This is a genomic window from Pseudonocardia kunmingensis, assembly GCF_006716445.1.
GTDB lineage: Bacteria > Actinomycetota > Actinomycetes > Mycobacteriales > Pseudonocardiaceae > Pseudonocardia > Pseudonocardia kunmingensis.
Map to the genome: position 1 here is coordinate 55,422 of NZ_VFPA01000007.1, position 56,156 is coordinate 111,577.

General features: G+C 73.9%; 56 protein-coding genes (2 of these 56 cut by a window edge). 20 read left to right on the forward strand and 36 right to left on the reverse strand.

Annotated elements, in window-relative coordinates:
* The 6 genes from FB558_RS39200 to FB558_RS39225 all read right to left on the reverse strand — a co-directional run.
* Positions 1-543, reverse strand: partial view of a VWA domain-containing protein gene (locus FB558_RS39200; protein WP_142063581.1) — the 5' end (the start) only. The gene continues 750 nt to the left of window position 1, outside the view; 543 of the gene's 1,293 nt are visible here — the first part of the coding sequence; its start codon is at positions 541-543; its stop codon lies off the left edge, out of view.
* On the reverse strand, positions 543-1,535 hold the full coding sequence (locus FB558_RS39205; RefSeq protein WP_211367175.1) for a PP2C family protein-serine/threonine phosphatase: 993 nt from the start codon (positions 1,533-1,535) through the stop codon (positions 543-545). Before FB558_RS39205 ends, FB558_RS39200 begins: the two co-directional genes overlap by 1 nt.
* Positions 1,536-1,537: 2 nt before the next feature.
* The gene (locus FB558_RS39210; protein ID WP_142063584.1) at positions 1,538-3,853 is read right to left on the reverse strand and encodes a serine/threonine-protein kinase; all 2,316 of its coding nucleotides are present in this window, start codon (positions 3,851-3,853) and stop codon (positions 1,538-1,540) included.
* Positions 3,850-5,007: a hypothetical protein gene (locus FB558_RS39215; RefSeq protein WP_142063586.1), complete on the reverse strand. Its 1,158-nt coding sequence runs from the start codon at positions 5,005-5,007 to the stop codon at positions 3,850-3,852. Before FB558_RS39215 ends, FB558_RS39210 begins: the two co-directional genes overlap by 4 nt.
* A 371-nt stretch (positions 5,008-5,378) precedes the next feature.
* On the reverse strand, positions 5,379-7,268 hold the full coding sequence (locus tag FB558_RS39220; RefSeq protein ID WP_142063589.1) for an AAA family ATPase: 1,890 nt from the start codon (positions 7,266-7,268) through the stop codon (positions 5,379-5,381).
* Positions 7,249-8,370, reverse strand: a complete 1,122-nt coding sequence (locus tag FB558_RS39225; RefSeq protein ID WP_142063592.1) for an NDMA-dependent alcohol dehydrogenase — start codon at positions 8,368-8,370, stop codon at positions 7,249-7,251. Before FB558_RS39225 ends, FB558_RS39220 begins: the two co-directional genes overlap by 20 nt.
* A 159-nt stretch (positions 8,371-8,529) precedes the next feature.
* Between FB558_RS39225 and FB558_RS39230 the strand changes: the two genes are divergently transcribed.
* Entirely contained in the window at positions 8,530-10,125 is a 1,596-nt protein-coding gene (locus tag FB558_RS39230; protein WP_142063595.1) for a benzoate-CoA ligase family protein, read from the forward strand.
* A gap of 67 nt (positions 10,126-10,192) precedes the next feature.
* Here FB558_RS39230 and FB558_RS39235 read toward each other — a convergent pair whose 3' ends face one another.
* Entirely contained in the window at positions 10,193-11,071 is an 879-nt protein-coding gene (locus tag FB558_RS39235; protein ID WP_170231766.1) for a DUF559 domain-containing protein, read from the reverse strand.
* A 211-nt stretch (positions 11,072-11,282) separates the two neighbouring features.
* Between FB558_RS39235 and boxC the strand changes: the two genes are divergently transcribed.
* Positions 11,283-12,959 (forward strand): 2,3-epoxybenzoyl-CoA dihydrolase, encoded by a 1,677-nt coding sequence (gene boxC / locus FB558_RS39240; RefSeq protein WP_142063601.1) that lies wholly within the window; start codon positions 11,283-11,285, stop codon positions 12,957-12,959.
* Position 12,960: 1 nt separating this feature from the next.
* Positions 12,961-14,373 (forward strand): benzoyl-CoA 2,3-epoxidase subunit BoxB, encoded by a 1,413-nt coding sequence (gene boxB, locus FB558_RS39245; RefSeq protein ID WP_142063604.1) that lies wholly within the window; start codon positions 12,961-12,963, stop codon positions 14,371-14,373.
* A 15-nt stretch (positions 14,374-14,388) separates the two neighbouring features.
* Here the strand turns inward: boxB and FB558_RS39250 are convergent, their stop codons facing one another.
* From FB558_RS39250 to FB558_RS43640, 3 genes are all read right to left on the reverse strand, one after another.
* Positions 14,389-15,438 carry a D-2-hydroxyacid dehydrogenase gene (locus FB558_RS39250; RefSeq protein ID WP_211367177.1) on the reverse strand — a complete coding sequence of 350 codons (1,050 nt, stop codon included), beginning with the start codon at positions 15,436-15,438 and terminating at the stop codon, positions 14,389-14,391.
* A gap of 28 nt (positions 15,439-15,466) precedes the next feature.
* Entirely contained in the window at positions 15,467-16,129 is a 663-nt protein-coding gene (locus tag FB558_RS43635; RefSeq protein ID WP_170231767.1) for a DUF1707 SHOCT-like domain-containing protein, read from the reverse strand.
* 76 nt (positions 16,130-16,205) lie between these two features.
* On the reverse strand, positions 16,206-16,400 hold the full coding sequence (locus FB558_RS43640) for a hypothetical protein (RefSeq protein WP_170231768.1): 195 nt from the start codon (positions 16,398-16,400) through the stop codon (positions 16,206-16,208).
* A 65-nt stretch (positions 16,401-16,465) separates the two neighbouring features.
* Here FB558_RS43640 and FB558_RS39260 point away from each other — a divergent pair, with 65 nt between their 5' ends.
* Both FB558_RS39260 and FB558_RS39265 read left to right on the forward strand, forming a co-directional pair.
* On the forward strand, positions 16,466-17,089 hold the full coding sequence (locus FB558_RS39260; RefSeq protein WP_142063610.1) for a class I SAM-dependent methyltransferase: 624 nt from the start codon (positions 16,466-16,468) through the stop codon (positions 17,087-17,089).
* Positions 17,086-17,955, forward strand: coding sequence for an MOSC domain-containing protein (locus FB558_RS39265; protein ID WP_425468157.1), 870 nt, complete (start codon positions 17,086-17,088; stop codon positions 17,953-17,955). The genes FB558_RS39260 and FB558_RS39265 overlap by 4 nt, the downstream gene beginning before the upstream one ends.
* Here FB558_RS39265 and FB558_RS39270 read toward each other — a convergent pair.
* Positions 17,945-18,469 (reverse strand): hypothetical protein, encoded by a 525-nt coding sequence (locus tag FB558_RS39270; RefSeq protein ID WP_246107093.1) that lies wholly within the window; start codon positions 18,467-18,469, stop codon positions 17,945-17,947. The two genes, FB558_RS39265 and FB558_RS39270, sit on opposite strands and share 11 nt — an antisense overlap.
* A 145-nt stretch (positions 18,470-18,614) precedes the next feature.
* Between FB558_RS39270 and FB558_RS39275 the strand changes: the two genes are divergently transcribed.
* Together FB558_RS39275 and FB558_RS39280 are read left to right on the forward strand one after the other, a co-directional pair.
* Positions 18,615-19,799, forward strand: coding sequence for a sensor histidine kinase (locus FB558_RS39275; RefSeq protein ID WP_142063613.1), 1,185 nt, complete (start codon positions 18,615-18,617; stop codon positions 19,797-19,799).
* Positions 19,800-19,940: 141 nt separating this feature from the next.
* Positions 19,941-20,444 (forward strand): DoxX family membrane protein, encoded by a 504-nt coding sequence (locus FB558_RS39280; RefSeq protein WP_142063616.1) that lies wholly within the window; start codon positions 19,941-19,943, stop codon positions 20,442-20,444.
* Positions 20,445-20,467: 23 nt separating this feature from the next.
* On the opposite strand, the gene FB558_RS39285 is transcribed toward FB558_RS39280, so the two are convergent.
* The 3 genes from FB558_RS39285 to FB558_RS39295 form a co-directional block, all read right to left on the reverse strand.
* Positions 20,468-20,893 carry a hypothetical protein gene (locus tag FB558_RS39285; protein WP_142063619.1) on the reverse strand — a complete coding sequence of 142 codons (426 nt, stop codon included), beginning with the start codon at positions 20,891-20,893 and terminating at the stop codon, positions 20,468-20,470.
* A 67-nt stretch (positions 20,894-20,960) separates the two neighbouring features.
* A complete protein-coding gene (locus tag FB558_RS39290; protein WP_142063622.1) occupies positions 20,961-21,440 on the reverse strand; it encodes a cupin domain-containing protein in 480 nt (159 codons plus the stop codon).
* A 34-nt stretch (positions 21,441-21,474) separates the two neighbouring features.
* Positions 21,475-22,689: a glycoside hydrolase family 10-like protein gene (locus tag FB558_RS39295; RefSeq protein ID WP_142063625.1), complete on the reverse strand. Its 1,215-nt coding sequence runs from the start codon at positions 22,687-22,689 to the stop codon at positions 21,475-21,477.
* 135 nt (positions 22,690-22,824) lie between these two features.
* On the opposite strand from FB558_RS39295, the gene FB558_RS39300 reads away from it, so the two are divergent.
* Complete coding sequence (locus FB558_RS39300; RefSeq protein ID WP_142063628.1) at positions 22,825-23,637, forward strand: MBL fold metallo-hydrolase; 813 nt, start codon at positions 22,825-22,827, stop codon at positions 23,635-23,637.
* Here FB558_RS39300 and FB558_RS39305 read toward each other — a convergent pair.
* The 3 genes from FB558_RS39305 to FB558_RS39315 are packed head-to-tail and all read right to left on the reverse strand — an operon-like array spanning position 23,630 to position 25,370.
* The gene (locus tag FB558_RS39305; RefSeq protein WP_142063631.1) at positions 23,630-23,992 is read right to left on the reverse strand and encodes a VOC family protein; all 363 of its coding nucleotides are present in this window, start codon (positions 23,990-23,992) and stop codon (positions 23,630-23,632) included. The two genes, FB558_RS39300 and FB558_RS39305, sit on opposite strands and share 8 nt — an antisense overlap.
* Positions 23,989-24,783: an SRPBCC family protein gene (locus FB558_RS39310; protein ID WP_142063634.1), complete on the reverse strand. Its 795-nt coding sequence runs from the start codon at positions 24,781-24,783 to the stop codon at positions 23,989-23,991. The genes FB558_RS39305 and FB558_RS39310 overlap by 4 nt, the downstream gene beginning before the upstream one ends.
* Positions 24,780-25,370, reverse strand: coding sequence for an ArsR/SmtB family transcription factor (locus FB558_RS39315; protein WP_142063637.1), 591 nt, complete (start codon positions 25,368-25,370; stop codon positions 24,780-24,782). Before FB558_RS39315 ends, FB558_RS39310 begins: the two co-directional genes overlap by 4 nt.
* A 73-nt stretch (positions 25,371-25,443) precedes the next feature.
* Between FB558_RS39315 and FB558_RS39320 the strand changes: the two genes are divergently transcribed.
* The gene (locus FB558_RS39320; protein ID WP_142063640.1) at positions 25,444-25,653 is read left to right on the forward strand and encodes a hypervirulence associated TUDOR domain-containing protein; all 210 of its coding nucleotides are present in this window, start codon (positions 25,444-25,446) and stop codon (positions 25,651-25,653) included.
* A 134-nt stretch (positions 25,654-25,787) separates the two neighbouring features.
* Here FB558_RS39320 and uriH read toward each other — a convergent pair whose 3' ends face one another.
* Positions 25,788-26,735, reverse strand: a complete 948-nt coding sequence (gene uriH, locus FB558_RS39325) for a uridine-preferring nucleoside hydrolase UriH (protein ID WP_142063643.1) — start codon at positions 26,733-26,735, stop codon at positions 25,788-25,790.
* Between the two features lie 53 nt (positions 26,736-26,788).
* On the opposite strand from uriH, the gene FB558_RS39330 reads away from it, so the two are divergent.
* Complete coding sequence (locus FB558_RS39330) at positions 26,789-27,472, forward strand: class I SAM-dependent methyltransferase (protein WP_142063646.1); 684 nt, start codon at positions 26,789-26,791, stop codon at positions 27,470-27,472.
* A gap of 51 nt (positions 27,473-27,523) precedes the next feature.
* Entirely contained in the window at positions 27,524-28,735 is a 1,212-nt protein-coding gene (locus FB558_RS39335; protein ID WP_142063649.1) for an amidohydrolase, read from the forward strand.
* A 7-nt stretch (positions 28,736-28,742) separates the two neighbouring features.
* Here the strand turns inward: FB558_RS39335 and FB558_RS39340 are convergent, their stop codons facing one another.
* Together FB558_RS39340 and FB558_RS39345 are read right to left on the reverse strand one after the other, a co-directional pair.
* Entirely contained in the window at positions 28,743-29,993 is a 1,251-nt protein-coding gene (locus tag FB558_RS39340; protein WP_142063652.1) for a lipopolysaccharide biosynthesis protein, read from the reverse strand.
* Between the two features lie 40 nt (positions 29,994-30,033).
* Positions 30,034-31,704, reverse strand: a complete 1,671-nt coding sequence (locus FB558_RS39345) for a choline dehydrogenase (protein WP_142063655.1) — start codon at positions 31,702-31,704, stop codon at positions 30,034-30,036.
* A 387-nt stretch (positions 31,705-32,091) separates the two neighbouring features.
* On the opposite strand from FB558_RS39345, the gene FB558_RS39350 reads away from it, so the two are divergent.
* The gene (locus tag FB558_RS39350; protein ID WP_246107094.1) at positions 32,092-33,507 is read left to right on the forward strand and encodes an APC family permease; all 1,416 of its coding nucleotides are present in this window, start codon (positions 32,092-32,094) and stop codon (positions 33,505-33,507) included.
* On the forward strand, positions 33,504-34,361 hold the full coding sequence (locus FB558_RS39355) for a class I SAM-dependent methyltransferase (RefSeq protein WP_142063658.1): 858 nt from the start codon (positions 33,504-33,506) through the stop codon (positions 34,359-34,361). Before FB558_RS39350 ends, FB558_RS39355 begins: the two co-directional genes overlap by 4 nt.
* 17 nt (positions 34,362-34,378) lie before the next feature.
* On the opposite strand, the gene FB558_RS39360 is transcribed toward FB558_RS39355, so the two are convergent.
* Positions 34,379-34,900 (reverse strand): GNAT family N-acetyltransferase, encoded by a 522-nt coding sequence (locus FB558_RS39360; protein WP_142063661.1) that lies wholly within the window; start codon positions 34,898-34,900, stop codon positions 34,379-34,381.
* A gap of 53 nt (positions 34,901-34,953) precedes the next feature.
* Here FB558_RS39360 and FB558_RS39365 point away from each other — a divergent pair, with 53 nt between their 5' ends.
* The gene (locus FB558_RS39365; protein WP_246107095.1) at positions 34,954-35,766 is read left to right on the forward strand and encodes a transporter substrate-binding domain-containing protein; all 813 of its coding nucleotides are present in this window, start codon (positions 34,954-34,956) and stop codon (positions 35,764-35,766) included.
* A gap of 43 nt (positions 35,767-35,809) precedes the next feature.
* Here FB558_RS39365 and FB558_RS39370 read toward each other — a convergent pair whose 3' ends face one another.
* The 3 genes from FB558_RS39370 to FB558_RS39380 form a co-directional block, all read right to left on the reverse strand.
* The gene (locus FB558_RS39370; RefSeq protein ID WP_342787729.1) at positions 35,810-36,679 is read right to left on the reverse strand and encodes an SAM-dependent methyltransferase; all 870 of its coding nucleotides are present in this window, start codon (positions 36,677-36,679) and stop codon (positions 35,810-35,812) included.
* Between the two features lie 78 nt (positions 36,680-36,757).
* Positions 36,758-37,111 carry an ANTAR domain-containing protein gene (locus tag FB558_RS39375; protein ID WP_142063664.1) on the reverse strand — a complete coding sequence of 118 codons (354 nt, stop codon included), beginning with the start codon at positions 37,109-37,111 and terminating at the stop codon, positions 36,758-36,760.
* 115 nt (positions 37,112-37,226) lie between these two features.
* A complete protein-coding gene (locus tag FB558_RS39380) occupies positions 37,227-38,276 on the reverse strand; it encodes a zinc-binding dehydrogenase (protein ID WP_142063676.1) in 1,050 nt (349 codons plus the stop codon).
* Positions 38,277-38,420: 144 nt separating this feature from the next.
* Between FB558_RS39380 and FB558_RS39385 the strand changes: the two genes are divergently transcribed.
* Genes FB558_RS39385 through FB558_RS39395 form a run of 3 tightly spaced genes read left to right on the forward strand, consistent with a single transcriptional unit; the run spans position 38,421 to position 41,765 of the window.
* On the forward strand, positions 38,421-39,914 hold the full coding sequence (locus tag FB558_RS39385) for a flavin-containing monooxygenase (protein ID WP_142063679.1): 1,494 nt from the start codon (positions 38,421-38,423) through the stop codon (positions 39,912-39,914).
* Positions 39,915-39,937: 23 nt separating this feature from the next.
* The gene (locus FB558_RS39390; protein ID WP_142063683.1) at positions 39,938-40,873 is read left to right on the forward strand and encodes an alpha/beta hydrolase; all 936 of its coding nucleotides are present in this window, start codon (positions 39,938-39,940) and stop codon (positions 40,871-40,873) included.
* Complete coding sequence (locus FB558_RS39395) at positions 40,854-41,765, forward strand: acyl-CoA thioesterase (RefSeq protein WP_142063686.1); 912 nt, start codon at positions 40,854-40,856, stop codon at positions 41,763-41,765. Before FB558_RS39390 ends, FB558_RS39395 begins: the two co-directional genes overlap by 20 nt.
* 296 nt (positions 41,766-42,061) lie before the next feature.
* Here FB558_RS39395 and FB558_RS39400 read toward each other — a convergent pair whose 3' ends face one another.
* Positions 42,062-43,297: a serine hydrolase domain-containing protein gene (locus FB558_RS39400; RefSeq protein ID WP_142063689.1), complete on the reverse strand. Its 1,236-nt coding sequence runs from the start codon at positions 43,295-43,297 to the stop codon at positions 42,062-42,064.
* 89 nt (positions 43,298-43,386) lie between these two features.
* Between FB558_RS39400 and FB558_RS39405 the strand changes: the two genes are divergently transcribed.
* The 3 genes from FB558_RS39405 to FB558_RS39415 all read left to right on the forward strand — a co-directional run bounded on the left by FB558_RS39405 (position 43,387) and on the right by FB558_RS39415 (position 45,555).
* Positions 43,387-44,106, forward strand: coding sequence for a hypothetical protein (locus FB558_RS39405; RefSeq protein WP_246107097.1), 720 nt, complete (start codon positions 43,387-43,389; stop codon positions 44,104-44,106).
* 85 nt (positions 44,107-44,191) lie between these two features.
* Positions 44,192-45,004, forward strand: a complete 813-nt coding sequence (locus tag FB558_RS39410) for an SAM-dependent methyltransferase (protein WP_142063692.1) — start codon at positions 44,192-44,194, stop codon at positions 45,002-45,004.
* A gap of 47 nt (positions 45,005-45,051) precedes the next feature.
* Positions 45,052-45,555: a VOC family protein gene (locus FB558_RS39415; protein ID WP_211367178.1), complete on the forward strand. Its 504-nt coding sequence runs from the start codon at positions 45,052-45,054 to the stop codon at positions 45,553-45,555.
* Positions 45,556-45,569: 14 nt separating this feature from the next.
* Here the strand turns inward: FB558_RS39415 and FB558_RS39420 are convergent, their stop codons facing one another.
* The 11 genes in view from FB558_RS39420 to FB558_RS39470 are tightly spaced (at most 45 nt apart) and all read right to left on the reverse strand, a layout consistent with a single transcriptional unit that may run on beyond the window.
* On the reverse strand, positions 45,570-45,983 hold the full coding sequence (locus FB558_RS39420; protein ID WP_142063695.1) for a nuclear transport factor 2 family protein: 414 nt from the start codon (positions 45,981-45,983) through the stop codon (positions 45,570-45,572).
* Positions 45,980-46,756 (reverse strand): enoyl-CoA hydratase/isomerase family protein, encoded by a 777-nt coding sequence (locus FB558_RS39425; protein WP_246107098.1) that lies wholly within the window; start codon positions 46,754-46,756, stop codon positions 45,980-45,982. Before FB558_RS39425 ends, FB558_RS39420 begins: the two co-directional genes overlap by 4 nt.
* A 20-nt stretch (positions 46,757-46,776) precedes the next feature.
* Positions 46,777-47,853, reverse strand: a complete 1,077-nt coding sequence (locus tag FB558_RS39430; RefSeq protein ID WP_142063699.1) for an acyl-CoA dehydrogenase family protein — start codon at positions 47,851-47,853, stop codon at positions 46,777-46,779.
* Entirely contained in the window at positions 47,850-48,992 is a 1,143-nt protein-coding gene (locus FB558_RS39435; protein ID WP_142063701.1) for an acyl-CoA dehydrogenase family protein, read from the reverse strand. The genes FB558_RS39430 and FB558_RS39435 overlap by 4 nt, the downstream gene beginning before the upstream one ends.
* Positions 48,993-48,994: 2 nt before the next feature.
* Complete coding sequence (locus FB558_RS39440; RefSeq protein ID WP_170231769.1) at positions 48,995-50,245, reverse strand: CaiB/BaiF CoA transferase family protein; 1,251 nt, start codon at positions 50,243-50,245, stop codon at positions 48,995-48,997.
* A complete protein-coding gene (locus FB558_RS39445) occupies positions 50,242-51,249 on the reverse strand; it encodes an ABC transporter ATP-binding protein (RefSeq protein ID WP_142063705.1) in 1,008 nt (335 codons plus the stop codon). Before FB558_RS39445 ends, FB558_RS39440 begins: the two co-directional genes overlap by 4 nt.
* A complete protein-coding gene (locus FB558_RS39450) occupies positions 51,246-52,298 on the reverse strand; it encodes an ABC transporter ATP-binding protein (protein WP_246107099.1) in 1,053 nt (350 codons plus the stop codon). The genes FB558_RS39445 and FB558_RS39450 overlap by 4 nt, the downstream gene beginning before the upstream one ends.
* Positions 52,299-53,180 carry an ABC transporter permease gene (locus FB558_RS39455; RefSeq protein WP_142063707.1) on the reverse strand — a complete coding sequence of 294 codons (882 nt, stop codon included), beginning with the start codon at positions 53,178-53,180 and terminating at the stop codon, positions 52,299-52,301.
* Positions 53,177-54,121 carry an ABC transporter permease gene (locus FB558_RS39460; protein WP_142063710.1) on the reverse strand — a complete coding sequence of 315 codons (945 nt, stop codon included), beginning with the start codon at positions 54,119-54,121 and terminating at the stop codon, positions 53,177-53,179. The genes FB558_RS39455 and FB558_RS39460 overlap by 4 nt, the downstream gene beginning before the upstream one ends.
* 12 nt (positions 54,122-54,133) lie before the next feature.
* Entirely contained in the window at positions 54,134-55,717 is a 1,584-nt protein-coding gene (locus tag FB558_RS39465) for an ABC transporter substrate-binding protein (RefSeq protein WP_142063713.1), read from the reverse strand.
* Positions 55,718-55,762: 45 nt separating this feature from the next.
* Positions 55,763-56,156: the 3' portion of an enoyl-CoA hydratase/isomerase family protein gene (locus tag FB558_RS39470; RefSeq protein WP_142063716.1), read on the reverse strand. Its footprint extends 344 nt past the window's final position; the window shows 394 of its 738 coding nt (coding positions 345-738); the start codon falls outside the window, past its right edge; it ends in the stop codon at positions 55,763-55,765.

The following is a 56,156-nucleotide window of genomic DNA, read 5'->3' on the forward strand; positions in this document are numbered from 1 at the left end:
CACGCCCCGGCAGTCGCAGGTGAACCGGCCCAGCGCCCCGTCCAGCCCGCGTGCGAAGTCGTCCTCCTCCTCGCCGTTCTGACCGTCGGTGAGCAGGATCGCGTGCCTGATCGAGCCCGGGTGCGCGTCGGCCGTGCGCGCCGCGAGCGTGAGCCAGGCGCCGATCGCGGTGCCACCGTCCGCGCGCAGCGTGGCGACCTGCGCCGCCGCCTCGGCGCGGGTGGCGGCGTCGGCCGTCGCGGTGCCGGGACGCGGCGGGTAGATCTGCGTGGCGAAGTGGGTGCCGGCGATCACCGTGAACGACACGCCGTCGCGCAGCGCGTCGATCGCGGCGATCGTGGCCTGCCGCGCGTACCGGATCTTCTGCCCGGTCATCGACGTCGAGCAGTCCACGATGATCATTTCGAGGACGTCGGACGCGGGCGCGGGGCCGGTGATCCCGCCGCCCGCCGTCACCGTGAGGATCGCGTCGACCTGGGTGCCGCCCGCGGGCAGGTGGATGTTCTGGTCGACCTCGACGGTGAATCCCGGCGCGTCGGTCATCACGAGCTCCTCTCGGTGCGGGGGCGGACGGGAACGACGACCACGGTGATGTTGTCGCGGCCGCCCGCGTCCAGGGCGACGGCGGTGAGCGCGGTGGCGGCGGCGAGGGGCCCCGCACCGTCGAGCACGGGCAGGGCGAGCGCGGCGAGGTCCGCCGCGTCGGGCAGGTAGTTCCAGAGCCCGTCGGAGCACAGCAGCAGCGCGCCGGGCCCGGCGGGCCGCAGCGTGACGAGGTCGGGTTCGGGCTCGCCGTCGGCGCCGAGCCAGCGCGTGATCGCGTGGGCAAGCGGGTGGTGCGCGGCCTCGGCGGGGTCGAGCTCGCCCCTCGCGACCTTCTCCCCAGCCCAGGCGTGGTCCCGGGTCAGCAGCCGCGCCGGTTCGCCCGCCTGCGTGGCGGCGAGCCAGTAGGCCCGGCTGTCCCCCACCCACCCGATGGTGATCTCGGGCCCGTCCGACTCGGGCCCATGGACAAGGGCGCAGACGAGCGTGCACGACGGCGGCTCGGCACCGGGGGGCGCCGGGAGCCCGGCCACCGCGGCGGCGGCCGCGGCCACCGCGGCCCGCACCCGTTCCGCCGCCGGCCGCGTGTCGTCGCAGGCCAGCAACGCCTCCAAGGCCGTGTCGGCGGCGGCGCGGGAGGCCAGTTCGGGCCGGTGCACGCTGGAGACGCCGTCGCAGACGACCGCCGCCGTCGGCCCGTCGCGGAGCCGCCCCACCGCCACGGCGTCCTCGTTGCGGGCGTGCACCAGCCCCCGGTCGCTGACGCCCGCGAGCACCTCGAGGTCGAGCTCCACGCGCTCCGTGCCGTCGCGGCGGCGCAGCCCGCAGCCCTGGCAGTACTCGTCCTCCGACGCGGGCTCGCCGCACCCGGCGCAGGCCACCGGGGACGCCGCAGGCGCCGTGCTGCCGGTACGGCGCAGCAGGTCGGTGCCGCACGCTTCGCAGAACCGGTCCTCGGGCCCCACCGGCTCACCGCACTCGGGACACCCCACCGCTACACCCAGGTGAGCGGGCGCACCGCGTTGGCCCGGTCGACCAGCCCGATGCGTTCCGCCCGGTCCGTGGTGAGCCGCGCCGAGGTGCGCAAGCAGCGCTCGAGCGCGAACCGCAGGTCCCGTTCCCGCCACGGGCACCCGAGGAACGGCGCACCACCCTCGCCGGCCACGGACACCAGCTCCACGGCCGGCACCAGCAGCGACGCCCGCACCTGCAGGTCGGTTGCCGGTGCGAGCGCCAGCCGCTCGACCCGGTCGGCGGCCGACCGCAGCTCGGCCTCCTCCACCTCGGCGGGAGCGCACCCCAGCAGGACGACCTGCACGGCCGCGAGCTGCGCGGCGACGTACCGGCTGGACGTCTCGGGGATCGCGTCGAGCGCGGCGACCGCGCCGGCCCGGTCTCCCGCCCGCGCCAGCACCCGCGCCAGCCCGAAGGCGGCGTCGGCGATGCTCGGGTCCGGGCGGGCGACCAGCCCGTAGTGGTGGCCGGCCACCGCGTCCTGCCCGGCGCACTCGGCGGCGGCGGCCAGCGCCAGCTTCGGCACCATCTCCCCCGGCAGCGTGGCGTAGACGGTGTCGAAGGCCGCGCAGGCCGCGTCGGTCCGGCCGGCCGACAGCGCGATGACACCGCGGAACCACTCCCGCCGCCAGTCGTCGAGGTCGTCGCCGCCGAGCCCGTCGAGCACCTCGGTGGCGGCGTCGGGGTCGCCCGCGCCCAGGTGTGCCCGCAGCAGCATCAGCCGCATCTCGGTGCCCTGCTGCGCGGACGACGCCAGCATGCGCCGCACGTCGTCCAGATCGACGCTCGACGCCGCGACGAGCAGCGAGGAGGCCGGGTCGCCCCCGGCCACGGGATCCGGCAACCGGGCCGCGACCTGCGCCGGCTCCGGGCGGCCCGGCTCGCCCGCGGCGGCGAGCAGGTCGGGGGCGAAGTCCCCGTGCCGCGGCCCGAAGATCGTGGAGGTGCGCGGCGCCGGGTGGCCGCCCTCGGCCGCGAGCACCTCGCGCAGCACCCCGCCCAGCTGGTCGGCCATCTCCTCGGCCGAGCCGAAACGCCGCAGCGGGTCGGGGTCGGTGGCGCGGCGCAGCAGCCGGTGGAACGACTCGTGCCGGGCGAGCACCGGGTTCTCGGAGGGCTCCGGCAGCGGGGTCGGCACGCCGCGCCGCGCCGGGGGGATGCCGAGCGTGAGCACGGCGAGGGTGCGACCGACGGTGTGCACGTCCGAGCTCGGCGACGGGCCCACCGTCGCGATCTCCGGAGCCTGGTAGCCGATGGTGCCGTAGACGGGGCTGCGCTCGTCGTCGAGGCGGATCACCGCGCCCAGGTCGATGAGCTTCAGCTGCCGCTCGTACTGGATCACGTTCTCCGGCTTGAAGTCGCAGTAGGCGAGCCCGCGGGAGTGCAGGAAGCCCAGCGCCGGGAGGATCTCGATCGCGTAGGCGATCGCCTGGGCGACCGGCAGCGGCTCGAGCGTGCCGTCCGGGCGCCGGCGATCCTCGAGCAGCTGCTTGAGCGACACCCCGCCGACGTACTCCATGACGATGTAGCCGACGGGCGTGCCGTCGTCGCCGGGGTGCTGGGCGAAGTTGTGGATCGTGACGATGTCCGGGTGCCGGATCTGGGCGAGGAAGCGCGCCTCCGCGGCCGCGGCGGCCATCGCGTCGGCGTCGCCCGAGTCGAGCAGGCCCTTCAGCACCACCCAGCGGTCGCTCACCTTGCGGTCCAGCGCCAGGTAGATCCAGCCCAGGCCGCCGTGGGCGAGGCAGCCCTGCACCTCGTACTGGCCGTCGACCAGCACGCCGGGCTCGAGCTTCGGGCGGAACGAGAACGGGGCGCCGTCCCGCGGGCAGAACCCCTCGACCCGGCCCGGCCTGCCGTCCTTGCTCCGGCCCACCGGACCGCCGCAGCGGCTGCAGACCCGCTTGTGCTCCGGCACCTGCGGGTCGATGAGCAGGGCGCTGGACGGGTCGACCTGGGGTACCGGGGGCACGTCGACCAGCCCGGCGCCCAGCCGCCCGCCCGCGGAGCTCGACGTGGACGTGCGCCCGGTACCGCGCCGCGACGGCCTGCTCCCGCTCGTGCCGGTGGAGGGCCCGGTGGACGCCGCCGTGCCGGTGGAGGGGCTCCACGCGGCCGTGCCCGATCCCGTGGACGGGCTCCACGCCGCCGTGCCGGGGTCCACCGTGGCGCCGGACGCGCCGCCCGTCGACGCGCCGGCCTGCGCGGGGGCGTGACCGCACTCGTCGCAGTAGCCGTCCTGCAGCGTGCCCGCGCACCCGGGGCGGGCGCAGGGCGCGCCGTCCGCGGCCGTCACGCCGTCCGCCCCTGCCCGGCCACCTGCTGCAGCAGCCGCTGGTAGTCGAGGAGCGCCCGCGTGGCGGCGGCGAGGTCGCAGGGCCTGCTCCACAGCAGCCGCCGGACGTCGCCGTCGATCCGCAGGAGGTCGGGCTCCTCGGCGTGCCCGAGGCGCGTGGCCTTGGCCCGGAACGACTCGAACCGCCCGCGCAGCTCGGCCCGCCGCTCCAGCAGCCCCGCGGCGAGCGCGTGGGCCGCGCGCAGCTCGCGCTCCGCCTCGTCGACGGCGCGGTGCAGCGCGTCGAGGCCCGCGGCCCGCGCGGGCCAGCCGACCGGGCCGGACAACGTCGCGAGCCGCTGCCGCAGCGCCGGCAGCCGGTCGGGAGGGGCGGTCAGCGGCGGGCCCGCGATCCGCTCCGCGGCCAGCGCCCTGGCCTGCCGTTCCTGCTCCCCGAGGTCCGCGAGCATGCCGAGGGCGGCCTCGAGGCCGGCGACGGTGGCGTCCCAGCCGTCCCGGACCGCGGCGATCGCGCCGAGCCGGGCCGACACCTCCGCGATCTCCGCCGCGAGCGCCGCCAGCACCTCGGCGGGTGGCTGGCCCGCGAGCGAGAGCGGATCGGCGGCGCAGGTCCGGTCGAGGTCGTCGACCTTCGCCGTGAGGACGGCCAGCTCGCCCACCCCGGCCCCCAGCTCCGCGGCGAGCGCACGGGCTGCCCCCAGCCGCTCGGCCAGCGGGGCGAGGCCGGTGAGGAAGGCCCCGTGCAGCGCACCGCACGCCTCCACCACCTCGTCGACGACGCGGAACGCAGCCTCCATCCGCGCGCTCAGCTGCTCCAGCGTGAGCGTCTCGACCCGCTCGACGTCGCCGGTGAGCCTGCGCTCGACGACCGTGCGGCCCACCTCGACCGACGGCTCGCGCAGCAGCCGGTGCAGCGCCGCCGGCTCGGCCTCGTCCCGCGCCGCCGCCAGCACTCCTCGGTAGATGGCGAAGTCCTGCCACAGGCGGGCCAGCGCATCGCTCGCCACCGCCCACTGCTGGGCGGTGAGGCCGGTGGGCGTGATGCCGGCCAGCAGGACGTGCCCCGGGCGGCGCTCGAGCTCGACGAGCGCGGTGGCCATGCGCTGTTCGTCGTCGAGGCGGCGCGCGAGCTCCGCGTTCAGGTCGTCGGTCATCCGGTACCGCGCCCCCCGCATCCACCGGTGGCGGAGGGCGGCCCTGCCCGGACGACCCCCCGATCGTCTGTCGGAGAGTAGCGCGTCGTCGAGCGCCGAGGGGTGGATCGCGACCGGCGGCTCACTGCCCCGCCCGCCGTGCGGCGTCCGAGGGCTCGCACACCGATAACGGCGCTCACGCACCGACTGCAGTCGGTGCGTGAGCGCAGAAGTCGATGTGCGACCGGCACGGCGGCAGCGCGGCGGCGCGGCGGCGACGCGGCCTCGCACACCGATTCCGGTGCTCGCACATCGACTGCAGTCGGTGTGTGAGCGCAGAAGTCGGTGTGCGACGGGTGCGGGGTGACCGGAGCCCCGCGGGCTCCCGTCGCTCAGGCCAGGACGCGCGTCAGCGCCGGGCCCACCTCCGCGAGCCGGTGCACCGTCTGCGCGCTCCCGCCCCCACGGGCCGCGAGCGCCGCGGCGGCGGCCTCGGGCTCGGCGCCCCCGAGCGGGACGAGCACGTGCAGCCGGTCGATCCCGCCGAGCGCGCCCGCGGGCTCGCCGCCCGCGGTGGGCAGGCAGTCCGACAGCAGCACGACGAGCCGCTCGTCGGCCACGGCCCCGGCCAGCTGCCGTGACGCCGCCCGCAGGCCGCCCGCGAGGTCGGTGGTGCCGTGGCCGCGCAGCGCGACGAGCTCGGACAGCAGCTCCTCGGGCGGGCGCCGCACGCCCTGCTCCTGCAACACCCGCACGCCCGCCCCGAACGCGAGCACGGCCGGGACGAGCGCGCCCTGCTCGGCGAGCACGACCCCGGCGGCGGCCACGGCGGCCAGGGCGACCGCACGGCCCTGCATGGACCCCGACACGTCGACGAGGAGCGCGACGGCCCGGCGACGGGCCGTCCAGCTGCGCGTGACGAGGTCGGTGGGCCGCCGGGTGGGGCCGGGCTGCCAGCCGTCGAGCGTGCGGTCCAGGTCGAGGTCGCCCTCCCCGCCGCGGGCGGGCGCGAGCCGACGGGTGCCGCGGGCCCGGCTGCGCCCGACCCGTCCGAGCCGCAGGAACACCCGGCCGGCGAGCCGGCGGGCCGCGGCGCGCAGGTCCTCGTCGGTGGCCACGGCGAGGTCGGCGAGCAGCGCGGCCGCGGCCTCGGGGTCGCGGGCGAGCAGCGCGTCGAACGCCGCGGCGTCGAGCGTGCCGGTCTCGGGCGACACCTCGTCGAACGCCGCGTGCTGCGCCGCGAGCTGGGCGCGGCCCTGCGTGCGTCCGGAGCGGTCGCGTCCCGGGCGCGACCGCGGCCGGAAGCCCGCCGGGGAGTCCGGCGGGCCCTCAGCTTTTCCCGGGCCGTCCGGCGGCGCCTCGTCGGTGTCGTCGGTCCAGAGCTCGTCGAGCAGCTCGTCGATCACCGACTCCGGGGTGCGGTCCACCCCGTCGGCGATCCGGATGCGGCCCGACAACGCCGCGTACGCCGCGTCGCGCGCCGTCTCCCGCTCCGGCGTCGGCTCTCCGCGCAGGTCGGCGAGCCCGGTGAGCACCAGCGCGAGGTCGATCGCGCCGCGCACCGACGACCCCATCCGGACGTCGCGGTGCCCGCGCGTGGCCCGGGCCAGCGCCACCGCCAGCGTGACGACCGGGCCGTCCAGGGCGGTGACGGCGCTCGTGATCGCCCGTTCCGCCGGTTCGTCCTGGTAGCCCAGCACGACGCGGCACATCCGGTCGGCGATCGCCTGGCTCACCCTGGCCGTGCCGATCGCGTCGAACGGGTTCATCGCCGCGATCAGCCGGAAGTCCTTGCCGGCGTGCACGGTGCCCAGCCGCGGGACGGCGATCTCGCCCTCGGTGAGCACGGTGATGAGGACGTTGAGCGTCTCCTCGGGGACCCGGTTGAGCTCCTCCAGGTAGAGCAGCCCGCCCTCCCGCATGGCCGTGAGCAGGGGCCCGTCGACGAAGCTCGCCGCGAGGTAGCCCTCCGCCAGCACCTGCGCCGGGTCGTACTGCCCCACCAGCCGCGCGGGCGTCAGCTCCGCGTTGCCCTCGACGAACACGACGCTCTGGCCGGCGTCGCGGGCGATCGCGCGCAACAGCGTGGACTTGCCGGTGCCCGGCGGGCCCTCGATGACCACGTGCCGGCCGGTCGCGAGCGCGACGGTGAGGACCTCGCGCTCGCGACGCAGGCCGACGACGGCGACGTCGGGCCCGGTGCCGATGTTCGCTCCGCCGAGGCTCCGCTCAGCACCGATGCTCGCTCCGCCTGCGCTCCGCTCAGTAGACGATGACGCCACGGATGTTCTTGCCGTCGTGCATGTCCTGGTAGCCCTGCGCGATCTCGTCGAGCGAGTAGGTCTTGGTGACCAGCTCGTCGAGCTTGAGCACGCCGTCGCGGTAGAGCTGCAGCTGGCGCAGGATGTCCCAGTTCGGGTTGGACATGCCGAACATGGCGCCCTGCAGCCGCTTCTGGAACAGCGTCAGCTCGGCGATCGAGATCGGGAGGTTCGACTCCGTCATGTCACCCAACCCGGTCACGACGGCGGTCCCCGCCTTCCGGATAGCCCCGAAGGCCTGCGCGACGTGCTCGGAGGTGGTGACGCCGACGGTGACGATCGCGGAGTCGGCCCCCTGCCCGTTGGTGAACTGCCTGGCGAGCTCGGTGGCCTCGTCCATGGACTCCACCGCGTGCGTGGCGCCGAGCTCCTGCGCCTTCTCCCGCTTGAACGCGACCGGGTCGACGGCGATGATGTTCGACGCGCCGGCGTGCGCGGCGCCCTGCACCGCGTTGATGCCGATCCCGCCGATGCCCATGATGATCACGGTGTGGCCGGGCTGCACCTGCGCGGCGTTGACCGCGGAGCCCCACCCGGTGCCGACACCGCATCCCACCAGGCAGGCCTTGTCCAACGGGATGTCGTCGGGAACCTTCACCGCGGAGTCCGCGGACACCGTGGTGGTCTGCAGGAACGTCGAGATGCCGCACATCTGGCCCACCGGCTGGCCGCTGTCGGCGAGCTTCACCCGGAAGTCGGTGGGATCACCCCAGCGCGCCCCCGACAGCAAGGTGGCGCCGAGGTCGCAGAGGTTCTGCATGCCCGAGGCACACCAGCGGCAGTGCCCGCAGGCCGGCAGGAACGAGAAGACGACGTGGTCGCCCTCCTTGAGCCCCTTGCCGTTGATGCCCGCCTTCGTGACGATGCCGGCGCCCTCGTGCCCGCCCGCGAACGGGTAGATGCCCGGCTTCATGTCCCCGGTGGCCATGTGGTCGTCGGAGTGGCACAGGCCCGACGCCACCATCTGGACCTGGACCTCGTTCTCACGGGGGTCGTCGATCTCGAGATCCACGACCTCGTACGTGCCCGGTGCCTGCCGGATGATCGCGCCACGCGTCTGCAATGTCTTCTCCCTTGAAGAGCGGTCGGATCTCCGTCGTTCATAGCAGCGTGTGCATGGGTGGGGGAAGCACCGAGGAGGCGGATCTTCTACGGAACGTTGACGCAGCGTGAGCGGACAGTAGAGTTCGGACCCACCCGTGATCGGACCGGAGCCGCTCCCATGACGGAACTGTTCAACGCCGCTTCCTATCTCACCGAGCGCCGCGTCGACGCCGGAGACGCCGATCGGGTGGCGCTGCGCCACCACCGCGGTACGCACACCTACGCCGAGCTCACGGCCGAGGTCCGGCGGGTCGCCGCGGGCCTGGCCGGGATCGGGGTTCGCCCCGAGGAACGCGTCCTGCTGTGCATGGCCGACGACGTCGAGCTCGCCACCGGCATCCTCGCCGCCATGTACCTGGGCGCGGTCGCCGTGCCCGCGTCGACGATGCTCACCGCCCGCGAGCTGGCGACCCTCGTCGTCGACTCCCGCGCCCGGGTGCTGGTGGGCAGCCCGCAGTTCGCCGAGCAGGTGACGACGGCCGCGGCCGACGCCCCCGACCTGCGGCACGTGGTGCTCACCGGCGACACCGCGCCCGACGTGCCGGGCACGACCGGCCTCACCTGGGAGGCGCTGCGGAGCGCCGAACCGCTCGCCGCGCCGTACCCGACGTGGGACGAGTCGCCCGCGCTGTGGCTCTACACCTCCGGCACCACGGGGACGCCGAAGGGCGCGATGCACCGCCACACCGACATCCGCCACGTCTGCGAGACCTACGGCGCCCAGGTGCTCGGCGTCGGCCGCGACGACGTCTGCCTGTCGGTGGCGAAGCTGTTCTTCGCCTACGGCATCGGCAACTCGCTGTTCTTCCCGCTCTCGGTGGGCGCGAGCAGCGTGCTGGAGCCGTCGCGGCCGCACCCGGGGCTGTACGCGCAGCGGGTGGCCGAGCACGGCGTCACGCTCTTCTTCGGCGGCCCGAGCTTCTGGGGCCCGCTGATGGCCGCCGACCTGCCGCGCGAGGCCTTCGCGACCGTCCGCAACGGGGTCTCGGCAGGTGAGACCCTCCCGGCGCGCATGTTCCACGGCGTCCGCGAGCAGTACGGCTTCGAGATCCTCGACGGCATCGGCTCCACCGAGGCCCTGCACATCTTCATCTCCAACATCGCGGGCAAGGTGGTGCCGGGCAGCTCCGGCTTCCCGGTGCCCGGCTACGAGGTGCAGCTGCGCCGCCACGACGGCAGCGTGATCGACGGCGCAGGCGAGCCGGGGATGCTCTACGTCGCGGGCGAGTCGCTGTGCACCGGCTACTGGTGCCGCACCAGCGTCAACCGCGCGGTGTTCCACGGCGAGTGGATGCGCACCGGCGACCAGTACGTGCGGGGCGAGGACGGCAGCTGGACCTGCCTCGGCCGCGCGGACGACGTGCTCAAGGTCGGCGGGATCTGGGTGAGCCCCACCGAGGTCGAGGCCCGGCTGCTGGAACACCCCGCCCTGGCCGAGGCCGTCGTCGTGGGGGTGCCGGACGAGGACGGCCTGGACAAGCCGGTGGCCTACGTCGTCGCCCGCCCCGGCGCGACGGTCGACCCGGACGAGGTGATCGCCTTCTGCCGCGCGGGCCTGGCGGCGTTCAAGCGCCCCCGCGCGGTCGTCCAGGTCGAGCAGCTCCCCCGCACGGGCACGGGCAAGATCCAGCGCTACCGCCTCCGCGAGCAGGCGAAGGCCGAGCTGACCCCGGCACCGACGACGGCGTCGGAGGTGGCGGAGGCCAAGGCCTGACCCGCCGTGATCGCGAGGTCGGCGCGTTCCCGGGCGGATTCCGCCCGCGATTGCGCCGAAGTTCTGATCATGCGCGGGCGTGGGCGGCGACCAGCGCGGCGCGGATCTCGGCGATCACGTACTGCGGTCGGTTCACGAGGTCGTGCCAGGTGAAGCGGAGGAGCTTCCAGCCGGCACGGACGAGTGCGTTGCCCTTCTGCCGGTCGGCCCGGAAGCGGTCCACGTCGGAGTGGTGGGCCCACCCGTCGAACTCGATGGCCACCTTCGCGTCCGGGAACGCGACATCGATCGTCCAGCGCTCGAACGGCACGCCCCGCTGCCAGCCGGTCAACCCGGCACCGCGGAGGAGGGCGATCAGTCGCCGCTCAGCAGCCGAGTCGGCGCGGTCGGCGGCTGCGATGAGCAGGGCGCCGGTGCGCGCAGCGCCGTAGGCAGCCATGTTCCGGCAGTACGCCTGGTAGAGCTCGTCGAACCTGACGTGCTTCTGCAGAGCACGATCGAGGAAGGCCGAACCGTCGGGAAGGGTTGCCGCGGTCTCCAGGACCGCCAGCGGCGCCGCGGTGCACCAGATGCCGTCGACGTGGGCCCGGTCGAGGTCGGCGAGGTCGCGGCGGCGGACCCGCACGCCGGGGTAGCCGCGCAACCCGAGCCGCCGCGGCACGGTCACCGCGATCTCGGCCGGCGCACTCCCCAGGAACCCGTGCCACCACGCCGCAGCCGGTCCGCAGACGGTCGCGTACTCCCCGCCCCACAGCCCCGCGGCCCGGATGCGCGCCCGGTCGGTGAGCCGGTGCCCCGCAGCCAGGTAGACCCGCGGGGCGAGCCGGGACCACCCCTGCTCCCGGGCCCGCCGCCGCAGCACGCTCTCGTCGAGGCCGCACCGCACGAGCTGGGCGGTGGTGACCAGGCCGTCCTGGGCGGCGATGAGCGCGAGGAGGTCGGCCATGACCGGCAGCATCGCCCGCGGCAGGCGCGCCCCGTGGCCGTTTCGCCGAACTCACCATCATGATCAGGAGTTCGGCGCGTTCCCGGGCGGAATCCGCCCGCGAATGCGCCGAACTCCTGATCATGCTCGACGTTCTACATCCACTTGCCGTTCTGTCGCTTGACTGTAGACTGACGCAGGTCCCCGCGCCGCCGCAGGAGGTCCGTCACCGATGACCAGCAGCGCAGAACCGGCCGTCTCCTTCGACGCCGATCCGGGCTCCTACCGCCACTGGCAGCTCGACGTGCAGGGTGAGGTCGCCTACCTGCGCCTCGACGTCGCCGAGGACGGCGGGCTGGTGCCCGGCTACGAGCTGAAGATGAACAGCTACGACCTGGGCGTCGACATCGAGCTGCACGACGCCGTCCAGCGGCTGCGCTTCTCCCACCCGCAGGTGCGGGCCGTCGTGCTCACCAGCGCGAAGGACCGCAACTTCTGCGCGGGCGCCAACATCCGGATGCTGGCCCAGAGCAGCCACCCGTGGAAGGTGAACTTCTGCAAGTTCACCAACGAGACCCGCAACGAGATCGAGGACGCCACGGCCCACTCGGGCCAGACCTGGATCGCCGCACTGAACGGCACCGCGGCCGGCGGCGGGTACGAGATGGCGTTGGCGTGCGAGCAGATCCTGCTGGTCGACGACAACTCCTCGGCCGTCGCGTTGCCGGAGGTGCCGCTGCTCGGCGTGCTGCCCGGCACCGGCGGGCTCACCCGCGTCACCGACAAGCGCCGGGTGCGCAAGGACCGCGCCGACGTCTTCGCCACCCGCTCGGAGGGCATCCGCGGGAAGCAGGCCGTCGAGTGGCGGCTCGTCGACGAGGTGGTCCCGAAGCGGCGCTGGGACGAGACCGTGGCCGAGCGCGCCGCCGAGGCCGCCGCGCGCTCCTCCCGCCCGGCCGACGCCCGCGGGATCGAGCTGCCCCCGCTGCAGCGGGAGGAGGGCGCCGACGGCATCCGCTACCGGCACGTCGAGGCGCGGTTCGACCGGAACGCGGGCTTGGTCGAGATCACGGTGCACGGCCCGGAGGGCGACGTGCCCGACACCGTGGGCCGCGTGCACGAGCTGGGCGCGGACTTCTGGCCGCTCGCCATGACCCGCGAGCTGGACGACCTGGTGCTGCGGCTGCGCGCCAACGAGCAGGAGCTCGGCACGTGGGTCGTCCGCACGAAGGGCGACGTCGAGGACGCGCTGGCGTTCGAGCGGGTGATCGCCGAGCATTCCCGCGACTGGCTGGTCAACGAGGTCCGGCACTACTTCAAGCGGGTGCTCAAGCGGCTCGACGTCACCTCCCGCTCGCTGATCGCGCTGATCGAGCCCGGCTCGTGCTTCGCCGGGGCGCTGCTGGAGCTCGCGCTGGCCTGCGACCGGCAGTACGTGCTCGACGGCTTCCTCGAGGAGGACTCCCAGGAGGGCGAGCCGGCCCAGATCGTGTTGTCCGACAGCAACTTCGGCACGTTCCCGATGGGCAACGGCCTCTCCCGGCTCGCCTCGCGGTTCTACGGCGACGACGACCACGTGGCCAAGCTGCGCCAGGAGACCGGCCGCCGGATCGACGCCGCCGAGGCGCTGGAGCTGGGCCTGGTCACCGACGCCCCCGACGACATCGACTGGGAGGACGAGATCCGGATCCTGCTGGAGGAGCGGGCGGCGCTGAGCCCGGACGCCCTCACCGGCATGGAGGCCAACCACCGGTTCGTCGGCCCGGAGACCATGGAGACGCGGATCTTCGCGCGGCTCTCCGCATGGCAGAACTGGATCTTCGTACGACCCAACGCGGCGGGCCCCGAGGGCGCGCTGCGCCGGTACGGCACGGGCCGCAGGGCCGACTTCGACCGCAGGCGGGTGTGACATGTCGATCGACTACTCCGAGAAGATCCCGAACAACGTCGACCTGGCGGGCGACCGCAAGCTGCAGCGCGCGCTGGAGTCGTGGCAGCCCAACTTCCTGAACTGGTGGAAGACGATGGGCCCGGCCGTGCCCACGGAGGACGTCTACCTGCGCACGGCCGTGGCCGTCGGGCGCGAGGGGTGGGCGCACTTCGACCACGTGCCGATGGACGAGTACCGCTGGGGCGTCTTCCTCGCCGAGCGCAACAGCGACCGCCGCATCGCCTTCGGTGAGCAGAAGGGCGAGCCGGTGTGGCAGCAGGTGCCCGGCGAGTACCGCGCCGACCTGCAGCGCCTCATCGTCATCCAGGGCGACACGGAACCGGCTTCGGTGGAGCAGCAGCGCCGCCTCGGCGAGACCGCGCCGTCGCTGTACGACCTGCGCAACCTCTTCCAGGTCAACGTCGAGGAGGGCCGCCACCTCTGGGCGATGGTCTACCTGCTGCACGCCTACTTCGGCCGCGCCGGGCGGGAGGAGGCCGAGGCGCTGCTGCACCGCAACTCCGGCGATCTGGACAGCCCCCGCATCCTCGGCGCCTTCAACGAGGAGACGCCGGACTGGCTGTCGTTCTTCATGTTCACCTACTTCACCGACCGGGACGGGAAGTACCAGCTCGGCACGCTGAAGGAGTCGGCGTTCGACCCGCTGTCGCGCACCTGCGAGTTCATGCTCAAGGAGGAGGCGCACCACATGTTCGTCGGCACCACGGGTGTCGACCGCGTGGTGGCGCGCACGGCCGAGCTGATGCGCGAGTACGACACCGAGGACATCGCCCCGCACGGGGGCATCCCGCTCGACGTCGTCCAGAAGTACATCAACTTCCACTACTCGGTGTCGCTGGACCTGTTCGGCTCCGAACGCTCCACCAACGCCGCGAACTACTTCACCGCCGGGCTCAAGGGCCGCTGGCAGGAGGAGCGCCGCAAGGACGACCACGTCCTCACCGAGGACGCCGCGCACATCGACGTCGTGCGCGACGGGGAGATCACCACGGACGAGGTGTCCGCGCTGCTGGCGCTGAACCACGACCTGCGCCGCGAGTACATCGCCGACTGCGAGACCGGGCTCAAGCGCTGGAACCGCGTGCTCGACAAGGCCGGCATCACGCGGCGGCTGTACCTGCCGCACGTCGGGTTCAACCGCGAGGTGGGCCAGTTCGCCGACCACCACGTCACGCCGAAGGGCGACCTGATCGGCGCGGACGTCTGGGAGGCGAGCAAGGACCGCTGGCTGCCCAGCGAGGCCGACAAGACCCACGTGCGGAGCCTGATGCGCCCGGTCTACGAGCCCGGCAAGATCGCCGGCTGGATCGCACCGCCCTCCAAGGGCATCAACGACAAGCCCGTGGAGTACGAGTACGTGCGCTTCCCCTGAGCCCCGCCCCCGCGGTCAGTAGAACTCCACCGTGTTCACCACGTTGCGCAACGGCAGCCCGTCCAGCAGGCGGGTGGCGTTGTCGGCGAACAGCTCCGCGATCCGACGGCCCTCCGCGGGTGTGAGCGTGGCGTTGTGCGGGCTGATCAGCACGTTCGGCAGGTCCCAGAGCGGGCTGGCGGCGTCCAGCGGCTCCACGGTGAACACGTCGAGCGCGGCGAAGCCGATCCGCCCGTCGCGCAGGGCGCCCACCAGCGCGTCCTCGTCGACGACGGTGCCGCGGCCGACGTTGACCAGCGTGGTGCCGGGCCGGACGGCGGCGAGCACCTCGGCGCTCACCAGCTTCTCGGTGGCCGCGGTGCCGGGCAGCGTGACGACGATGCCGTCGACCCGGCCGACCACGGCGGCGAGCTCGGAAGGGTGCACGAGCTCGGCGACCCCGTCGACCGGCTCACCGCGGCGGCTCGTGCCGATCACCCGGGTGCCGAACGCCGAGAGGATCCGGGCCACCTCGCGCCCGATCCCACCGAGCCCGACCACCAGCACGGTCTGCTCGCGCAGCTGCCCCATCAGCCACCGGTGCGGCCACTCGTGCCGTGCGGCGTCGGCCTGCAGGCGCGGCACGTTCTTGGCCCCGGCGAGCAGGCCGAGCAGCGCGTACTCGGCGAGCGGACCGGAGTGGACCCCGGCCGAGGTGGTGAACGTGACGCGGGCGAGCTGCTCGGCGGACAGGCCGGCGGCCTTCACCTGCGCACCCCCGCCCGCAGCCATCGTGTGCACCCAGCGCAGACCGGGGTTGGCCTCGACGGCCCGCCGCAGCACCCCCGGGTCCTCACCGGGGATGCCGTAGAGCGCGTCGGCACCGGCGATGATGTCCTCGAACCGCCGCTGCCGCGCGGCGTCGCGGACGAAGGACGGGTCGCCGTGGTGGTCGGCCGGGTAGCGCTCGGGCGGGAGCAGCTCCTGGTCGCGCACCATCTCCAGCCGCGGCTCGAGCCCCTCCACCAGCCGGCACAGCTCCTCGCCCAACGGCGTCACGACGCCGACCCGCAACCGCTCCCCCAACGAGCACTCCCCTCCTGTACGTGACCGGTCAGTCGTCCTCCGCCGCGTCCTCGGCCGCTTCCTCCGCCTCCTCCGCGGCGTCCTCCAGCTCGTCGGCCGTGAGCTCCCCCGGGCGCACCACGTCGACGCTGCCGAACAGGGCCGTGACGTCCACGGCGACCTCGGGTCCCGGGCCGGTGCAGGCCGCCCCGCACTCGGCGCTGCCGAAGACCGCAGGCCCGCTGATGCTCGCCCGCATGCCCTCGGGCACCACGACCTTGACGCTGCCGAACAGCGCGCCCACCTCGACCTGGGTCTGCTCCGGCCCGACGCTGACCTCCCGGCTGCCCATCACCGCCGTGGCGTCGTCGGCCATGAGCACCTGCCCGCCGAGGAACAGCGCCACGCCGGCGACGGCCACGCCGATCGCGCCGCTGGTGAGCCGCTGCGCGAGGCTCTTGCGCTCGCCCTCGTCGGGCGCGGGCTCGGGGACGGCGACGGTGGGCGCCTCGTCCGGCGCCGGCCGGTAGGCGGGCAGGTCCTCGACCAGCGCGTCGAGCTCCTTCTGGGTGCGGGCCGCCCAGCACTGCGCCGCGCGTTCGTCGTACTCGGTGAGCGTGAGCACGCCGTCGCCGTGCGCCTGCTGCAGGTGCGCGTCGATCGCGCGGCGTTCACGGTCGCCGATGCGAAGCTCGGGCCGGGGTTCGTCCACGCCCCCATAGTGCAGCACCACACGGCCACACCGGTCACCCGTGCCCGGCCGCGGTGCCGGCCTCCCGCGACCCGGATCAGCTGCGGCTGATCGCGGGCTTCCTCGCGGAGCCGACGGACCCGCCGCCTGCGCCACCACCCTCCTCGGTGGGTGGGCGCGGGAGCGGCACCACGAGCAGCAGCGGCAGCTGACCGGGCTCGGGGCGGCTGGGCCGGCGCACGTGGGCGACGACCCAGCCGGTGCTGCGCGGATGCCCGTGCACGAACGACATCTCCACCACCTCCACCCCGGAGCACACCACAGCCCTCCGACAGTTCCGGCTCCTAGGATCGCGGAGTGACGCCGCCCGCCATTCGGTTCGATGCCGCCGCCGACACCTACGACGACGACCCGCACCACCTGGGCATCGCCCGGGAGCTGGTCGACGGGTTGCGCACCGCGGCCCGTCCCCGGCTGGTCGTCGACGTCGCCACGGGCACCGGGTTCGCCGCCTTCGCCGCGCTGGAGGCGCTCGACCCGCAGCACGTCGTCGCGGTCGACGTCTCGGCGCGGATGCTCGAGAGGGCGGCGGCGAAGGCACCCGCGGGCGACCCGGACGGGCGGATCGAGTGGCGGGAGGCTCCCGCCGTACCCCTCGAGCTGCCCGACGGCGCCGCCGACGTGGTGCTCTGCGCCTCCGCACTGCACCTGATCGGCGCCACCGCCCCGCCCGAGTGGCGCCGGGTCCTGCGCCCGGGTGGCCGGGCCGCGTTCAGCATCCCGGTGGCCGCGGACTTCCAGCCCTCCCCCGAGTTCCGGGAGGCGCTGCCCAGCGACCTCGCCGTCCCCGCCGACGAGGCCGGCGCCGAGCACATCGCCCGTGCCGCGGGGCTCGTCCCGGTGGCGGTACGCAGGACCGCGCCGGTGTCGGCGGAACGGCCGCGCCGGTCGTTCCTGGTGTGGGCGCAGGTGCCGCGGTGAGCGAGCGCGGGCGAGCGAACCATCGACGCAGCGGCGTGCGGGTCGTCGGGCTGCACACCTACCCGATCAAGGGCTGCGCCGGCACCGCGCTCACCACCGCGCGGCTCACGCCCGCCGGGCTCGCCCACGACCGGTCCTTCATGGTCACCGACGAGCGGGGCGTCTTCCGCAGCCAGCGCCGGGACCCGCTGCTCGCGGCGATCCGCCCCGAGGTCGCGGACGACGGGCGGGTGCTGGTGCTGCGCGCGGCGGGCGCCGACGCCCTGCGGATCCCGGTGGACGTCGACGCGCCGCGGCGTCCGGTCGAGCTGTTCGGCCGGCCGTTCCGGGGCATCGACCAGGGTGACGCCGTCGCCGGCTGGCTCTCCGCCGTGCTGGGCACGGCGAGCCGCCTGGTGCGGGTGCCACCGGAGCACGACCGCGTCACCGACGGCGAGACGCCCGGGACGTGCGGGTACGCCGACAGCGGCGCGCTGCTCCTGGTGAGCCGCGCGTCGCTCGACGAGCTGAACCGGCGGATCACCGAGCGGGGCGCGGCGGCGGTGCCGATGGAGCGGTTCCGCCCGAACGTCGTGGTCGACGGCTGGAGCGACCCGCACGTCGAGGACGGGGCCAGGGACGTGCGGATCGGCGCCACGGAGCTCGCGTTCGCCAAGCTCGCCATCCGGTGCGCGGTGACGCTGGTCGACCAGCAGAGCGGCGAGCGCGCCGGCCCCGAACCGCTGCGGACGCTGGCCGACTACCGCCGCGTGACCGACGCGGGAGTCGCGTTCGGCGCGAAGTTCTCGGTGCGCCGCACGGGCGACCTGGACGTCGGCGAGGCGGTGCACGTCGACCGGTGGGCGGACGCGCCGGTCAGCGCGTAGGCCCACCGCGCCGGACCCGCCCCCACGGCTTGTAGACCGCCAGCACGGTCGCGACCACCAGGGAGGTCCCGGAGACGGTCGGCGGGAAGACCAGGTTGCCCGGTTCCACCGCGGCGCCACCGCTCGCCAGCTGCCGGCCCACCTGCGCAGCCTCCTCCAGCCCCGGGCGCAGCAGCACGAGGACCAGGAGCGTCAGCACGACGTTCAGGACCAGCTTGACCAGCACCCACCAGTACCGGACGAGCCCGTGGTGGGTACCGGCCCCGAGGACGACGCCGGTCGCCAGGCAGGCGAGCCCGCTGAGCAGGATCGGCCAGACCAGCAGGGGCAGCGCCTGGTAGCAGAGGGCGGCCAGCGCCGCGTCGGACGTGAGCAGCGGGGTGAAGACGAGCACCGCCAGCATCACGTCGAGGCCGATCCACGCACCCGCCGCCACGATGTGCGCGACCAGCACCCCCTTGCGGGTGCGGGGGCGCATCCGCCACGACCCGGACCGCAGTGCCGACGTCGCCACGGCTCCTCCTCTGCATCGGTCGTCCCATCGTGGCGGCGCGGGGCGCACCGCGCGTCCCGGCAGGGACGGAGGTGCGGCTGCGCTCGCCGGGGTAGGGCCGCCGCGCGCGGTACCTCGGGCGGCGTAGCTGTCCTACGGTGACCGCATGCGCACCGCGGCACGTCGCGGCTGGTGGGCCGGGCCGCTCCCCACCGTCGTGCTGCCGCTCGCCGTCGGCGCCTTCTCCGTGGTCGGGACGTTCGGGGCCGCCCGCGGCCAGCCGGTCGCGCGCCCGCTGGACGCGCTGGGCGTCGCGCTGCTGCTGACCGGCGCGGCGGCGCTGGTCGTGCGGCGGCGCCACCCCACCGAGGTGCTCGCGGTGGCCGCGACCGCCGCCGGGCTCTACCTCGGCCTCGGCTACCCCTACGGCCCGGTGTTCCTGGCCTCGCTCGTGGCGTTGTGCAGCGCCGTCCTGGCCGGGCACCGCAGGGGCGCGTACGCGGTCACGGCCACGGCGTTCGTCGCCCTGCTGGTCGTGCACCTGATCCGCTTCCCCGACCAGCCGCTGCCGCTGTTCGGCGCGGGCGGCTGGCTCTCGTCGCTGGCCGTCGTGATCGCGCTGTGCGAGTGGTGGCGCGCGCGCCGGGAGCGCCTCGCCCAGGAGCAGCTGACCCGGGAGGAGACCGAGCGCAGGCGGGGCAGCGAGGAGCGGCTGCGGATCGCCCGCGACCTGCACGACTCGCTGGGCCACCACGTCAGCCTCATCAACGTGCAGGCCGGGGTCGCGCTGCACCTGATGGACGACGACCCCGAGCAGGTGCGGTTCGCGCTCGCCGCGATCAAGCAGTCCAGCGGGGAGCTGCTGCGCGAGATGCGCTCCACGCTCGGCGTCCTGCGCGGGGTGGACGAGGGCCCGCCGCGTACGCCCGTGGCCGGGCTCGCCCGGCTCGAGGACCTGCTCGCGGAGAACCGGGCCGCCGGCCTGCCCGTCGAGCTGGAGGTGGTCGGCGAACGGCGGGAGCTGCCCCCGAGCGTCGACCAGGCCGCCTACCGGATCGTGCAGGAGTCGCTCACCAACACCCGCCGCCACGCCGGCCCGGCCCGGGCCCGCGTCGCCCTGCACTACACGGGCGACGACCTGGAGGTGCGGGTCGAGGACGACGGCCCCGGCGCGCCCGCCCCGGCCGAGGCGCCAGGGGGCAACGGCCTGCCCGGGATGCGCGAGCGGGCCGCGGCGCTGGGCGGCACGCTCGACGCCGGGCCGCGCCCGACCGGCGGTTTCCGCGTGCACGCCCGGCTGCCCGCCCCGGCGTCCCGGCTCGACCCGGCCCGTGAGGGGACTACTAGCTAGCTAGCTACCTCGGGCGGGGTAGCGGCCGGTGTCCCGCGTCCCCTGCAGCGGTAGGGGTGGTGCCCCCCGCGGACCGACGACGGAGGAGGTCCCGGCGCCGAGGCTGGGTCCCGTTCGCAGGACACCACCGAGGAGGACCCGATGCACGCTCCGACCCGACCCCACCCCCAGCTCCCCCGGCCCGTCCGCACCGACCCCGTGGTCGCGCTGGACGAGCGCGTCCGCGGCGTGCTCCGCAGGCGGGGGCCCGACCTGATGCGCTGGACCCTGGCACTGGTGTTCGTGTGGTTCGGCGCCCTCAAGGTCGCGAACGTGACGCCGGTGGCCCAGCTGGTCGCGGACACGCTGGCCTTCGTGCCGGTCCCGGCCGCGGTGGTGCTGCCCGCGCTCGGCGTGTTCGAGATCGTCGCAGGCGTCGTGCTCGCGGTCGGGCGGATGCTGCGTCCGGTGCTCGCGGTGCTGACCGGGCACCTGGCCGGCACGTTCCTGGTGCTGATCACCCAGCCGCACGTCGCGTTCCAGGACGGCAACCCGCTGCTGCTCACCACCGAGGGCGAGTTCGTCGTGAAGAACTTGGTGCTGATCGCCGGCATGCTGCTGGTGGCCGCCGCGCTGCCCCCGGTGCGCCGCGGGGTGCAGCGCTGACCGCCCCGCAGGACTCGGCCGGCTCACCCGGGGGGTGGGCCGGCCGCCGGCGTGAGCGTGTTGATCCAGAGGTCCAGCTCGTCGCGCACCGACCGGAGCGCCGCCGTCTTCCGTCGCAGCTCCCCGATCGCCGGGTGGCACGGGACCGGGACCCGGGCGGTGGCCCGCAGCAGCCGGTGGTGCCCCAGCACCACGTCCGACACCTGCCGCTCCAGCGATCCCTCCCCGGCGTACGGCGCGAAGTCGAGCGACCAGCGCCACAACCGGCGGTACTCGCCCGCGATGCGCACGCCGTCCGGCGCGGGCTCCCCGGTGCCCTGCTCCCCGGAGTCCTGCAGCACGGCCTCGGCGCACCCCTCGAGCAGGAGCGCCTGGTCGGCGACGGCGAGCAGGCCGAGCAGGTCGGCGAGCACGCGTTCGGGCCGGTCGGCCGGCTGCCGGCTCGTCATCGCGCTCACCTCATCGTGACGGGATCGGACGAGCGTAGTGCTTCTCACCGCAAGTACAACTAGCTAGCTAGCCCTCTGGGGGCAGCGGGCCCAGCGCCACCAGCCCGTAGCGCTCCCCCAGCTCCCGCACCGGGTCGGGGCCGAGGGTGCCGGCCTCGTGCGCCGCGTGCACGTCGCGGAAGAAGCCCTCGGTGCCGCCCGGGACGAACAAGGTGATCTTGCGTCCGCCGTCGGAGACGCAGCGCATGCCGTGCGCGGCGCCCGCCGGCACGAACACGAACGCGCCCCGCCCCGCGGTGAACCAGCGGCCGTCGACGTAGTACCGGTAGCTGCCCTCCAGCACGTACCACGCCTCGGCCACGTCGTGCCGGTGCGTGATCGTGGCGAACCCCGGACGGTCGACGCCCACGACGAGGCCGAAGAGCCCGCCGGTGCTCTCCCGGCTGGCCTTCACCAGCATCTCGCTGCCCTCGGGCACGAACCCGGGCTCGCCTTCGTGCGCTCCCAGCACGAACGGCACCGACCCGTCCCGTCCGTCGGTCGTCATCAGGCCCCCCAGCCGCGCGCCGCCTCCCGCGATGCTACGGGCGGCACCCGTAGTGCTCCTGCGCCACCCGCCGCATCGCAGCGGTGGCGTTCGAGGTCAGCGAACGCGCGCTGAAGTAGACGTCGCCGTCCACGTCGCGGTGCTCCTCGTTGAAGGTCAGGTGCTCGGTGAGCTCGGCATCGTCCCACGCGGGCGTGGTGCCGGTCTTGTAGGCGGCCTGGCCGATGTAGAGCTCGACGTCGGTGCCCGACACCAGGTCGGCCCACCACGGCACGAGCGCCGCGTAGTCCGCGGTCGGATGCCCGATCTCCCAGTAGACCTGCGGCACGATGTGGTCGACCCACTCCTCCCGGACCCAGGTGGCGCTGTCGGCGTAGGTGGCGTCGTAGGACTGCAGGCCGCTGGTGTCCGATCCGCTCGGGTCGGCCGACCGGTTGCGCCAGATCCCGAAGGGGCTGATGCCTAACGCGACGTCGCGGTCGAGCGCGTTCAGCCGCTCGGACACGTCCTGCACGAACCGGTTGACGTTGCCCCGGCGCCAGTCGCCGACGTCGCCGCTGCCGTGCGCGGCGAACGTCTCCTCGTCCGGGATCGGCGCCCCGTCCGCGGGATAGGGGTAGAAGTAGTCGTCGAAGTGCACGGCGTCGACGTCGTAGCGCTCGACGGCGTCGAGCACCACGTCGGCCACGAACTCCCGGACCTCCGGCACCCCCGGGTCGTAGTAGAGCTGCCCGCCGTAGCCGAACACCCAGTCGGGGTGCTGCCGGGCCGGGTGCTCGGGCACGAGCTGCCCCGGGTCGGCCTGCTTGCTCACCCGGAACGGGTTGAACCAGGCGTGGAACTGCATGCCCCGCTCGTGGGTCTCCTCGACCAGGAACTCGAGCGGGTCGTAGCCCGGGTCCTGCCCCTGGGTGCCGGTGAGCCAGTGCGACCACGGCTCGTGGGTCGAGGGCCACAGCGCGTCGGCCGTGGGGCGGACCTGGACCATCACGGTGTTCAGCCCCAGCCGCTCCGCGTCGTCGAGCAGCGTGCGGTACTCCCGTTGCTGCTCCGCCACCGGCAGGCCGGGACGGCTCGGCCAGTCGATGTTCTCCACCGTGGAGATCCACACCGCGCGCACGCCGCCTGCGCTGCACCGGGGCGCGGTCTCGGCGGCCGGCACGGCGACGGGCGTCCCGCCGCCGCTCCCGAGGACGCCGGTCGCGAACACCACCAGCGCGGCACCCCACCGCAGCAGCTGAACCCGCATGATCGCCAGTATCGGGTCTGGGTGGTCGTGCGCACCGCCACCGACGCCCGATAGTGCAGATCTTCAGCCACCTTGACGGGCTCCGCGGGCTGCGTGACGTTGTGGGGGCACACCGATGCGGCTGGAGGAACTCCTGTGTGGAAGATCTGCCGGACCTGCGCCGTCGAGCACGACGCGGACGCCGAGCGCTGCGCCATCTGCTCCGACGAGCGGCAGTGGGTGCCGGCCGACGGGCAGCAGTGGACCACGGCAGGCGAGCTGGCCGCGGCCGGGCACCGGGTCGAAGTGCGGGAGGTCGAGCCGGACCTGCACGGCATCACGGTCGAGCCGAAGTTCGGCATCGGGCAGCGCTCGCACCTCGTGCGCACCCCGGCGGGCAACCTGCTCTGGGACGTCGTCGGCCACGTCGACGAGGACGCCGCCCGCCGGGTGCGCGAGCTGGGCGAGGTGGCCGCGATCGTGGCGAGCCACCCGCACCACTTCGGCGTGCAGGTCGAGTGGAGCCGGCTGCTCGGCGGCGTCCCGGTGCTCGTCGCCGAGGCCGACATGGCGTGGGTGGCCCGTCCGGACCCGGTGATCCGCCCGTGGAGCGGCACCCTCGAGCCGCTGCCCGGTGTCACGCTCGCCCAGCTCGGCGGGCACTTCCCGGGGAGCGGGGTCCTGCACTGGGCCGCCGGGGCGGGCGGCCGGGGCGTCCTGCTCAGCGGCGACACGGTCCCGACGAACCCGGACCGCGCCACCGTGACGTTCATGCGCAGCTACCCGAACCGGATCCCGCTCTCGGCCGCGGTGGCCGAGCGGATCGCGAAGGCCGTGGAGCAGTTCTCCTTCGACCGGATCTACGACAACTTCGGCAACAGCATCGCCGCCGACGCCCGCGCGGCCGTCCGCCGCTCCGCCGACCGCTACACCGCGTGGGTGCGGGGCGACTTCGACCACCTCACCTGAGGATCAGCGCGAGCACCGCGCCCGCGGGGTCGCGGATCACCGCGTAGGCGCCCTGGCCCTCGCCCTTCGGGCCCGCGACCACCTCGCCGCCGCGGGCCCGGACCGCGGCCAGGCTCGCGTCCAGGTCGTCCACGGCGACGTAGGCCAGCCACTGCGGCGGCAGGTCCGCGTTCTCCCCGCGGGCGTGGCAGACCCCGGCGGCCGGCGTGCCGTCGGGGGCCAGCATCATCCAGTCCTCGCCCAGCGGCTCCGGCGTCCAGCCGATCACGTCGGCGTAGAAGTCGCGCACCGCGGGCGCGTCGGGCACCGTCAGGTCCAGGTGCACGAACATGCCGGGCTTCCAGTCCACGCTCATGACGCTCCTCCGGTCCGGAACAGGGTGTCGAGCCAGCGCTGCCAGTCGGCCGTCAGCGCGACGGCGTCGACGGGCTCGCCGTAGACGTAGTGGTAGGCGCTCACGCCGCAGCCGGCCTCGCCCTCGGCGCCGATGCGGTGCAGCCCGTGCGCCGAGCGGACGCCGAGGAACTCCTCGTTCGCGACGTCCACCACGCCGGTGACCGCGGCGGGCCCGTCGGGGGCCAGGGTGACCGCGTCGCCGACCGCGGGGTGGCCGGCCAGCCCGAGCGCGCGGTGCAGCACCGGCCAGATGTCGCGTGCGCTCCCCGCGGTGTAGCTCATGGCCACGGCGTTGCGGACCGGCAGCCCCGCGAAGTGGCGCAGGTAGCTGCGCAGGTTGGCGAAGAAGAGGGTCCAGCCGGTGTCGAAGCTGTCGTACTCGTCGTCCCAGTCGGCACCGTCGAGGAAGCCGCTCTGCACGAACCTCAGGACCGTGCCGCCGCCGTCCCGGCCCTCGACGAGGAACTCGTAGGCGTACTGCGGCCGCCCGTCGTCGGGCCGGTCGGAGGCGTGGTCAGGAGGTCGGTCGAAGGCGCCGTAGGCGAACCGGCGCCCCGGCTCCCACGCGGTGACCCGGCCGCGCGTGGTGAACCCGCCGCCGTAGTCCTGCTCCACGGTGCCGCCCTCCCGGGGCTGCACGTCGTGCGGCACGAACCACGCCGCGATCCCCGGGCCGGTGGCGATGGCATCCCACACCTGCTCCGGTGGTGCGTCCAGCTCGATGCGCTTCTCCAGACGCCGGTCGCTCATGTGCCCGCACTCCTTGGCCCGGGGTGGATCGCGACGACCACGCGGTACCGGCGTCCGCCCTCGGCGCCCTCGTCGTGGTACTTGCCCACCAGCGCGGTGACGGCCTGGGCGAGCTCGTCGGCGAACGCGGCCCGGTCGGACGCCGACGCGAAGCGCACCTCGCCGTCGGCGGCGAACGTCGCCAGCCGCTTGCCCGCCGACGTCGCACCGGCGAGCAGCTCCCCCACCTCCCGCACGGTGCGCGCCGCGACGGCGATCAGCCAGCGGGCCGAGAGCCGGTCCGGCGCCCGGCCGGGGTCGGGCGCGACGGCACCGAGAGCCGCGGGCGAGATCACGTAGCTCGCGGCCGTGGCCCGCATGACGCGCTCGGTCATGTTGCCCTTGCGGCGCTCGGCCACCAGCTCGATCAGCCCGTGCTGTTCGAGCGTCCGCAGGTGGTAGTTGATCTTCTGCCGGGCGAGCCCGACCTTCGGCGCGAGGCTGCTCGCCGACCCCGGTTCGGCCAGCTCGGCCAGCAACCGCGCCCGGACCGGGTCGAGCGAGACGCCGGCGGCGGCCGGGTCGGCGATGACGCTGAGCTCCTGCACAGGGAGACCGTCCCACCGACAAGAAAAGTTGTCAAGGCTGTTCGTGCACGTCAGCTGCGGGTAGCAGGTCGGGATGGCAGAGCGGTTCCGCAAGGGCGACCACGTCACCTGGTCCTCGCACGGCGCCCCCGCCGAGGGCACGGTCGAGGAGGAGATCACCTCCGACACCGAGGCGGCCGGCCGCACCGTCCGCGCGAGCGAGGACGAACCGCAGTACCGGGTGCGCAGCGAGAAGAGCGGCGGCGAGGCCGTGCACAAGCCCTCGGCGCTGAAGAAGAAGTGACCGACGACGACGCCCGCACCCGCGGCGAGTTCGCCGAGGCGGTCCCCGTGAGCGGCACGGAGCTCGAGCGCTGGCTCGGGAGCGAGGAGTCACCGGCCGGGTTCTTACCGCCCGAACCTAGTGTCCCCCGCCGGTCACCCCGGCTCCCCGATCCGCTCGAGCGCGTCCACCAGCAGGTCCCAGAACCGGTCCCGGTCGAGACCGACCCCCACCTGGGTGGTGCAGCGGGGCGGCGCGGGCGCGCGCAGGTCGGCGACGGTCATTCCGCGGGTCAGCGCCCCGGACAGCTCGACGTCCAGCGGCGCGTAGCGCGTGGTCACGACCGTCCGGTCGATCACCCGGGCCACGGCGCACGCGTCGTGCACCGGCGGGTGCGCGAAACCCTGGTCGCGCCGGTAGGCCTCGCCGAAGAACTCCAGCAGCCCGACCACGAACGCCGCCGGCCCGGTGCCGACCGCGGCGATGCGCGCGACGACGTCCGGCGTGGCGAGGGCCTGGTGGGTGACGTCCAGCCCGACCATCGTCAGCGGCCAGCGCTCGTTCACGACGATGTGCGCGGCCTCGGGGTCGATGAGGATGTTGAACTCCGCGGCGGGCGTCCAGTTGCCACCGCTGCAGGCCCCGCCCATCAGCACGACCTCACGCACCCGCTGGGCGATCCGCGGCTCCTTGCGCACCGCCAGCGCGATGTTGGTCAGGCCGGCCGTCGGCACCAGCGTCACCGTGCCCGGTTCCTCGCGCATGATCGTGTCGATGATGACGTCGACCGCGTGGCGCGGGTCCAGCGCGAGCGTCGGCTCCGGCATTCGCGGGCCGTCCAGCCCGGACTCGCCGTGCACGCTCGCCGCTGTCTCGATCCCGCGGACCAGCGGTCGCGGGCAGCCCGCCGCGAACGGCAGCCCGCTGATGCCACCGATCCGGGCAACGACGAGGGCGTTGCGCGTCACCTTGTCCAGCGTCTGGTTGCCCACCACGGTGGTGACGGCGAGCAGCTCGATCTCCGGGCTGCCGTGCGCGAGCAGCAGCGCGATCGCGTCGTCGTGCCCGGGGTCGCAGTCCAGAATGATCTTCTTCGGCGGCACCCGCCCCACCCTGTCACCCCGCGCGAGGGCCCGCGACCGGGCAGACTGGCTCGATGGAGCAGCGGACCCCGGCGCCGGCGGAGATCGCGCGGCAGCGGCCGCCGGACGACCCGCGCCTCGACCTCGTGGCCGGGTCCGTCGAGCTGCAGTGCGGCCGGGTCCGGTACGTGCACCCGCGCGACGCGGCGGCGCTGCTCGACGAGGAGGACGTGGCGGCCGACCAGGCCTACCCGCCGTACTGGGCCGAGGTGTGGCCCAGCGGGGTCGAGCTCGCGCACGCCGTGTCCGGGCAGGACTGGCGCGGCGTTCCCGTGCTGGAGCTGGGCTGCGGGCTGGCGCTGCCGTCCGTCGCGGCCGCGCTCGCCGGGGCGCGGGTGCTGGCCACCGACCGCTCGGCCGACGCGCTCGCATTCGCCGCCGTGAACGCCGAGCAGAACGACGTCCGTGTCGAGACGGCCGTCTGCTCGTGGGACGACGCCGATGCGCTGGTCACCCGCGGCCCGTTCCGGCTCGTGCTCGCCGCCGACGTGCTCTACGGCCAGCGCAACGTCGACGAGCTGACCGCGCTGCTCCCCCGGCTCGTCACCGCCGACGGCGTCGTGTGGATCACCGACCCGCAGCGGCCGCTGACCGGGGACTTCCTCGCCGCGGCCCGGGCCCGCTGGCGCTCGGTCGAGACCACCCCCACGCGGGTGCCGGAGGTGCACCTGCACCGGCTGGCCGGTCCACCCGGGTGACCGGGTCGCGCGCGCGACCCCGATCGGTGGGGCGGGCGTTACCGTCGCCTGATGGACGACGTGCTGGCCGAGCAGCTGGGCGCCACCTACCGCGATCTGCACGCCCACCCGGAGCTGTCGGGGGCGGAGACCCGCACCGCGGCGATCGCCTCCTCCTGGCTGGACGAGCGCGGGTACGAGGTCCTCGACGGGATCGGCGGCACCGGGGTCGTCGGGCTGCTGCGCACGGGGCCGGGACCGGTGGTCATGCTGCGTGCCGACATGGACGCGCTGCCGGTCACCGAGGCGACCGGGCTGCCCTACGCCAGCGTCGTGGACGAGGTGATGCACGCCTGCGGCCACGACGTCCACGTCACCTGTCTCCTCGGAGCCGCCGACGCGCTCGCGGCGGCCCGCGACGACTGGGACGGCACGGCCGTCGTCGTCTTCCAGCCGGCCGAGGAGACCGTGGCCGGGGCGCAGGCGATGATCGACGACGGTCTCTTCGAGCGGGTCCCGCGCCCCGCGGTCGTGCTGGGGCAGCACGTGGCCCCGATCCCGGCCGGGGTGATCGGGTTGCGCGGCGGGCCGACGTTCGCGGCCGCGGACACGTTGCGCGTCACGATGTTCGGATCGGGGGGACACGGCTCGCGACCGGAGACGACCGTCGATCCGGTGCTCATGGCCGCGAGCACCGTGCAGCGCTGGCAGGGGATCGTCTCGCGGGAGGTGGGCGGGACCGAGACGGCGGTGCTGACGGTGGGGGCGTTGCACGCGGGCAGCAAGGCCAACATCGTGCCCGACCGCGCCGAGATGCTGCTCAGCGTGCGCACCTTCGACGGGGCGGTCCGGGAACGGGTGCTCGCCGCCATCGAGCGGATCGCGCGGGCCGAGGCGCAGGCCTCCGGCGCGCCGGAGCCACCGCTGATCGAGACGCTGGAGGTGGCACCGGCTGTCGTGAACGACCCGGCAGCGGTCACGCGGACGCTGCCGTCGCTCGAGCGGGTCGTCGGGCCCGGGCGGGTGCTCGACCCCGGGCCGATCACGGGCAGCGAGGACGTCGGTCTCCTCGCGGCCGCCGCCGAGGCCCCCCTCGTGTTCTGGTTGCTCGGTGGCGCGGACCCGGCGCTGTTCGCCGGCGCGGCCACGGTCGAGGAGATCGTCCACGTCGTGGCCGGGCTGCCGTCCAACCACTCGCCGCACTACGCGCCCGTGCCGGAGCCCACCCTCCGGATCGGCGCCGCCGCGCTCACCGCCGCGGCACGGCAGTGGCTCGCCGGCTGACCCGACCTCAGCGGGCGTCGCGCCGGGCCGCCACCCACCGCTGCGCCAGGATCGCCACCGCCATCACCGACTGCCCCACGACCAGCGCCACGCCCACGCCCGTGAGCCCGAGCACCGGCATCAGCACGAGTGCCGGGGGGATGACCAGCAGGGCGAGCACCGCGGGCACGCCGAGCAGCACGCTGCGCTGCTGGCGCACGCGCGCGGCGAAGAGCGTCTCGGTCACCACGATGTTCGGCACGGCGGACAGGGCCGCGAGCGCGAGCAGGGTGGTGCCCGTGGCCACGTAGTGGGGCCCGAAGATCGACAGGATCAGCCCGGCCCCCGGGACGATCACGAGCACGGCCGGCAGCACCAGGGCGAGCGACTTCGTGGTCATGCTGCGGCGCGCGGCGGCCAGCCCCGCCGGGTCGGCCGCCACGTGCGCCACCATCGACTGGCCCATCCCGTGCGAGACCAGGTAGAGCCCGTAGGCGATCGCCCACGCGATGCCGAACGTCGCGGCCTGCTCGGCGCCGAGCGTCACCAGGACCAGCAGCGGCAGGCCGAACTCGACCGCGAGCGTGAACAGCCCGCCCGTCCAGTCGGCCGAGACGAACCGCGCGACGGTGCGGGGCCGCACCGGCGAGGGCGCGGCGGTGCCGCTGCTCCCGCTCGGCAGGACGCGCAGCAGGAACACCGTGATCCACACGATGGTCAGCGCGGTGGCCACCACCCACGACACCGCGATCACCGTGGAGAACGCGACCAGCGCCCCCAGCGCGAGCAACGCGATCTTCAGCAGGGAGAAGACCAGGTTCTCGACGGGCACGAGCGTGGCCCGCTTGACCGCGGTGAGGGCGTAGTCCTGCATCACGAACACCGTCCACGCCGGCGTGGCCAGCGCGAAGAAGACGATCAACGGGCCGGCCCCGACCGCGTGCTGCAGTTCCGGCGCCCACCACCCGGCACCGAGCGCGAAGACGGCGCCCGCCACCGCGGCAGCGACCCCCGCGACCGCGTAGCAGGACAGCACCAGGCGACGCGCCGACGCTCCCGCCACCGCGACGAAGCGCAGCAGCGCGTTGCCGAGGTTCAGCTGCGCGGCCACCGCGAGCAGCGTCATCGTCGAGATCAGCGTGTTGTTGACGCCGACGACCTCGGGGGCGAACAGCCGGGCGGCCACCACCCAGTAGAGCAGCCCGATGACCGAGGTGAGCCCTGAGCTGAGCACGAGCGCCAGGCCGTCCCGGTGCTGCGGGTCCCGCCACCCGGACACCGCGTTCCGCAGTCCCTGCGGAACGCGCGAGCCCGGCGCGTCAGGCATCGTCGGCGTCGACTCCCGCGGTGCGGGCGGCGGGGTTCTCCGGCGCCGCCGGAGTGTTGCCGAGGACGATGTCGGCCGCCTTCTCGGCCAGCATCAGCGTCGGGGCGTAGGTGTTGGCGTTCGTGATCGACGGGAACGCGCCCGCGTCGACCACGCGCAGCCCCTCCAGCCCGCGCACGCGCATCGTGGCCGGGTCGAGCACCGCGTCCTCGTCCACGCCCATGCGGGTGCTGCTGCACAGGTGCATGCCGGGCTGGCCGGTGCGGCTCACCCACTCCATCACCTGCTCGTCGGTGGCCACGGCCGCTCCGGGCAGCCACTCGCCGCCGTCGAGGCGCCGCATCGCGGGCCGGGCCAGCAGCTCGCGCCCGAGGCGCACGGCGTTCAGCCAGCGCTGCCGGTCCTCGTCCCCGGCGAGGAAGTTCAGGCGCAGTGCGGGGTGCACCGCCGGGTCCGTCGAGCGGATCGCGACCGACCCGCGCGCCGAGGACCGCATGACCTCGATGTGCATCTGGTAGCCGTGCTGGTCGACCGGCATCGAGCGCTCCTCGCTCGCCATCGCGAGCGGGGCGAGCACGAACGACAGGTCGGGGTAGGTCTGTTCGGGGCTGCTGCGCACGAAGCCGCCCACCCGCATCGGGTTCCACGCACCGGGGCCGCGGCCGAGCACGAGCGCCTCGGCCACGATCTTCGGCCAGCGGGACTTGCGCCGCACGGACGCCATCGACACCGGCTCGGTGCAGGTGTGCTGCACGTGCACCGCGAGGTGGTCCTGCAGCGACTCGCCGACGCCCGGCAGGTCCTGGACAACGGGGATGCCGAGCGCCTCGAGCGCGGCGGCCCGCCCGATCCCCGACAGCTGCAGGATCTGCGGCGACCCGACGGCACCGGCGCTCAGGACGACCTCGGCCACCCGCACGACGGACTCCTCGCCGCGGCCGTGGCGGAAGCGCACCCCGACCGCGCGCCCGCCCTCGACCTCGACCCTGGTGACCTGCACGCGCGAGCGCACCTCGAGGTTCGGTCGACGGCGCACCGGGTGCAGGTAGGCGCGCGCGGCCGACTCGCGGCGCCCGCGCCGGACCCCCTGGTCCAGGGGGCCGAACCCCTCCTGCTCGGAGCCGTTCAGGTCCGGCAGCACCGCGTAGCCCGCCTCCCGGACCGCGCCGAAGAAGGCGTCGAAGATCGGCCCGTCGACCGGGTTGCGCGCCACCGTGTGCGGGCCGCTGCGGCCGCGGAAGGCGTCCTCCACCTCGCCGAGGCTGCGCTCGAGGCGGCGGAAGTAGGGCAGGCAGTGCGCGTAGTCCCACTCGCTCGTGCCGGTCTCGGTGGCCCACCGGTCGAAGTCGGCGCGGTGCCCTCGCGTGTAGAGCATCCCGTTGATGCTGGTCGAGCCGCCGAGCACCTTCCCGCGCGGGTGTTCGAGGCGCCGTGACTGCAGCAGCGGCTCGGGCTCGCCCACGTAGCGCCAGTCGTGCTGCGCGCTGCCGACCGGCATGCCCATCGCGAGCGGCAGGTGGACCGCCAGGTCCCACCAGTAGTCCGGGCGGCCGGCCTCGAGCAGCAGGACCCGCGTGCCGGGGTCGGCGCTCAGGCGGTTGGCCAGCACGCAGCCCGCCGCGCCGCCACCCACGATCACGAAGTCGTACGCCTGCTCGGCCATCGGGTTTCGCCTTCACACGTCGGGGCAACGGACCTTCCCGAGGCTAGCTCCGCAGGCTGAAGGTGAACTGTGAACGATCGGGCGGGGAACGCCGGGGGACGCCGCCGTGGCGCGGGGGCTCAGACGCGGAAGGGTCACCGCGAGGTGCACCGGCCTGTCGACGACATGCGCCGGGCAGGCGCAGGTCGCACACCGACTTCCGCGCTGCCACACCGACTGCAGTCGGTGTGGCAGCGCAGGTGTCGGTGTGCGAGCGGACGCGGGTCCACGCGGCGAGCCCGACGCGGCCGTCGTCCCCCGAGATCGTCGTGCGCGAGTCCGCCACGGGTCTGGTCCGCAGCGTCCCGAAGTGTGATCATCGGCTCCCCGGAGCGAAGGAGCCCCACCGTGAGCGATCAGGCAGGAAGAGCCGAACCCGGCCTCATCAAGGCGCTCGGCCGCTGGGACACCCTCGCCGTCGGCTTCGGCGCGATGATCGGGTTCGGGTGGGTCGTGCTGGTGGGCGGCTGGCTCACCGACGCCGGCACGCTCGGGGCGGTGCTCGCGTTCGTCGCGGGCGGCCTCGTCATGACGCTGGTGGGGCTGACCTACGCCGAGCTCGTCTCGGCGATGCCCCGTGCGGGTGGCGAGCACCAGTACGCGCTGCGCGGGCTCGGGTCGCGGCCGGCGTTCGTGGCGTCGTGGGCGATCGCGCTGGGCTACATCTCGGTCGTGGCGTTCGAGGCCGTCGCGCTGCCCCAGACCGTGCTCTACCTCGCCCCGGACATGCTGGCGGGCCGGCTGTGGACGATCGCCGGGTACGACGTGTACGCCACCTGGGCGCTGGTCGGGATCGCAGGCGCCGTGCTCATCACGGGCCTCAACTACGTCGGCATCCGCCCGGCCAGCGTCGCGCAGACCGTGGCCGTCGCGTTCCTCATCGCCGTCGGCCTCGTCCTGCTCACCGGCTCCTTCGTCGGCGGCGAGGTCGCGAACCTCGAGCCGTGGTTCGCCGGCGGGATCGCGGGCTTCGTCGGGGTGCTCGTCGCCACCCCGTTCCTGTTCGTCGGGTTCGACGTGATCCCGCAGTCCGCCGAGGAGATCAACCTGCCCTACCGGCAGGTGGGCAAGCTGCTCGTCCTCTCGGTGCTGATGGCCACCGCGTTCTACATCGTGGTCGTGCTCAGCGTGAGCGCGGCGCTCCCCCGCGCCGAGCTCGGGTCGGCGGAGCTGGCCGCCGCCGACGGGATGACCGCCCTGTGGAACAGCCCCGCGATGGGCACCCTGCTCATCCTCGGCGGCATCGCCGGCATCCTCACCAGCTGGAACGGCTTCCTCATCGGCGCCAGCAGGTTGCTCTACGCGATGGCCGAGTCCGGGATGATCCCCCGCTGGTTCGCCTACCTGCACCCGCGCTACCGCACCCCCACGCACGCGCTGCTGTTCATCGGCGGCCTGTCGGTGCTCGCGCCGCTGTTCGGCCGGCAGATGCTCGTGTGGCTCGTCGACGCCGGTGGCATCAACATCGTGGTCGCCTTCTTCCTCGTCGCGCTGTCGTTCCTCGCGTTGCGCCGGCGCGAGCCGGGCATGCCCCGGCCGTTCCGCACGCCGGCCGGCACGGTGGTCGGCTGGGCGGCGGCCGCGCTCAGCCTCGGGCTGGCCGTGCTCTACCTCCCGGGGATGCCGGCCGCGCTCATCTGGCCGTCGGAATGGCTGATCGTCGGGATCTGGTGGCTCGTGGGACTCTGGTTCATCCTGCGGCTGCCGAAGGTCGGGCCCGGCCCGGACGCCGAAGAACGCCTCTTGGAGATCACCAGACGATGACCCACGTCCACCCGTCCAACGCCGACGCCGCCGCGGGCTGGGACGGCCCCAGCGGCGACATCTGGACCGACAACGCCGACCGGTTCGACGCCGGCGTGGCCCGCTACCTGCGCCCGTTCCTGGACGCCGCCACCATCGAGCCGGACGCCCACGTGCTCGACGTCGGCTGCGGCAACGGCCTCGTCACGCGGGAGGTCGCGCGGCGCGCGCCCCGGGGCGAGGTGACCGGCGTCGACCTGTCCACGCGCATGCTCGACCTCGCACGCCGCCGCGCCGCGCAGGAGGGGTTGGCCAACATCCGGTTCCTGCAGGCCGACGCCCAGGTCGCCGACCTCGGCGAGGCCCGCTACAACCGGATCGTCAGCCGCAACGGCGTGATGTTCTTCGGCGACCCGGTCGCCGCCTTCACCAACCTGGCCCGGTCCCTCGCACCCGGTGGCCGGCTCGTGCTGCTGGTCTGGCAGGAGATGGCCGACAACCCCTGGTTCTCCGCGTTCCGCGACGCCGTCGCCGTCGGCCGCGACCTCCCGGCGCCGCCTCCGGACGGACCGGGCCCGTTCGCGCTGGGCGACCCGGACCGGGTGCGCACCCTGCTGACCGCCGCCGGGTTCGACGCCCCGGAGCTGCGGAGCGTCCGCGAGCCGACGTACTACGGCCCGGACGTCGACGCCGCTCACGACTACATCTCCGCGATGCAGCACGGCCTGCTCTCCGAGCTCGACGAGGCCGCCCGCGCCGAGGCGCACGCGACCCTGCGCGCGGAGCTGCAGGAACACCTCGGGCCGGACGGCGTGACCTACCCGTCAGCGATGTGGATCGTCACGGCGCGGAGGTCCGCAGCGGGAGGCCGGTGAGCGGGGTGGGACCGCCTCTACAGCTCGCCGAACGGCGCGGCGTAGCGGAACAGGCCCGTCATCCCCGGCCGGTAGGTCGTGAGCGGGCGGGCCTGGAACGCGGGCGCCCACTCGGCGACCTCGGGCCGGATGCCCAGCTCGGCCGCGGGCCGGAAGCCGAACCGCGGGTAGTAGCCGGGGTGGCCGAGCAGGACGACCAGCGGCTCGTCGAGCGCGTCGGCCGCCCCGAGCACGGCGTGCACCAACGCGCTCCCGACCCCGGCCCTCTGGTGCGCCACGAGCGTCCCGAGCGGGCCGAGGCCCAGCACGGGGACGTGCTGCTCGCCGAGCGTGGCGCGGGTGCAGCAGACGTGCCCGACGACCGCGTCGCCCCGGATCGCGACCAGCGACAGGGCGGGGACCCAGGCGTCGCTCGCCCGCAGGGCCGTCACCAGCTCCGGCTCGACGGGCTCGCCCTCCGGGTAGTGGGCGGCGAACGCGTCCGCGTGGACGCGGCAGATCGCCTCCTCGTCGCCCGGGAGTTCCCGACGGATGATCATCGCGCGACGATCCCACACGGCCGTCGCCAGATCCACCGGGTTAGGTTCCCGGCGTGATCGCGAAGAGGCGGGTCGGACGGATCGTCGCGAGCGGGCTGGCTGCGCTGGCCCTCGTCGCCGGGTGCGGGGCCGCGAGCGAGGACGACGCCGGTCCCGCGCCGCAGAGCGTGCTCGACGCCGTGCTGGCCCGCGGCGAGGTGAAGGTCTGCAGCACCGGCGACTACCGCCCGTTCACCCACCTCGACCCGGCCACGGGCCGGTGGGAGGGCATCGACGTCGACATGGCCGGCGACCTCGCGCACCGCCTGGGCGTGCGGTTGACGCTGGTCCAGACCACCTGGGGCACGCTGGTGGACGACCTGGGCCGGACCTGCGACCTCGCGATGGGCGGCATCTCGGTCACCACGGAGCGCGCGACGCGGGCCTTCTACAGCGACGCCTACCTGGTCGACGGCAAGACGCCCATCACCCGCTGCGAGAACGCCGCGCGGTTCCAGACGCTGGAGCAGATCGACCAGCCGGGCGTGCGCGCGGTCGTCAACCCCGGCGGCACCAACGAGGAGTTCGCGGACACCCACCTGGACCAGGCCACCATCGTGCGCCACCCGGACAACAACACGATCTTCGAGGAGGTCCTCGCCGGGCGCGCGGATCTGATGATCACCGACGCGACGGAGACGCGGTGGCAGGCCCGGCAGCACCCCGAGCTCTGCGCCATGCACCCGGACGCCCCGTTCACGTTCTCGGAGAAGGCGTACCTCCTGCCCCGGGGCGACGTCGTCCTGCAGGAGTGGGTCGACAACTGGCTGCACATCGCCCGCAACGACGGCACCTACGACCGCTTCGCCCGGCCGCACCTCGGCTGAACGGTCCCGCGACAACCGGCTCGCCGGGGCGCCGCCGCGCGACTCAGGGTTTGCGGCCCACTCCGCCGATGAGCACGTCATCGACCGTTTCGTGCGGGTCGAGGCGCGGCCCGTCCGGCCACCAGTCGCAGAGCCGCACGATACCGGGATCGACGATGTCGAGGTCACCGAAGAACGACTCGATCTCGGCGCGGGTGCGGAAGAATCCGGAGCCCATCGAGCTGTTGTTGAACACGCTTTCGATGAACCGTGCGAGCTCGGTTCCCTTGCCGCCGTCCTGCGGGTCGTGGAAGTGGGTCAGCGCGAGGTAGGAGCCGGACGGCAGGCGATCGATGTAGCGCTGCATGATCTCCCACGGCCGCTTCGAGTCCGGCACGTGGTGGATCGTGGCGCACTGGATCAGCGCGAGGGGCCGGTCGAAGTCGATGTACTTCCGGACCGTGGGGTTGTCGAGCACCTCGTCGGGATCGGTGAGGTCGGCCATCACCAGGTGGGTGCGCTCGTCCTCCTCGAGCAGCGCGCGACCGTGCACTGCCACGACCGGGTCGTTGTCGACGTAGACGACCCGCGTGTCCGGGTTCATCCGCTGCGCGGCCTGGTGGGTGTTCTCCGCGGCGGGCAGCCCGGCGCCGACGTCGAGGAACTGGTCGATGTGCGCCGATCGCGCGAGGAAGCGCACCGCCCGGGTCAGCCAGTGCCGGTTGATGCGGCCGATCTCGACGGCCTGTGGGGCATTCTGAACGACCTGTTGAAAGACTTCCCGGTCGACCGCGTAATTGTCCTTGCCGCCCAGGAAGCAGTCGTACACCCGCGCCACACTCGCGACAGTGGTGTCGATGTCCGCGGAGGGAACCGGAATCGAACCGGCCGCGTCGCCGGCCGCTGGTTTCGCACCCGAAGTCACGGCGCGCACCGTACCGCAGATCGGGTCCGGCGGTCATCCGGCCGATCACCGAGCGACCCGGTCAGAGGCGGTGGCCCGGCAAGGCCATCAGCCACTTCCCCGGCCGACGAGTTCACCACTGCTGCCGAGCTGCTCGGCCACGTCGCGGAGCTTGCGGTTGGCGTTCTGGCTCGCCCGCACCAGGATCGCGAACGCCTGGTCCTCGGAGACCTTGTAGCGCTCCATGAGGATGCCCTTGGCCTGCCCGATCAGGTCCCGGGTGGCAATGGCGGCGCGCAGGTTCTCCTGCTGCTGGGCGCCGGCCATCGCCACGGCGGCGTGGCTGGCGAGCAGCAGCCCCACGTGCTCCGACTCGTCGTCGAAGGCATCGACCCGGTCGCTGTACAGGTTGAGCGCCCCGAGCTCCCGGCCGCCGTCCTCCACCCTGCCGATCTCCGCCATACCCGTCCTCCCGTCGCGGACCCTGGCCGCGGTGCCGACCGGGGTCGGCCCACCCCGGACCCGAGCGTGCCCGGTGTTGATGGTGGGGACCCGGCTGCCCGCGCGCCAGCGGGGGTCAGGGCTGCACGAGGATCCGGATCGGGTTGCCGTCGCGCTCGCGCAACCGCCGGATGCCCTCACCCAGGTCCTCCAGGGACACCACGCCGCTGACCGAGCGGCTCAGGTCGAGCCGGCCCGCGGCGACGAGGTCCACGAGGGTGGCGATGTCGGTGTTCTGGTAGCCGAGGTGGCCGAGGACCTGCTTGCGGCTGAGGTTGAAGGCGGTGGTCGTGCCGAGCGAGACCTCCTGCCCGCTCATCCCGACCCCGACCAGGCGGCCGCCCGGCGTGAGCAGCTCGATCCCCTGCTCGAACGTCGCCTTGAGCCCGACCGCGTCGAAGGCCACGTCGAGCAGGTGCCCGGTCGTGGCCGCGGCGACCCGCTGCGCCACGTCCGGGTCGCGGGGGTCGAGCACGAGGTCCGCGCCCAGCTCGAGCGCGCGCCCGCGGACATCCGCGTCGATGTCGAACGCGATGATCGGGTGCGCGCCGACCAGCCGCGCCAGCTGCACGACGTGGGTGCCGACCCCGCCGACACCCCAGACACCCACCGCCTCGCCGATCCGCACCTGCCCGGTGTGCACGACGGCACCGAAGGGCGTGGCGACGGCGTCGGCGAGGAGGGCGGCCTGCTCGAGCGGAACGGAGTCGGGCACCCGGGTGAGCCCGAGCGCGTTCGCGACGGTGTACTGCGCCCACGCCCCGTCGTAGGCGAAGGCCATCAGCTGGATGCCGATGCAGTGGGCGAAGTCGCCGCGGCGGCAGTTGGCGCACGTGCCGTCCGCCCGTCCGGCGGCCGGGATCACCCGGTCGCCCTCGGCCCACCCCATCACGCCCGGGCCCACCGCGGCGATCGTGCCGGCCGCCTCGTGTCCCTGGGTGATGACGTCGGGGACGCCCAGCCCGGCGAAGACGCCGTCGATCAGGCTGAGGTCGGAGTGGCAGATCCCGCAGAAGGCGACCCGGACCAGGACCTCACCGGGGCCGGGCTCGGGGATCGGGACGTCCTCGATCGCCCACTCGCCGGTCGCCTTGCGGAAGCGCTGGGCACGCATGGTGGCAGCCATCGCCCGATCCTCGCGCCGGCACCCACCGGAGCACACGACCCGGCGTGTGACGCCGATCACGAACGACGCAGACCCTGGATCGGAGCCGGGGATCCGGGTCAAACTAGAGCGCGGTTCTAGTCGTCGGGCGAGGAGGCCTGCAGGATGACGATCGTCGAGCCCCGACCCGCCCCGATCGGCACCGAGCACGTCGACGTCCTCGTGGTCGGCGCGGGCATCTCCGGGATCGGCGCGGCCTACCACCTGCGCGAGCGGTTCCCGGAGAAGTCCTTCACGATCCTCGACGCGCTCGACGGGCCCGGCGGTACCTGGTGGACCCACCGGTTCCCGGGCGCGCGGTCCGACAGCGACCTGCACACGTTCGGCTACCGGTTCAAGCCCTGGCGGGGGCCCACCATCGCGACGGCGGGCGAGATCCTGTCCTACCTCGACGAGGTGATCGAGGAGAACGACCTGCGCGGGCGCATCCGCCACGGTCACCGCGTCACCGCGGCGAGCTGGTCCTCGGCCGATCAGCTGTGGACGGTGGAGGTCACCCGCGTCGACACCGGCGAGCAACTGCACCTCACCACCGGGTTCCTCTGGATGTGCCAGGGCTACTACCGCCACGACCAGGGCTACGTGCCCTCGTGGCCGGGCACCGACCGGTTCCGCGGCACCGTCGTGCACCCGCAGCGCTGGCCCGAGGACCTGGACCACGCCGGGAAGCGCGTCGTGGTCATCGGCTCCGGGGCCACCGCGGCCACCCTGATCCCCGCCCTCGCGCCGACCGCCGCGCACGTCACGATGCTGCAGCGCTCCCCCACCTTCTTCCTCGCCCGGCCGCGCACGCACGAGCTCGCCACGACCTTGCGCGCGCTGGACGTCCCCGAGGAGTGGACGCACGAGATCCTCCGGCGCGCCCACATCGCCCAGGGCGCGGAGCTCACCCGCATGTCCTTCGAGTCGCCCGACGAGCTGCGCAAGTTCCTCGTCGAGGAGATGCGCGCGATGCTGCCCGAGGGCTTCGACGTCGACCGGCACTTCAACCCCCGCTACCGGCCGTGGCAGCAGCGCATCGCCGTGGTTCCCGAGGGCGACTTCTTCGCGGCGCTGCGCGAGGGCCGCGCGTCCGTCGTCACGGACACGATCGACACCTTCACCGAGACCGGCATCCGCGTCGCGTCCGGGGAGGAGCTCGAGGCCGACATCGTGGTCACGGCCACCGGTTTCGACCTGTCGCTGTTCGGCGAGATCGCCTTCACCGTGGACGACGAGCCGGTCGACTTCACCGAGCGGGTCACCTACCGCGGCCTCATGATCAGCGGTGTGCCCAACATGGCCTACGTGTTCGGCTACTTCCGCAACAGCTGGACGCTGCGGGCCGACCTGGTCAGCGAGTTCGTGTGCCGGCTGCTCGCGCACATGGGCGAGAAGGACGCGTCGACGGTCGTGCCGGAGCTGCGGCCCGAGGACGCCGGCATGCCGCTGCGGTCGTGGGTCGACCCGCAGGACTTCAACGCCGGCTACGTGATGCGCTCGATGGACCGGATGTTCCGGCAGGGCGACCGCGAGCCGTGGACGCACATGCACGACTACGTCGAGGAACGGGAGATGCTCCCGGCAGCGGACCTCGACGACGGCCTCACCTACCGCTGACCGCCGACACCGAAGGAGACCGTGTGCCGCTCGACCCGCACATCGCCGCCCTGCTGCAGACCATGGCGGAGGCCGGGGCACCACCGATGGCCGAGGGCACGCCGGACGCCGGGCGCGCGCAGTTCCTCGCGCTCACCGCGGGCGCCCGGTCGCCGGAGCAGGTGGTGCCCGTGGCGAGCAGCGAGGACCGCACGGTCCCGGGCGCCGAGGGCGAGCTGCGGGCCCGGGTCTACCGGCCCGAGGGTGAGGGCCCGTTCCCCACCGTCGTCTTCTTCCACGGCGGCGGCTGGGTGATCGGCGACCTCGACACCCACGACAACATGGCCCGCACCATCTGCCGGGGCAGCCGCGCGCTCGTCGTCGCGGTCGACTACCGGCTCGCGCCGGAGCACCCGTTCCCCGCGGCGACGGCGGACGCGGTGGCCGCAGCCCGCTGGGTGGCCGGGCACCTCGACGAGCTGGGCGGCGACCGGCGCCTGGCCGTCGCGGGCGACAGCGCGGGAGGGAACCTGGCCGCCGTCGTCGCCCAGCAGCTGCACGCCGACGGCACCGCGGTCACCGCCCAGTTCCTCGTCTACCCGGCGGTGGACGCCGCGGGCGAGTACCCGTCGCGCACCGAGAACGGCCAGGGCTACTTCCTGGAGCAGGCGACGATGGACTGGTTCTACGGCCACTACGCCGGCGCATGGGACGACGCGAAGGACCCGCGCCTGTCGCCGCTGCACGCGGCCGACCTCTCCGGCCTGCCCCCGGCCCTGATCGTCACCGCCGAGTTCGACCCGCTGCGCGACGAGGGCGCGGCCTACGGCGAGGCCCTGCGCGCCGCGGGGGTCGAGGCCGAGGTCCGCTGCCACGCCGGCATGATCCACGGCTTCTTCGACATGGCCGGCGCCTCGCCCGCGGCCAGGGCCGCCGTCGAGCAGGACTGCGCGGGGTTCGGTGACCTCCTCCACCGCTGACGCGCCGCCCGTCACGTTCGCCGCGCTGCTCGCCCTCGAGCAGGAGGAGCCGGAGACCTTCCGCGCCCCCGGGCACGGCGGTCCCCCGGAGCGGACGTTCGGGGGCACCCTGGTCGCCCAGGCCCTGCTCGCGGCGGGCCGGACGGTGGCGCCCGAACGCAGCGCGCATTCGCTGCACGCCTACTTCCTCCGGCCCGGCGACGCGTCCGCGCCCACCGACTACCGGGTCACCGCGATCCGCGACGGCGCGACGTACGCGACCCGGCAGGTGGTGGCGGCGCAGCACGGCAAGCCGACGTTCCTGCTCACGGCCTCCTTCCAGCTCCCCGAGGACGGCCGGGAGCACCAGCTCCCGCGGCTCGACGCCCCGCCGCCCGAACAGCTCCCGACGCTGCAGGAGGCGAGCGCCGGGCTCGGCGGTGCCCTCGGGCGGTGGTTCGCCCGGCTCCCCCTGACCCGCCCCCTCGACCTGCGGTTCGACGGCGAGCTGCCGCGGGTCGCCGCCGCCCGCGGCGAGGCCGCCGCCCCGCGCCACCGGTTCTGGCTGCGCACGCGCGAACACCTGCCCGACGCCCAGCTGCCGCACAGCTGCGTGGTCGCCTACGTCTCGGACATGCTGCTGCTGTCGACGTCCCTCGCGCCGCACGCCACCACGTCCGGTGCACCCGACGTCGCGGCGGCGAGCATCGACCACGCCGTCTGGTTCCACCGACCCTTCCGGGCCGACGAGTGGCTGTTCTACGAGCAGGAGAGCAGCTCGGCCTTCGGCGGCCGCGCGCTGTGCCACGGGCGGCTGTTCACGCGCTCCGGCGACCTCGTCGCCACCGTCGCGCAGGAGGCGATGATCCGCGACCGCGCGGCACCCGCGGACTCGCCAACGGCCCGGAACTGACCGCACAACTACCGTGTGGTGTCAAGATCGCCGTTTCAGTGCACTCGGTGCTGGCAGGCAGCAGTGAGTGCACTGAACCAGCGATCACGTCGCACTCGCTCGTACCGGGGCTGCCTCCGGGACATCCCACAGCCGTGGCATCGATCTGGCCATGAAACCTCCTGTGGGCGCGCCGTTCCCGGCCACAGGAGATTCCCCGACCGTATCGACACCATGAGCCTGCGCTCGCGGCCGGAGACGCATGGCGTCGACATGATCACGAAACGTGCGTACGACCATGATCAGAAGAAGTGCGACTACCCCCCACTGCCGCTCAGCTCGCCGATGATCGCCCGGGCCATCTCGACCGCGGGGGCACGGCCGTCGGGGGACGGCGCGAGCGACGCCCAGACCACCACCGTGTTCCCGCGCTCCGGGTCGTGCCCGGCGAAGGTGTTGTAGCCGGGCAGCTCGCCGGTGTGCCCGTAGAACGGCCCGAACCGCGCCAACGCGAGGCCGTAGCCGAGCTCGGGGGCGGCAGGATCGATCGGGCGGACGCTCTCGATCCGGGCCTGCTGCATCCCCTCGGTGAGCAGCCCGCCGCCCACCAGCGCCTGCACGTAGGTGACGAGGTCCTCCGCGGTCGAGATGCCGGCCCCTGCGCTCCACGCCCAGGAGGGGTTGCTGGTGGTGACGTCGAGGGGGGCCAGGGTGCCGGCGCGCGCCGCCTCCTGCTTCTCCGGGGACAGCACGTTCGTCTCGGCGGTCTCGACGTTGGTGCCGTAGGTGTAACCGTTGGCCCGCGGGTCGGGGAGCGCGCTGGACGTGCGCGCGGGGAACGACGAGGCGGTGAGACCCAGCGGCACGAGGACGCGGCGTTCGATCTCCGTCTCCAGCGGGTTGCCCGTGAGCTGCTCGACGATGCGCCCCAGCAGCACGGTGTTGGTGTTGGAGTAGGAGTAGCCCTCCCCCGGCGGGAACCCCGTTGGTTCCGCCAGGCCGATCGCGATCAGCTCCTCGGGATCGAAGGCCGCCCCGGGGTCGGCGTCCATCCGCTCGTTGATCTCCGGGGAGGTGGTGTAGTTCCCGAGCCCGCTGCGCATCGTCAGCAGCTGCTCGATCGTGATGGCCTGCCCGTTCGGCACGTCGGGCCGGTAGGCGGACACGGGGTCGTCGAGGCGCAGCCTGCCCTCGTCGACGAGCTGGAGCACGACGGTGCCGGTCCAGGTCTTGGTGACGCTGCCGATGCGGATGTGGTCGCCGACCTGCACGGGTTCGCCGCCGCGGAAGGTCCTGGTGCCGATGGTCGTCGTCCAGTCCCCGAGCTCCCCGGACCGGACCTGGACGACGGCACCGGTGACGAGCAGGTCGCGGGCGAGCTGTTCCAGTTCCGGTTGCAGCCGGGTCCCGTAGGCGGGGCCGGTCGGTGCCGGCGCCGGTGGGGCGGGCGCCTGCGCCGCGCAGGACGCCACGACGAGCGCCGCGCCGGCCGCGGTCACCGCCGTCAGGAGGCGCCTGCGGTGGCGGGTGCGGGGGTCGGCGGGACAGCTCATGATCCGCACCTTTCATCGGGGGTGCCGGGCGTTCTCGGCCCACGCGCCGGGAGTGTTAGCACTTCTCGTCACACGGACGAGGTACCGACGTGGAGCTGTGGCCCGAGCTGACCCGGCACCGGGTGCTCGTCGGCTGGATGCTGGCCGCGTTCCTGGTCACGTTCCTCGCCACGCGAGCGATCACGAAGGCGATCCGCGAGGGCCGCGGGCCGTTCCGGAACGCGCAGGTCGGCACGGTGCACGTGCACCACCAGGTGTACGGGATCTTCCTGCTGCTCGGCAGCGGTACCGCCGAGTTCACCTACCGGCCGGCGGCGCCGTGGGCGGACGTGCTGGCTGCGTTGTTCGGGGTCGGGGCCGCGCTGACGCTCGACGAGTTCGCCCTGTGGCTGCACCTCGAGGACGTCTACTGGACGCGCGAGGGCCGCAGTTCGGTCGACGCGGTGCTCGTGGCGCTGATCGTCGGGACGCTGCTGCTGGTGGGCGCCAACCCCTTCGGGGACGATTCGGGTGGGGGGAGCGCGGTGGCGGCGGTCGGCGTCGTGGCGAACCTCGTGTTCGCCCTCGTCGCGATCCTGAAGGGCCGGCCGGTGCTGGGCGTCGTCGGCGTGTTCGTCCCGTTCCTGGCGCTGGTCGCCGCCCTCCGGCTGGGCAGGCCGACGTCGCCGTGGGCGCGCAGGCGCTACGACGGGCGGCGCATGGCCCGGTCCCGGCGCCGGTTCCCACCGGGACGGCGAACCCGGTGGGACCGGCTGGTCGACGTGTTCGCCGGGGCATCGGCGGCCTCGGGTCGCGGGCGCGGGCCGTAGTGGTGGGCGGGTCTGCGGAGATCATCGGGCGGCCCGATGTCGCGTAGGCTTCCGGCGGCGGACGACCTTCTGCAGGGGGCTTCACGTGGTGGACGCGCGGGACGAGCAGGAACCGAACCACCGGATCCGGTCCGACATACCGGGCGCGGCCCGCATCTGGAACTACTGGATGGGCGGCAAGGACAACTACCAGGCCGACCGCGACGCCGGTGACGCCTCCCTGCAGCTGTTCGACATGGCCACCGTCGCGAAGCAGTCCCGGGAGTTCCTCATCCGCGTCGTGCGGTTCCTGGCGGCGGACGCCGGGATCCGGCAGTTCCTCGACATCGGCACCGGGCTGCCGACGATGCAGAACACCCACGAGATCGCGCAGTCGATCGCCCCGGAGTCCCGGATCGTCTACGTGGACAACGACCCGATCGTGCTGGCGCATGCACGGGCGCTGCTGGTCAACACCAGGCCCGAGGGCGTCACCACCTACGTCGACGCGGACTACCACGACCCCGACCTGATCCTCGCCGAGGCGCGGAAGGTGCTGGACTTCGACGAGCCGATCGGGGTCCTCTTCATGGGCGTGCTCGGGCACGCGAGGAGCTTCGAGGCGGCACGGTCGATCGTGGCGCGCGTGATGGACGCCGTGCCGTCGGGCAGCTACCTCGCCGTGAACGACTCCAACGACCTCAACCCCGACTTCGTGGCGCTCTGCGAGAACTACAAGGCGACCGGGGCGGTCCCCTACGTCCCGCAGCCGATCGAGCACATCCGCAGCTACTTCGCCGGGATGGAGATGGTCGACCCGGGCCTGGTGTCGATCACGCGGTGGCGCCCGGACGCCACCGACATCGGCACCGTGGTGACGCTGGAGGAGACCACGGGCGGGGTCGCCCGGAAGCCCTGAGGTCCAAGGGTCGGGAACTGACCGGAATGCCCGCCACACTCGGCGGCGTGACCAGCGAGATCCTGCTTCCCCCGCACTCCGTGCCCGGCGCCGGCGCCGTCCTCAACCCGTTCGTGATCGTGGACGACGCGGCCGGCCTGATCACCTTCGTCTCCGAGGTCTTCGACGTCCCCGAGACCGCCGAGGCCAGGACCCCGATGCCCGACGGCAAGCTGATCCACGCCGAGCTCCGGCTCGGCAACGCCGACCTGATGCTGGGCGACCGTCTCGACGGCTGGCCGGCCCGGCCCGGTCTGCTGCAGGTCTGGGTCCGCGACGTGGCGACGGTGCTGGAGCGGGCGAACGCCCGCGGCGCCACCACCATCACCGAGCCGGCACCGTTCTACGGCGGGACGACGATCGCCAGGATGCTCGACCGCTGGCAGAACCTGTGGTGGCTGTACGCGCCCGCGCCCGGGCAGCCCGACCCGGCGCCCGACTGGGACGGCGGGTCGGACGCGGTGTTCCGCACGTTGGACGACGCGCTGCGCTCGTCGTCCTCCCCGGCCTGACGGGGTCTTCCGGCTCAGCCGGCCGTGTGGAACCGGGGGTCCTCGTCGTAGGGGTAGTCGCGCAGCCCCACCTCGGGGTCGTCCGGGCGGTGGGTCCAGTACTGGCGGATCTGCCGGATCCGGCCGTCCGCGAACTCGTAGTGCTCCGAGCCCCGGACCGGCACCGTGGCGCCGTCGCGCCGCACCAGCATCGTCCACTCGACCGCCGCCGTGCGCCCGTCGCCGACGAAGGTGTCGACGTGCCAGGTCGCGCCGTCCCAGCGCTCCCGCACCTTCGCGAAAAACGCGGCGATGGCCTCGGGACCGCGCACCGGGCGGTGGTTCGTGTCGTAGACGACCGCGTCGGGGCAGAACGATGCGGCGACCCCGACCACGTCGCCCCGGCTGCAGGCCGCGAAGTAGGCGCGGACCAGGCCTTCGCCGGTCATCGGGCCCGCCAGACCGGGTCGCGCTTCTCCAGGAACGCCCGCACGCCCTCGACCCGGTCCTCGCTCGCGTACGGGTTCGGGCCCACCTGCAGCCGCAGCGCGGCCGCGAGGGGCAGCTCGGCGCCCTTGCCGATCATGGCCTTGTAGCGGCGGACCGTCAGCGGGGCGTTCGCGACGAGGCGGCGGCAGAACTCGAGCGCCTCGCCGGCCAGCCGGTCGCCGGGGACCACCCGGTTCACCAGTCCCCAGCGGTGCGCCTCCGCCGCGGTGACCAGCTCGCCCAGGTACAGCAGCTCGTAGGCGATGCCCCGCGGCACGATCCGCGGCAGCAGCTGGCAGCCGAAGTTGGCGCCCATCCCCCGCTTGGCCTCCGGCAGCCCGATCCGGGCGTGCTCGGCGGCGATCCGCACGTCGCAGGCGAGCGCGATCTCGCAGCCGCCCCCGGCCGCCACCCCGTTCAGCGCGGCCACCGTCGGTTTCGGGCACTCGAGCACGGTCTCGAAGACGTTGCGGGCGGTTCCCGCCATCGGCATCGTGGGCGCGCCGTCGGACCGGTTCGCCTCCTTGAGGTCGATGCCGGCCGAGAACGCCCGGTCCCCGCTGCCGGTGAGCAGCACGGCCCAGACGGCGTCGTCGGTGCCGAACCCGTCGAAGGCCGCCACGAGGTCGGCGACCAGGCCGGTGCTCAGCGCGTTGAGCCGCTCCGGCCGGTCGAGCGTGACGTGGGCGATCCGGTCGACGACCTCGACCGAGAGCCCGTTGTCGGTGCGCACGCGGTCTCCCTCCATCCGTGTCAGGTGACGAGGCCGGTGGCGAGGCGCGGCCACAGCCCGTCCGCGCCGAGCCCGGCGACGTGCCGGCCCAGCCGGGCGCTCCAGTACCGCTCGCCGCCGAACTCGTCGCGCCACGCCCACAGCCGCCTCGTGAGCTGGCCGAGCTCGTACTCCTTGGTCATGCCGATGGCGCCGTGGGCCTGGTGGGCGGCCTTGGCGGCCGCCCCCGCCGCCTCGCCCGCCACCACCTTCGCGGCGGCGACGTCGAAGAACGCCGGATCCGGGTCGGCGTTGCGGGCGGCGACGGTGGCCGCCATCCGGGCCGCCTGCGCCTCCTCCGCGATCCGGACGAGGTGGTGCTGCACCGCCTGGAAGCGCGCGACCGGCCGGCCGAACTGCTCCCGCTCGTGGGTGTACCGCACGGTCAGCTCGCTCACCCGGGCGAGCGCGCCCGCGATCAGGGCGGCGCGGGCGAGCGCACCCCGCAGCGCCAGCGCGTCGCCGGTGACGTGCTCGGGCGCCGGCGCGACCGCGTCGTCGTCGAGCGCGAGGTCGTCGAGCGTGACGGTGCCGCGCGGCTCCCCGGCCAGGTTGTGCCCGGGCGTGACGGTCGCGGCCGGGACGGACAGCACGAACCGCTCGGACCCGCGCCGCGCCAGCACCACCACGCGCTCGGCCTCCCCCGCCCACGGCACCCGGTGCACCCGGCCCGCCACCCGCCAGCCACCGGGCCCGCCGGTCACCGTGACGGTGTCCTCCGGCCGGCCCACCGCGACGGTGGCCGGTCCTGCAGGCAGCGGCAGGCCCGCGGCCGCGAGCGCCCAGCCCGCGAGCAGCCCGGTCTCCGCCAGCGGGACGGGGGCGGCGTACCGGCCTGCGACCTGCAGCATCGCGCACGCGTCGGCGACGCTGCCGCCGGAGCCGCCGGCCTCCTCCGGCACCGACACGAGCGGGAAGCCGGCCGCGGCGAGCGCGTTCCACAGCTCCCCGGCCCAGCCGGTCTCCTCCGCGGCCCGTACGGCCTCGGGCGGGCAGTGGTCGCCGAACAGGTCGGTGGCGACCTCGGTGAGCAGCACGGCGTCGTCGCTCGCGTTCATGCGCGCAGCCCCTTCGCGGCGATGGAGCGCAGCACCTCGGTGGTGCCGCCCCGGATGGTGAACGACGGCCCGGTGAGGATCGCCTGGGCGAGCAGCCGCTCGAACAGCGAGCCGCGCTGCGGGTCGATCTCGGTCCCGGCGGCGGCCCGCAGCACCTCGATGACCTCCTGTTCGAACGTCGTGCCGATGTCCTTGACGAGCGCGGACTCGATCGCCGGGGCCTCCCCGCGGTCGATCGAGCGCGCCACCGACAGCGACAGCTGGCGGATCGTCCAGTAGCGGGCCGTGAGCCGGCCCGCCGCCTCCGCGTCCGCCGGGCCGAGCTCCCCGCCCGCCCGCAGCCGCTCGCGCAGGAACTCGCGGAACGGGGTGAACGGGCTCATGAAGCGGTCGGGCCCCGAGCGCTCGTAGGCCAGTTCCGAGGTGACCTGGCGCCAGCCCGCCCCGACGTCCCCGAGCACCATGTCGTCCGGGACGAACACGCCGTCCAGCAGGACCTCGTTGAAGTGGTGCGTCCCGTCCAGGAACGGGATCGGGGAGATCTTCACCTCCGGCGCGCGCAGGTCGACGATCAGCTGGCTGAGCCCGGCGTGCCGGTCCCCGTCCGCGGGCGAGGTGCGCAGCAGCACCACGAAGTAGTGGTTGAGATGGGCGCCGCTCGTCCAGACCTTCGTGCCGTTCACGACCCACCCGCCGTCGACCTTCGTGGCCGTGGTGCGCACCGACGCGAGGTCCGATCCCGAGCCGGGCTCGCTCATGCCGAGGGAGAACCAGCACTCCCCCGCGCAGATCGCGGGCAGGAACCGCTGCCGCTGCTCCTCGGTGCCGAAGTGCAGCAGCGTGGGCCCGGTCTGCCGGTCCGCCACGAAGTGCGCGCCGAACGGGGCACCGGCGGCCAGCAGCTCCTCGATGACGACGAACCGGTCCACGGCCGAGCGCCCGTGCCCCCCGTACTCGGGCGGGATGGCCATGCCCACCCAGCCGCGCGCCGCGAGCTTGCGGGAGAACTCGGGGTCGTGCCCCGCGGACATCCCCAGCCCCGGCCGGTGGTCGGGCGGCAGCTCCGCGGCGAGGAAGTCGCGGACCTCGGCGCGCAGCTCCTCCTCGGCGCGGGTGGGGGCGGTCGGTGCGAACTCCATGGTCACGTCCTCCCGGTGACGACGGCGCCGCAGTCGCGCAGGACGGCGGCCTCCGCCGCGTCGAAGCCCAGCTCGGCCAGCAGCTCGGTGGTGTGCGCGGCGAACGGCGGCGACGCCGCCGCGGCCGAGAACGGGGTGCCGCTCATCCGCAGCGGCGTGCCGAGCCCGCGGTAGCGGCCCACGACCTCGTGCTCGTAGTCGGCCACGAGGCCCTCCTCCTCGACGTGCGGGTCGAAGAGCATCTCGTCGAGGTGGCGGACCTCGGCGACGGGCACGTCCCGCGCGCGCAGCTCGGCGACCCACTCCGCGCTGGTCCGGGTGGCGACCAGCGCGGCGAGCCGCGCCCGGAACGCCTCGGCGTCGGTCCGCACGAGCTCCTCGTCGACCCCGGCAACGGCGGCGAGGCGACCGCGGGCGGCCGGGCTCCCCGCCCCGATGGCGATCACCCCGTCGGACGTGCGGAACGTGCGGTAGTGCGCGGTGTGCACGGGCGCGTCGGGCCGCATCGCGCGCCGGGTCCGCTCGACGTCCGCCCGCGTCGCGCCCTCCTTGCGCAACCGGGGCAGGTGCTCCTCGACGAACTCGTGACGCCACCGGTCCACCCCGTGCACGTGGGCGAGCGAGTTGTTCTGCAGCGCCAGCGCGCCGCCCAGCAGCGAGACCTCGACCTTCTGCCCCGCGCCGGTGTGCTCGCGCGCGTAGAGCGCGGCGGCGACGCCGCCGAACAGCAGCATCGCGGTGGAGTAGTCGGCCGCCTGCACCTCGCTGTGGTGCGGCAGCCCGTCGTCCTCCGCGCCGAGCGAGCTCATCAGCCCCGAGCGGGCCTGCACGACGACGTCCATGCCGGGCAGCCCCGCCTCCGGCCCCACGTGGCCGTACGCGCTGACCGCGCCGTACACCGCGCGCGGGTTGCGGGCCGCGACGGCCGCGTGGTCGAGGCCACGGCGGCGGACCGCCGCGGGGCTGAGGTTGACCAGCACGACGTCGGCGATCTCCACGAGCCGGTGCACCACCTCCTGCGCCCGCGGGTTCGCGAGGTCGATCGCGATGCTCTGCTTGCCCCGGTTCTTGATGAGGAACTGCCGCGTCTCGCCCGGGGCGAGCGGCGCCGGGCCCGACCGGTACGCGTCACCGGCCGGCGGTTCCACCTTGATCACCCGAGCGCCGCCGTCGGCGAGCAGCTGCGCGCAGAACGGGACGACGACGAACTGCCCGAACTCCACCACGGTCACGCCGTCGAACGGCCCCGTCACGCGGGCACCTCCGTCTCGCTCAACGGTCGGCCGGTGAGCGTCGGCCCGGTGGTCTGCAGGTGGCAGGCGGCCTCGCCGCCGCCCGCGATGGGCGTCATCGCGGGCATCTCGCGCTTGCAGACGTCCATGGCGTAGGCGCAGCGGGTGTGGAACGGGCAGCCCGGCGGGGGCGCGGACGGGTCGGGCAGGTCGCCGGACAGCAGGATGCGCTTCGCCCCACGCCGCTTCGGGTCCGGCACCGGGATGGCCGAGAGCAGTGCCTGCGTGTACGGGTGCGCCGGCCGCTCGTACACCCGCTCGACCGGCCCGGACTCGACGACGCGGCCCAGGTACATCACCGCGACCCGGTGCGCGATGTGCCGGACGACCGCGAGGTCGTGCGCGATGAACAGGTAGGACAGCTCGAACCGCTCCCGCAGGTCCTCGAGCAGGTTGATCACTTGGTTCTGCGTCGAGACGTCCAGCGCCGAGACCGCCTCGTCGCACACGATCAGCCGCGGGTGCAGCGCGAGGGCGCGGGCGATCGCCACCCGCTGGCGCTGGCCGCCGGAGAACTCGTACGGGTAGCGGTCGGCGTGGCTCGGGCGCAGCCCGACCAGGTCCAGCAGTTCCTCCACCCGGTCCCGCCGCGCCTGCTTGGTCATCTTCTCGTGCACCCGCAGCGGTTCGGCGATGCTCGCCCCGACCGGGGCCGAGGGGTCCAGCGAGGAGTACGGGTCCTGGAACACCATCTGCATCTGCCGCCGCAGCCTGCGCAGCCGGGCGCCGCGGTAGCGGGTGACGTCCTCGCCGTCGACGAGGATCCGGCCCGCCTCCAGCGGCACGAGCCGCAGCACGGCGCGCCCGCTCGTCGACTTGCCCGACCCGGACTCGCCGACCAGGCCGAGCGTCTCGCCGCGGCCGATGTGCAGGGAGACGTCGTCGACGGCCGTGACGCCCGGCCGCCTGCCCTTGCCGGGGAACCGCACGCGCAGGCCCTCGGCCTGCAGCACCGGAGGCTTCACGATCCCGCTCCTCGCAGCTCGAGCTCGCCGGTGCGCACACACCGGCTGTCCCGTCCGGGCGTGACGGCCAGCAGCGGCACCTCGCCCTCGGTGCACTTCGGCTCCGTGTAGGGGCACCGGGGGTGGAAGCGGCAGCCGACCGGCATGTTCCACGGCTCCGGTGTCCGCCCCGGGATCGAGGCGAGCCGCCCTTCCCGCGAGCCGAGCTGCGGCATCGCGGCGAGCAGCCCCTCGGTGTAGGGCATCCGGGGCGCCTCGAACAGGGGGCCGGCCGCGGCGCACTCGACGACCTGACCGGCGTACATGACGACGACCCGGTCGCAGACCTCGGCGACCACGCCGAGGTCGTGCGTGACGAGCAGGACGGCCATCCCGATCCGGTCCCGCAGGGACAGCAGCAGCTCGAGGATCTGCGCCTGGATCGTCACGTCGAGCGCCGTCGTGGGCTCGTCGGCGATCAGGACCTCGGGGTCGCACGCGAGGGCGACCGCGATCATCGCGCGCTGCCGCATCCCGCCGGAGAACTCGTGCGGGTAGGCGTGCACCCGGCGGGCGGCGTTGGGGATGCCGACCAGGTCCAGCATCTCGACCGCGCGGGCGGTGGCGCCGCGGCGGCCGCCACCGCGGTGGCGCCGCACCGTCTCCGCGATCTGGTCCCCCACCGTGAAGGCCGGGTTGAGGCTGGTCATCGGCTCCTGGAAGATCATGGAGATCTCGTTGCCGCGGATGTCGCGCATCGCCCGCTCGGGCAGGGCGGTGAGGTCGCGGCCCTGGAACAGGATCCGGCCGCCCGACCGCCGGCCCGGTGGGCTCGGCACCAGGCCGAGCACCGAGAGCCCGGTGACGGTCTTCCCGGAGCCCGACTCCCCGACGAGGCCGACGATCTCCCGTTCGGCCACGGTGAACGACACGTCGCGCACGACGTTGGCCCACCCGTGGTCGGTCGCGAAGTCGACGCAGAGCCCGTCGACGTGCAGCAGTGGCGCCGCGGGCCGTTCGGTGACCGGCTGCGCGACGGCGGCGTGGTTCGCGGAACGGTGCAGGGACACTCAGTCCCCCTTCCGGGTCTCGCGACCGAGCGAGTCGCGCAGCCCGTCGCCGATGAGGTTGAACGACAGGGTCGCGACGGCGATGGCCAGGCCCGGCCAGACGACGAGCAGCGGGGTGCTGCGGATCTCGGTGAACCCGCGGCCCAGCAGGTTGCCCCAGCTGGGGGTGGGCGGCACCACGCCGAGCCCGAGCAGGGAGAGCGCGGCCTCGGCGAGCAGCGCCGCCGCGAGCATCAGCGAGACCTGCACGAGCAGCGGCGACAGGATGTTGGGCAGGACGCGGCGGGCGATGATGCCGGGTACCGGCGTACCGATGCTCACCGACGCCTCGACGTAGGTCTCGGCGCGCACGGCCAGCGTGGCGCTCCGCACCACCCGGAACAGCCGCGGCGAGTAGACGATCCCCAGCGCGATCATCGCGTTGGTCAGTCCCGGGCCGGTGGCCGCGATGATCGCGATCGCCAGGATGATCGCCGGGAACGTCATGAGGACGTCGGCGGCGCGGCCCAGGAACCAGTCGACCCATCCGCCGCAGTAGCCGGCGAGCAGGCCGAACGGCACCCCGACGACCACCGCGATGGCGACCGCGACCGCGGCGGCGAACAGGGAGACCCGCCCCGCGTAGAGCAGGCGGCTGAACGTGTCGCGGCCGAGCGAGTCCGTGCCGAGCCAGTGCGCGGGCGTGGACCCCGACAGCCGGTTCATCACGTCGATCGCGTCCGGCTCGTACGGGGCGATCAGCGGTGCCGCCGCCGACGCGACCACGAGCACGACCAGCACGACCAGCGCGCCGAGGGCGAGCCGGTTGGCGCGGAACCGGCGCGCGAAGCGGCGCAGGCCCGGTGCGCTCACCGGCCGGGAGGCTTCCGTCGTCCCCGTCATGACTGCCGGATCCTCGGGTTGAAGTAGCCGTAGGAGACGTCGACCGCGATGTTGATGACGAGCACCAGCACGGCGGCCACGAGCACGACGCCCTGGACGATCGGGAAGTCCCGGCTGAACACGCCCTGGTAGGCGAGCTGGCCGATCCCGGGGAGGGCGAACAGCTGCTCGATGACGACGGTGCCGCCGATGAGCCGGTTCGCCTCGATGCCGAAGACCGTCACGACCGGCAGGGCGGCGTTCTTCAACGCGTGCTTGCCCACCACCCGCACCGGGCTCAGCCCCTTCGCCGTGGCGGTGCGGACGTAGTCCTCGCTCATCACGGTCGAGACCGACGCCCGGGTCTGGCGCGCGATCACCGCCGCCGGGGCCAGCGCGAGCGCCGTGGCCGGCAGGACCAGGTGCCGGAACCACTCGAGCGGACTCTCGGTGAACGGCACGTAGCCGACCGCGGGCAGCAGCGGGTTCTGCAGCGCGAACAGCAGGACCAGGATCATCCCGACCCAGAAGTAGGGCACCGCGACCCCGACGCTCGCGCCCACCGTCGCCACGCGGTCCATCCAGGTCCCGGGCCGCAGCCCCGCGACCGACCCGACGGCCACGCCGAGGACGATCGCGAGGCCGAGGGCGAGGAACGCCAGGGACAGCGTGGCCGGCAGCCGCGCCAGGATGGCTGTCCAGACCGTCTGGCTGGTGAACAGCGACGTGCCGAGGTCACCCTGCAGCGCGGCGCTGAGCCAGTGCCAGTACTGCACGAGGAACGGGTCGTTCAGGCCGAGGCGCTCCCGCACCGCCTCCACCTGGGCCGGGTCGGGGTTCTGCCCGGCCAGCGCCACGGCGGGATCGCCGGGCACGAGCACGATGAGACCGAAGACCAGGAAGCTGACGACCAGCAGCAGCGGGATGCTGACCAGCAGCCTGCGCACGAGGAGTCCGAGCACGGGTCCAGCTCCTCACGGCCCGGGTTCGATCCCGGCGCCCCGGAACTGGCGCGAGGCGTCGGCGTAGATCTCCACGCCGCGGACCGTGTCGTTCATCGCGAACGGCGTGGTGAGGTGGCACAGCGTGACGTTCGGGTAGGCCTCCTCGGTGACGGCCTCGAACAGCTGGGCGTAGGCCGGGCGCCGCTCGTCGGCGGTCGCGCCCGCCATCGCCTCGGCGTGCAGCCGGGTGATCTCCTCGGTCGTGAAGCCGCCCGGGTTGTTGAACCCGTCCGCCAGGTAGTACGAGGCGGTGAGGATGCTCGGGTCCGACTCGGCCTTCTGCTCCGAGAGCGTGGCGTCGGCGGACTTGTTCACCGAAAAGTCCTCGGCGAGCTTGGCGATCTCGACCGGGGTGATCGACATCTGGATGCCGACCTCCGCGAGGTTCTGCTGGATGACCTCGGCGATCTGCTGGTAGAGGTCGAGGTTGATGACCTCGAGGTCGAAGGAGAAGCCGTCGGGCACCCCGGCCTCGGCGAGCAGCTGCCGGGCCCGTTCCGGGTCGTAGGGGTACCGCTCGGGCCCGATGTCCGGGTTGGACGCGAAGTAGAACTGCGGGAACAGCTGCACGCCGGGCTCGCAGAAGCCGTTGGTCACCGCGGCGATGGCGTCCCGGTTGATCGCGTGGTTGATCGCCTGGCGCACCTGCGTGCTCCCGAACTCCGAGCGCGCCGTGTTGAGCGTGAGGTTGTAGCTGGACAGGCTCGGCGCCTCGCAGACCACGAGGCCCGAGTCGACCGCGGGCTGGTACATGCTCGCCCGCAGGAAGGTCACGTCCGCGGCACCGGTCTGCACGGCGTTGAGGCGGGCGTTGTCGTCTCCGGAGATGAGGAACACGAGCGTGGCGACGTTCACCGCCTCCGGGTCCCAGTAGTCCTCCACCGCGGTGTACTCGACACGGCTGCCCGGCACGTAGTTCGTCATCCGGAAGGCGCCGGAGCCGCCGGTGGGAGCGATGTCCTCGCCCGGCTTGTCGAAGGCGGCCGGGCTCATCATCATCCCGGCCGACCCGCCGAGGATCCCCACGAGCGCCCCCGCCCCGCCGCCGGTGACCAGCCGGACGGTGTCGGCGTCCACGACCTCCACCGACGTGACGGCCTGGAGCGCGTTGGCGTTGTAGGACCACGGCTGCTTGCCGCGCTCGATGTTGGCCTTGACCGACTCGGCGTCGAACGGCGTGCCGTCGTGGTAGCTCCACCCGTCGCGCAGCTCCAGCTGCAGTACCGTGCCGCCGTCGGTGAGCTCCCACGACTCGGCGAGCATCGGCTGCGGGGTGCCCTCCTCGTCGACGTGCACCAGGCTGTCGTAGACGGGGTAGAGGTACATCTGGCTGTTGTTCGTGGTGATCTTGTCGGGGTCGAAGCTGGTGTTCCCGACGCTGTACATCCAGGTGAGCGTGGCGCCCTCGTCCACGCCGCCGGTCGCGGGCGGGCAGGCGGCCGTCTGCGCCTCCCGCTCCACCCCCGCGCCGCCGGTGCCACCGCCGCCACCACCGCAAGCGGTGACGACCAGCAGGACCACGCCGGCGATCGACAGTCCGGTGAGCCTCTTCATGCCGTTCCTCCTCGTCGTGCGCCGTTGCACCGGAGATCCGGTCGGTCAGGAGCTGCCCCGCCGCCGCTGCGACCACATCTGGGTGGCCCGCTCGAAGTGCAGGGCTGCGTCCCACGCCAGGCCGGGCGGGCCCAGCTCGGTCCGGAAGGAGCGGACGGCCTGGCGGGCGAGGGCCGGGTCCTTCGCCGGCTGCGCCGCCAGCTCGAACGCGATCTCCTCGACGTCCTCGTCGGGCACCGCGCGCCACGCGAGCCCGATCTGCTCGGCCCGCGAGCCGTCGATCTCCTCGCTGAACAGGCCCATCGCGGCGGTCGCCTCACGGCCCGCCGTCCGGCCTGCGATCGTGAAGAAGCCACCGCCGGGGTGCAGGCCGATCCGCAGGAAGCCGGCCATGATCCGCGCGTTCGTCGCCACGACCCGCAGGTCGGTGGCGAGCATG

Bases quoted from the DNA above. Each gene is read 5' to 3' on its own strand.
- FB558_RS39285 (WP_142063619.1), bottom strand. From the start codon at position 20,893: ATGACGAGCCGGCAGCCGGCCGACCGGCCCGAACGCGTGCTCGCCGAC.
- FB558_RS39420 (WP_142063695.1), bottom strand. From the start codon at position 45,983: ATGACCGGCGAAGGCCTGGTCCGCGCCTACTTCGCGGCCTGCAGCCGG.
- FB558_RS39310 (WP_142063634.1), bottom strand. From the start codon at position 24,783: ATGAGCGACCGGCGTCTGGAGAAGCGCATCGAGCTGGACGCACCACCG.
- FB558_RS39465 (WP_142063713.1), bottom strand. From the start codon at position 55,717: ATGAAGAGGCTCACCGGACTGTCGATCGCCGGCGTGGTCCTGCTGGTC.
- FB558_RS39330 (WP_142063646.1), top strand. From the start codon at position 26,789: ATGGAGCAGCGGACCCCGGCGCCGGCGGAGATCGCGCGGCAGCGGCCG.
- FB558_RS39430 (WP_142063699.1), bottom strand. From the start codon at position 47,853: ATGAACGCGAGCGACGACGCCGTGCTGCTCACCGAGGTCGCCACCGAC.
- FB558_RS39320 (WP_142063640.1), top strand. From the start codon at position 25,444: ATGGCAGAGCGGTTCCGCAAGGGCGACCACGTCACCTGGTCCTCGCAC.
- FB558_RS39385 (WP_142063679.1), top strand. From the start codon at position 38,421: ATGACGATCGTCGAGCCCCGACCCGCCCCGATCGGCACCGAGCACGTC.
- boxC (WP_142063601.1), top strand. From the start codon at position 11,283: ATGACCAGCAGCGCAGAACCGGCCGTCTCCTTCGACGCCGATCCGGGC.
- FB558_RS39375 (WP_142063664.1), bottom strand. From the start codon at position 37,111: ATGGCGGAGATCGGCAGGGTGGAGGACGGCGGCCGGGAGCTCGGGGCG.
- FB558_RS43640 (WP_170231768.1), bottom strand. From the start codon at position 16,400: ATGTCGTTCGTGCACGGGCATCCGCGCAGCACCGGCTGGGTCGTCGCC.
- FB558_RS39400 (WP_142063689.1), bottom strand. From the start codon at position 43,297: ATGAGCTGTCCCGCCGACCCCCGCACCCGCCACCGCAGGCGCCTCCTG.
- FB558_RS39435 (WP_142063701.1), bottom strand. From the start codon at position 48,992: ATGGAGTTCGCACCGACCGCCCCCACCCGCGCCGAGGAGGAGCTGCGC.
- FB558_RS39345 (WP_142063655.1), bottom strand. From the start codon at position 31,704: ATGGCCGAGCAGGCGTACGACTTCGTGATCGTGGGTGGCGGCGCGGCG.
- FB558_RS39230 (WP_142063595.1), top strand. From the start codon at position 8,530: ATGACGGAACTGTTCAACGCCGCTTCCTATCTCACCGAGCGCCGCGTC.
- FB558_RS39295 (WP_142063625.1), bottom strand. From the start codon at position 22,689: ATGCGGGTTCAGCTGCTGCGGTGGGGTGCCGCGCTGGTGGTGTTCGCG.
- FB558_RS39360 (WP_142063661.1), bottom strand. From the start codon at position 34,900: ATGATCATCCGTCGGGAACTCCCGGGCGACGAGGAGGCGATCTGCCGC.
- FB558_RS39455 (WP_142063707.1), bottom strand. From the start codon at position 53,180: ATGACGGGGACGACGGAAGCCTCCCGGCCGGTGAGCGCACCGGGCCTG.
- FB558_RS39335 (WP_142063649.1), top strand. From the start codon at position 27,524: ATGGACGACGTGCTGGCCGAGCAGCTGGGCGCCACCTACCGCGATCTG.
- FB558_RS39280 (WP_142063616.1), top strand. From the start codon at position 19,941: ATGCACGCTCCGACCCGACCCCACCCCCAGCTCCCCCGGCCCGTCCGC.
- FB558_RS39380 (WP_142063676.1), bottom strand. From the start codon at position 38,276: ATGGCTGCCACCATGCGTGCCCAGCGCTTCCGCAAGGCGACCGGCGAG.
- FB558_RS39275 (WP_142063613.1), top strand. From the start codon at position 18,615: ATGCGCACCGCGGCACGTCGCGGCTGGTGGGCCGGGCCGCTCCCCACC.
- FB558_RS39235 (WP_170231766.1), bottom strand. From the start codon at position 11,071: ATGGCCGACCTCCTCGCGCTCATCGCCGCCCAGGACGGCCTGGTCACC.
- FB558_RS39290 (WP_142063622.1), bottom strand. From the start codon at position 21,440: ATGACGACCGACGGACGGGACGGGTCGGTGCCGTTCGTGCTGGGAGCG.
- boxB (WP_142063604.1), top strand. From the start codon at position 12,961: ATGTCGATCGACTACTCCGAGAAGATCCCGAACAACGTCGACCTGGCG.
- FB558_RS39305 (WP_142063631.1), bottom strand. From the start codon at position 23,992: ATGAGCGTGGACTGGAAGCCCGGCATGTTCGTGCACCTGGACCTGACG.
- FB558_RS39355 (WP_142063658.1), top strand. From the start codon at position 33,504: ATGACCCACGTCCACCCGTCCAACGCCGACGCCGCCGCGGGCTGGGAC.
- FB558_RS39215 (WP_142063586.1), bottom strand. From the start codon at position 5,007: ATGACCGACGACCTGAACGCGGAGCTCGCGCGCCGCCTCGACGACGAA.